The organism is Parageobacillus sp. NEAU-HV-2, assembly GCF_059115485.1.
The window spans coordinates 1-53,491 of the sequence record NZ_JBXUJJ010000017.1 but is presented as its reverse complement, the minus strand read 5'-3'; the positions used below and the strand labels follow the sequence as shown (position 1 = coordinate 53,491).

Genomic DNA, 53,491 nt, shown 5'->3' with positions numbered 1-53,491 from the left:
CAAAGCCGCCTTTCAACCAAAGACCATGCGGTCTTCGGTGTTATCCGGTATTAGCTCCGGTTTCCCGGAGTTATCCCGGTCTTACGGGTAGGTTGCCCACGTGTTACTCACCCGTCCGCCGCTAACCAAACAAGAGCAAGCTCTCATTCGGTCCGCTCGACTTGCATGTATTAGGCACGCCGCCAGCGTTCGTCCTGAGCCAGGATCAAACTCTCCATAGAAAGTTGATTGGCTTCTTTTCAGCTTCAGCACCGACACCACATGGTGTCTTGTCGCCTTCGCTTTTCTTATTGTCCAGCTCCGGCTCGCAACGCCTTGCGGAAAATAACCTTCCTCCGTCGACATGCAAGCATGTCTCGTCGGAAGAACATTTTCCTTCCGGCGTTAGACGCTCGCCTTCGCTTTTCTATGTGGACGCTTCGTTTTGTTCAGTTTTCAAGGAACTTACCTAGAATGTGGAGCCTATCGGGATCGAACCGATGACCTCCTGCGTGCAAAGCAGGCGCTCTCCCAGCTGAGCTAAGGCCCCATATTGACTAAAATCGGGAAGACAGGATTCGAACCTGCGACCCCATGGTCCCAAACCATGTGCTCTACCAAGCTGAGCTACTTCCCGCTATGGCGCGCTCGAGAGGATTCGAACCCCTAACCTTCTGATCCGTAGTCAGATGCTCTATCCAATTGAGCTACGAGCGCACGTGCCGAGGGCCGGACTCGAACCGGCACGGTAGTTACCTACCCCAGGATTTTAAGTCCTGTGCGTCTGCCAATTCCGCCACCCCGGCGAATGATGGAGCGGAAGACGGGACTCGAACCCGCGACCCCCACCTTGGCAAGGTGGTGTTCTACCACTGAACTACTTCCGCATTATCAAGAATGAATGCGGGTGAAGGGACTCGAACCCCCACGCCCGTAAAGGGCACTAGACCCTGAATCTAGCGCGTCTGCCAATTCCGCCACACCCGCAAGATGGTGAGCCATGGAGGACTCGAACCTCCGACCCTCTGATTAAAAGTCAGATGCTCTACCTACTGAGCTAATGGCTCATTATGATAAATCAAGACACTCGTTGTTTTCGTTGTCCCTTCCTCTTCTAGCTTATTCAATGATGCTGGATGCGTCGGGACAACTCGTAGCGAATTCATAGAAGCTTAGGCTCGTCGCTTCCCACCGAGATAGTAGTTTTTTATTGAAAATGGTGGAGGATGACGGGATCGAACCGCCGACCCCTTGCTTGTAAGGCAAGTGCTCTCCCAGCTGAGCTAATCCTCCACAATACCTGCCTAGCGACGACCTACTCTTGCAGGGGCGCTGGCCCCAACTACCATCGGCGCTGGAGAGCTTAACTTCCGTGTTCGGGATGGGAACGGGTGTTTCCTCTCCGCCATTGTCACTAGGCAAGTGATAGACAAATTTTATTATAGTTCAACTGATAGCATTGTCAAGAACTATTTTATTTCGTCAAATTTCGTTAAAATTCGCCTCTCACTGTTTGCGAAAGCAAAATTTCTCTCACTTTATTGCAGGTGTTTTTATGTATGGAATTCGCCTTTGATTCACGGTCATTCGCTTTTCAAAGCGACTTTAATAATATATCATCTAAAAATCTTATTGTCAACCTTTTATTTTTCCAAAAGCAGCGTTTATCATTTTATATAATTTATATTTGAAAGTCAACTATTTCTTAAAATATTTCCCCTATGAGCTAAACGCCCATAGGGGAAAGGAACATCCTATTTATGGCGCATTTGTGGGAATAACAATACATCGCGGATAGACGGAGAATTGGTTAACAACATCACGAGACGATCCACACCAATGCCTAAACCGCCTGTTGGCGGCATTCCGTATTCAAGAGCTTCGAGGAAGTCTTCATCCATCTCGTGCGCTTCGTCATTTCCTTGTTCACGCTCTTTTAATTGCGCTTCAAAGCGTTCGCGCTGATCGATTGGATCGTTCAATTCGGTAAAGGCATTTGCATGTTCACGGCCGACGATAAACAGTTCAAAACGATCGGTAAAGCGCGGGTCATCTGGATTTTTCTTCGCTAACGGCGAAATTTCTACCGGGTGGCCGTAAATGAATGTTGGCTGAATAAGCTTGTCCTCTACCTTTTGCTCGAAAAATTCATTAACAATATGCCCAAATGTCATATGCGGCGCTATTTCTACACCATGTTCTTTCGCTAGCTCCCGAGCTTCTTCATCGCTCATTTGCTTCCAAAAGTCAACCCCTACGTATTCTTTAATCGCATCGACCATGTGGAGCCGTTTCCATTCTGGCGTTAAATCTACTATATGCTCGCCATATTGAATTTTGGTCGTGCCTAACACTTCCTGGGCGATATGGGCGATTAGATTTTCCGTTAATTTCATAATGTCACGGAAGTCGGCATATGCTTCGTATAGTTCAAGCATTGTAAACTCTGGATTATGCCGTGTCGAAATGCCTTCATTGCGGAACACGCGTCCAATTTCATACACTTTTTCCAATCCGCCGACAATTAAACGTTTCAAATGGAGCTCAATCGCAATTCGCATATACAATGGCATATCTAGTGCATTGTGATGGGTGATAAACGGACGCGCTGCCGCTCCCCCAGCAATAGCATGCATCATCGGCGTTTCTACTTCCAAATAACCATGGTTATCCAAGTAGCGCCGCATTGATTGAATAATTAAACTGCGGGTAATAAATGTATTTTTGCTTTCTGGGTTCATAATTAAGTCTAAATACCGCTGACGATAGCGCTGTTCAATATCTTTTAAGCCATGATATTTTTCTGGAAGCGGGCGCAGCGATTTCGTTAAAAATTCATAAGACGATACTTTAATCGAAAGCTCCCCTACTTTTGTTTTAAATACTGTTCCACGAACGCCGATAATATCGCCTAAATCGGAAATTTTAAAAAGTTCGTATTGGTCTTCGCCGACATCATCTTGGCGAACGTAAATTTGAATTTGCCCGGTCACATCTTGGATATGGGCAAACCCTGCTTTCCCTTTGCCGCGTTTTGTCATAATCCGTCCCGCGACAGCCACTTGTATTTGCTGCTCTTCTAGCTCTTCTTTCGATAAATCGCCATATAAATCAAACAACTCTTGCGCTTTATGTGTGCGTTCAAACCGTTTTCCGAACGGATCTACTCCCATTTCCTGCAGTTTTTTCAGTTTTTCTCTACGGACGAGTAATTGATCGTTTAATTCTTCGTGACTCATACATCATTCACTCCATTTAACAAGTTTTTTATGAAAAATACTGCCAGCGAAGGCTGGCAGTCGTCACTGCGATCATTTCATTCGTTTCTTATACAGCCTGTGCATCTGTTTCCGATCTGTTTTCCACTTCTTCGGCAAAATGAAGCAATAGCGTTGCAAGTTGTTCGCGGGTTTCGCATTCGTTAATCGCGTTGCGAATTTTTGCCGCTCCGCGCACTCCTTTTAAATACCATGCCGCATGTTTGCGCATTTCCTTGACGGCAATATGTTCCCCTTTTAACGCAATTAAACGGTCTAAATGCAAAAGGCATACGTCAATCTTTTCTCTTGCCGTTGGTTCTGGAATGAGTTCCCCTGTTTCTAGATAGCGAACCGTACGGTAGATGACCCATGGATTCCCAAGAGCCGCGCGTCCAATCATTACTCCGTCAACCCCTGTTTCCTCCAACATCCGCTTGGCATCTTGCGGGGTTTTTACGTCACCGTTTCCGATCACAGGGATGTTGACAGCTTCTTTTACTTGTTTAATGATATTCCAGTCTGCTTTTCCTTCGTACATCTGCACTCTTGTTCGTCCATGGACTGCGACTGCTTTACCGCCGGCCCGTTCGACGGCTTGGGCATTCTCTACCGCATAAATATGATTTTCATCCCAGCCGATCCGCATTTTTACGGTTACTGGCTTTTCCACCGCGTCTACAATAGCGGCAACCACATCATAAATTTTATTTGGATCTAAAAGCCATCTCGCTCCCGCATCACATTTTGTGACCTTCGGAACAGGGCATCCCATATTAATGTCAATGATATCGGCATTCGTGTTTTTGTCGACAAATTTGGCCGCTTTGACAAGCGTTTCTTTTTCCCCGCCAAAAATTTGCAGGCTTAACGGCTTTTCCCGCTCGTCAATATATAACATTTCTAACGTCTTTTCATTATTGTAGACAATTCCTTTATCGCTTACCATTTCCGCACAAACAAGCCCTGCCCCGAATTCTTTCACCGTGAGGCGGAATGCGGAATTGCACACTCCGGCCATTGGAGCAAGAACGACGCGGTTTTTAATTTCTACATCGCCGATTTTAAACATTTTTTTACCTCCTTTCCTATTCTTCCGACTCTAACTGCGGCGGAGTAAGCTCCTTTACAGATATATTTAACCGTTCGGCAATTTGTTGAATTAATTGCTCCGACGGAAAGCGATTTCCTCGTTCCACTTCCCCCAGTATCGATACGGAAATCCCCAGTTCTTTTGCTAACCTTTCTTGTGTATATCCTTTTAGCTTTCGAAAAGCGCGAATACGTCTTCCCCATTTTTCTGCTTCCATACACGAACTCCTTCTTTGTCAGGTAGTCGATCTATGAGGTCTTTCAGGTATTGGGAAACATTTGGGATATGAATATCATGATTTACTTCTAATAATGGAATCATCACAAACGCCCGTTCCGTCATGCGCGGGTGTGGAATGATAAGCTGCTCTGTTTCAATATTTTCGTGATTATAAAGTAAAATGTCAAGGTCTAACGTTCGTGGTCCCCAGCGTATTTCCCTCTTTCTGCCAAATTTTTGTTCGATTTTTTGCGTCACCTCAAGCAATGCAAAAGGAGAAAGGGCAGTAATAATTTTGATAACCATATTTAAAAATTTATCTTGATTGATGTAACCGACTGGCTCTGTCTCGTAAATAGACGAGGCAGCAATGACAGAAATTTGTTCATGATTGTCCAATGCTTTGACCGCTTCTCGCAAATAATATAGGCGGTTCTCGATGTTAGACCCTAACGCAATATACGCATAATTTTCCATCTAACGACCCCTTACGATTTCTACCGCTACGGATTCATAATGGCCTGGAATAGGCGGATTTGGTTTGGTGACTTTCACAGTACAGCGAATAACCGTTGGGAAAGAAGACAAAATTTGCTCGGCGATCGTCTCTGCTACTGCTTCAATCAGTGCGAATTTCCTTTTCTCAACAATGTGGCGGCAAATATTGTACACTTCCGCATAATTAATCGTATCTTCTAACCGATCGCTCTTTCCAGCTTTCTGTAAATTCGTTTCCAAGGTAACATCGACAAGAAAACGTTGCCCAAGCACATTTTCTTCTGGAAGAACACCGTGATACCCATAAAACTCCATACGCTGAAGATAAATTTTATCGATCGCCCTCCACTCCTTTTCCTAACATCGCATCCATCATCTTCGCCATTCGCGCAATCGGCAATACATCATGCACGCGCACGATATGTGCACCCTTCACAATACCGAGGCATACCGTTGCCCCTGTTCCTTCGACCCGCTCATCAACTGGCAAGTCCAACACATGTCCGATAAACCGCTTGCGGGACGTTCCAAGCAGCAGCGGGTATCCGAGCTGGGTAAATTCGTCTAAACGGCGCATGATTTCTAGGTTATGCTCAAATGTTTTCGCAAATCCGATACCTGGATCTAAAATAATGTTTTCGTCCTTCACACCCGCACGTTTTACGATCGCAACGCTTTCCATCAAATCTGCGATCATATCGGAAATTAAGTCTTGATACTCTAAATGATGGCGGTTGTGCATTAAAATAATCGGAACATCATAGGAAGCGGCGACTTCCGCCATTTTTGCATCCGCTTTGGCTCCCCATACATCGTTAATGATATGAGCCCCCGCTTCAATAGCCTGTTTGGCGACTTCCGCTTTATACGTATCAATGGAAATCGGAACCTTCACCTCTTTTGCGACGGCCTTTACGACTGGAATGACGCGGCGCAATTCTTCTTCTAACGATACTTTTTCCGCTCCCGGACGAGTCGACTCACCGCCGATATCAATGATATCGGCTCCGTCTGCCACCAGCCGTTTGGCGTGCTCGACAGCGCGGTCGACATCATAAAACCGTCCGCCGTCAGAAAAAGAATCAGGTGTGACGTTGACGATTCCCATGATCATCGTTTTTTTACGTAAATCTAACTCATAATCCCCGCAACGTAGTACAAGAGAAGCTGCATTTGCTATGCTCATTAGTCCCCAATCCTTTCTGCCAATTCATGTCTTGTCCATAAAAAGGGCGCAAAGCGTCTATAATGTTTCCGCAATAATGATGTAATGGCCCCATCGGCGCCTGGATAGGTGCGGTCCTCGATTTGATAAATCGGAACGATTTCCTGAACCGAATTCGTCACAAAGATTTCATCAGCTTGCTCTAGATGCGTTAGTGGATAAAACCCTTCCTCATAAACGATGTTTAGCGCCCTCAACATCGCAAGCACAAACTGTCTTGTGACACCATTTAAAATTCCTGTACGAATTGCTGGTGTATATACCGTTTTGTTTTTCACCCAAAAAATGTTTGAAACGATTCCCTCGGCGACATATCCATGTTCATTCAGAAAAATTCCTTCCGCATCCGTGCGGCTGCCAATTTCCCGTTTCCCTATAATATTGTTGAGATAATGATGCGATTTTAACCGTTCGGCTCCCTCCGGGGTATTTCGCTTCGCTTTTAAAATAATTCCTACTTTTCCTTTTGTAAAGGATGGCGCAGACAATGGTTTCATATACATAATAATCGTCGGCGCGCCGTAAGCAGCCGTTTGCAAGCCAATATCGCCAATGCCTGCAGAAACATTCAAACGAACATAGGCGTCTCTTAACCCGTTCACTTCTAATAATCGGTAAAGTATTTCTTTCACTTCATCGCGAGTAAAAACTTTGACAATATTCATCTCCCGTAAACTGCCGTTTAACCGCTCCAAATGGTCATCGAGCAAAAACGGATGACCATCATAGGTGCGAAACGTTTCAAATACGCCAAGCCCGTATAAAAAGCCGTGGTCAAAAGGAGAAATGCGCGCTTCATCTTTATGGACGACATTTCCGTTGATATATACGTACATACCACTATCGAACCCTTTTATATATTTCTATAAAGTTTTTCAACAACTGCATTCCGTGACTGGTCATAATCGACTCTGGGTGAAACTGTACTCCTTCCACCGGCAACGTCTTGTGACGAATCGCCATGATTTCGTTTTCCTCTGTCCAAGCGGAAATCTCGAAACAATCCGGCAACGTTTCTTTTTCAACAATAAGGGAATGGTAGCGAGTAGCGGTAAACGGACTAGGAATGCCGCTAAAAATCGTTTTTCCATCGTGAAATACTTGCGATGTCTTGCCGTGCATTAAACGGTCGGCGCGAACAATTTTTCCGCCAAATGCTTGCGCGATCGCTTGATGGCCAAGACAGACGCCAAAAATCGGAATTTTCCCAGCGAAATATGCAATCGCTTCGAGGCTGATGCCAGCTTCATTTGGCGTGCAAGGCCCAGGCGAAATCATGATAAAATCTGGATTTAGCCTCTCTATTTCTTTAATGGTCACTTCGTCATTTCGTTTCACGATCAACTCTTCGCCTAGCACACCTAAATATTGCACTAAGTTATATGTAAAGGAATCATAATTATCAATCATGATAATCATTTCTATCTCACCTCATGCTCTTATATAGTTTCTCTGCTTCGCTCAGCTCTTTCGCTTTCCAAAGGGCTGCCGCCTTTTTCAAACATTCCTCATATTCATGTTCCGGATGCGAGTCAATGACAATTCCAGCTCCTGCCTGCACATGGGCTATGCCATCTTTCGCGATCATCGTGCGAATCGCAATGTTGAATTCCATATCTCCATTAAATCCGATCCATCCGATCGAACCGGTATACAATCCCCGCCGTACCGGCTCGAGTTCTTCGATAATTTCCATCGTTCGCACTTTTGGTGCACCAGTAATGGTGCCGCCAGGAAACACGGCTTGGATCACATCAAATGCATCTTTGCCTTGTCGCAGTTTTCCAGATACATGTGAAACGATATGCATCACATGGGAGTATCGTTCAATCGTCATCCACTCATCCACTTTCACCGTGCCGTATTGACATACGCGCCCCAAATCATTGCGCTCTAAATCGACGAGCATGGCGTGTTCGGCGATTTCCTTTTCGTTGGCCAGCAACTTTTGCGCGATCCGCTCGTCTTCTTCTTTTATTTTCCCGCGTGAACGCGTTCCGGCAATCGGTCTTGTGCTAATGTCATTTCCCCGTTTTTTGATGAGCAATTCAGGCGAACCGCTAACGATTTGAAACTCTGGAAAATGAATATACGCCATATACGGAGATGGATTGATGCCGCGAAGCTGCTCGTAAATATGAAACGGATGTACCAACAGCGGCTCTGATTGGCGCACCGATAAATTGACTTGAAAGACGTCGCCTTGGGCGATATATTGCTGCACCCGGCGAACGGCTTGCACAAACTCCTCTTTTGTCATCGAAACCGAAGGATCGGCTTTTTTAGCTTGAAATGACCAATGAACGTCTTCTTTCTTTTCCTGCAGCCAACACCTTTCATAAAAGGAAAGGCGCCGCTCTGCTTCTAATTCTTCTCCATCCCTATAATGAACAATCATATGCAGCAGCTGATTTTGATGGTCATATACAAATACATCGTCAAAAATGAAAAAATACATATACGGAAGCTGCAAGTCGTCTTTGGCATAAGACGGGATTTTTTCAATATACCGCATACCATCATAGCTGATATAACCGATCAATCCACCCTGAAAAGGAATGTCGTCATCAGCGGCGGAAAGAGAGACACCGGCAAACCACTGCTTCAACAATAATAGCGGGTTGCCTTCATACCGTTTTTCTTCCCCATGATAAACAATTTGGAGCTGATTTTCCGTCGCGCGAATGATGCCATTGGGGGCGAATCCGATGATGCTATACCGTCCGCCTTGGCCGCTTTCTAATAAAACGTGATACGGCTGTTCATGTGCAAGCATCTTATATTGCGAAAACCAGTCTCGGTATACATAAGAAACCGTCCGCCTCTTCCTTTTTCGTTTTTGCTCCATAGCAACATCACTCCTTGCCTTCCACCGCTATATATTCCTATTGTACAACGAGTCGGCAAACATATCATTATAAAAAAAGTTCGACAGGGTTTCTTTCCCCTGCCGAAGACGATTTACTCTTCGAATTGGTAAAGCGGTGTGCTTAAATAGCGTTCGCCATTGCTTGGGATAATCGCCAATACTTTCTTTCCTTTTCCAAGTTGTTTCGCGACTTTCAACGCAGCATGAATGGCAGCGCCAGAAGAAATTCCGCCAAGAATTCCTTCTTCGCGGGCAGCGCGGCGAGCAGCGGCAAACGCTTCCTCCGTTGTCACCGTAATGACTCCATCGTAAATGTTTGTATCTAAAATGTCTGGCACAAATCCGGCGCCGATTCCTTGAATTTTGTGTGGGCCTGGTTTTCCGCCCGATAATACCGGTGAATCCGCAGGCTCTACGGCGTAAATTTTAATGTTTGGATATTTTTCACGAAGAACTTGTCCTGCTCCGGTAATCGTTCCGCCCGTACCAACGCCGGCAATGAATGCATCTAATTGGTCGCCCATTTGTTCAACAATTTCTTTCCCTGTCGTTAGACGGTGGATTTCTGGGTTAGCCTCGTTTTTAAACTGTTGCGGCATAAAATAGCCATGCTCTCTAACTAATTCTTCTGCCTTTTCAATGGCACCGCGCATTCCTAGGCTTCCCGGCGTTAGCACTAATTCGGCGCCATATGCGCGCAACAAATTACGACGTTCTAAACTCATCGTGTCTGGCATGACTAAAACCGCTTTATAGCCTTTAGCGGCAGCAACCATAGCCAAGCCAATTCCTGTATTTCCGCTTGTCGGCTCGACAATCGTGTCACCAGGTTTTAGTTTTCCTGCTTTTTCTGCCGCCTCGATCATCGCTAAAGCAATACGGTCTTTGACGCTGCTGCCAGGGTTCATAAACTCCAGTTTTAAATAAACATCGGCACTGTCTTCATCAACAATACGGTTTAATTTCACCGCAGGCGTGTCGCCAATAAGTTCTGTAATGGAGTTTACTGTTCTTGCCATCTTTCCACCCCTAATCCCGATTAATTTTATAGAATTTGTTTAAAATGTATCAGTTATCGATTGAATTGTCAATCATTTTAATTTTTGAATTTTTTATTCTCCCTTTGCTTCTGCAAGTTGTTTTAATTGTTCGAGCTCTTCTTTTGTGAAATGATATGTTTCATTACAAAAATGGCAAGATGCCTCCGCATACCCTTCTTTTTCCATAATGTCCTGAATTTCTTGTGGACCTAAACTAATAATCGCATCAGCAATTCGTTCCCGCGAGCAGCGACATACAAATGCAACAGGAAGTGTTTCAAGCACTTTGACATTTCCTTTTCCAAGCAGCTTTTCTAAAATTTCTTCCGGTGTTAGCCCGCTTTCAACCATTTTCGAAACTGGAGGAATCGTTTGTAAACGCTGTTCGATTTGTTCAATCGTCTTCTCTTCCGTTCCCGGCATCAGCTGGATAATAAAGCCTCCTGCCGCCAATATCGTGTTGTCTGGATTCACAAGTACACCGACCCCGACAGAAGACGGAACTTGTTCCGAAGAAGCAAAATAGTACGTAAAATCCTCACCGAGTTCCCCGGAAATAATCGGTACTTGTCCAGTAAAGAAATCACGCAACCCTAGGTCTTTCACGACCGTTAACATCCCGTTTTTTCCTACGGCTCTCGCCACGTCTAATTTCCCATGTTCGTTTAACTCAAAGTGCACATGTGGATTGGTGACATACCCGCGTACTTCTCCTTTCGCATTGCTGTCGACAAGAATGGTGCCGATCGGACCGCCGCCGTCAATTTTAATCGTTAATTTATCATCCCCTTTTAACATGGCTCCCATCATGACTCCCGCGGTAATAGCCCGGCCAAGCGCTGCGGAGGCAGTCGGCCACGTTTGGTGGCGGCGTTGCGCTTCGCTAACCGTTTCGGTCGTGCGGGCCGCGTACGCTCTTACTTGCCCGTCATAAGCCAACGCTTTCACTAAATAATCTCCCATACCAACTCAACCTTTCATTGTTTTTTATCGACGTTTTTCTCATACAAAATTTTTAATCCTGTTAACGTCAAAAACGGATCCACAATATCAATGACATCTGATTCGCTGGCAATTAAGGACGCTAATCCTCCTGTCGCAATCACTTTTGGCGGAATAGGGCTTTTTGCCTTCATTCGCGACACAATGCCTTCTACTTGCCCTACATAGCCATACAAAATTCCCGCCTGCATCGCACTAACCGTATTTTTCCCAATAATATCGTCAGGGCGGGCGATTTCGATGCGCGGCAATTTCGCCGCCCGCGCAAACAGTGCCTCTGTCGAAATCATAATCCCTGGAGCAATCGCGCCCCCCATATATTGTTTATGTTCGTTAATATAACAATACGTCGTCGCCGTACCGAAATCGACAATAATGAGCGGGCTGCCGTACAAATGAATGCCGGCAACCGCATTGACAATCCGGTCGGCGCCTACTTCCCTTGGATTGTCGTATTTAATATTTAACCCTGTTTTAATCCCTGGCCCGACAATAATCGGCTTAATATGGAAGTATTTTAAACACATGCGCTCAAGCGCAAACATAATTGGCGGAACGACGGAAGAAATAATAATGCCATCAATATCGGAAAACTGAAGCCCGACGTGGTTCAATAGCGCCTTGATCGTCATGCCGTATTCATCTTCCGTTTTGCTGCGGCTTGTTTCAATGCGCCAATGATGTTTTAATTCATCCCCGTCATATACCCCTAACACAGTATTCGTATTGCCAACATCTAATACAAAAATCATTGCCTCATCCCCACTTTTCACAAATATTACTTCTTACATCATATCATACATTGCTTTTCCCGGATAAAAAAAGATGTCCCTGTAAAAGAGACACCTTTACTCCTCTTTCTTTTGAATATTAATTTTGATGTCGTTGTTGCCGCTTTGGTCTTCTTGATTGTTGCTGGCATCGCCTTTATCGCGGTTTGGCAATGTACCGTGCTCAAACAAATGTTTAATTTGTTCGGCATCCAACGTTTCTACTTCTAACAATGTTGTAGCGATTAAATCCAATTTATCGCGATATTGCGTTAAAATACTTTTTGCCTTTTCATAACATTCTTTCATAATGCGTTGAATTTCTAAATCAATTTCATAAGCAATTTTATCGCTATAATTCTGCTCATTATGCAAATCGCGGCCTAAAAATACTTGCCCGCTCGGCTGGCCAAACTGCATCGGACCGAGTTTTTCGCTCATTCCGAATTCCGTCACCATGCGGCGGGCAATATTGGTTGCACGCTGAAAATCGTTATGCGCGCCTGTGCTGACTTCATTAAACACGATTTCTTCTGCTACCCGTCCGCCTAACAAGCCAGTGATTTTATCCATTAGCTCTTGTTTTGTCATAAAATAGCGGTCTTCTTTTGGAAGCATCACCGCGTAACCGCCCGCCTGACCGCGGGGTACGATCGTTACTTTATGCACCATTTCCGCATCAGCCAGCACCATGCCAATGACGGTATGCCCTGCTTCGTGGAACGCGACAATGCGGCGCTCTTTTTCGGAAATGACGCGGCTTTTCTTTGCCGGTCCGGCAATGACGCGGTCCGTCGCTTCATCAATATCGCTCATATCAATTTTCTTTTTGTTCCGCCGTGCTGCCACCAGGGCCGCCTCGTTCAATAAGTTTTCCAAATCCGCGCCGGAAAAACCTGGCGTACGCATCGCAATCGTTTTTAGGTCGACTGATTCATCGAGCGGCTTATTGCGAGCATGTACACGCAATACCGCTTCACGGCCTTTGACGTCTGGACGGTCTACCGTAATTTGCCGGTCAAAGCGTCCAGGGCGCAACAATGCTGGGTCTAAAATGTCTGGACGGTTGGTTGCCGCGATAATGATAATTCCTTCATTGCCGCTGAAACCATCCATCTCAACAAGCAATTGGTTGAGCGTTTGTTCGCGCTCGTCGTGTCCACCGCCAAGTCCTGCACCGCGCTGACGACCGACCGCATCAATTTCATCAATGAAAATGATGCATGGGGCGTTTTTCTTCGCCGTTTCAAACAAATCGCGCACACGCGATGCACCGACACCAACGAACATTTCCACGAAATCCGAGCCGCTGATGGAGAAAAACGGCACGCCTGCTTCTCCGGCAACCGCTCGCGCAAGCAACGTTTTCCCCGTTCCCGGAGGACCTACGAGCAACACCCCTTTTGGAATACGGGCGCCAAGCTCGACGAACTTGCGTGGATCTTTTAAAAATTCAACAATTTCCACGAGCTCTTGTTTTTCTTCGTCCGCACCAGCGACATCACGGAAACGAACTTTCCTTTTATCGTCCGTATATAGCTTTGCCCGGCTTTTGCCGAAATTCATCACCCGGCTGCCGCCGCCTTGCGCTTGATTCAGCAAGAAGAAAAACAAGATAAAAATGATGACAAATGGGATGATCGAAGTGAAGAAGGTGACCCATCCACTCGTTTCATCCGCCGGCATGACTTCCACTCGCGTCCGCTTCGCCGCCGCATCAATACGGTTTAACACCGTATCGCTGTTCATGACATAAGTAGAAAAGTATTGATCTTCATTGTATGTCTTAAGCTGCCCCTTAATTTCGTATACGCCGCGCTCCGGTTTCATGGAAAATGATTTCACATCGCCATTTTCCAAATGGGTAATAAACGCATCGTATGTCATCGGTTCTGTCCGCTGGTTGCTTCCGTTAAAGAAGCTAACGACGCCGATGACAACGAGAAAGATCAATAAATAAAATATTGTATTTCGGAAAATCCGATTCATTTCTTGCCTCCTCCCATATCAAACACACTATACTCAATACTATCATAGAAATTTGCATAAATACAAACGATTCACTAGCAGCCGAAAAAGCAATTTTATTTATTATATACTTCCGGCTTTAACACCCCGATAAAAGGAAGATTGCGGTATTTTTCGCAATAATCTAAACCATAGCCGACAACAAATTCATCAGGAACAATAAACCCAGCATAATCCGCTTGAATGTCCGCTTTACGTCCCGAAGGTTTGTCTAGCAGCGTCACAATTTTAATCGAGTTTGCCTTGCGGTAACGGAACAGGTCGACTAAATAACTTAACGTCAAGCCGCTGTCAATAATATCCTCGATAATTAAAATGTCCCTTCCTTCCACCGATGTATTTAAATCTTTTAAAATTTTCACTTCACCGGACGATACAGTCGCATTCCCGTAACTAGACACATCCATAAAATCCATTTCTAAATATGTATCAATATGCTTTAGCAAATCGGCCATAAACGGCATCGCCCCTTTTAGTACGCCGACCGCTAACGGAAACCGGCCATCATACTCTTCCGTCAAAATCTTGCCCAATTCCTTTACTTTTTCTTGAATTTGCTCTTCGGTAATCAGTATTTTTTGAATATCGTCTTTCATCCCCATGTTTCTTTTCCTCCTAGCTGTTCATTGCTGTTTATAGTGTAATACAATATAGCGTGTTTTGGTAACATCGGTTGTTTCAAAAATCGATTTTTTTAGCTTTGGAATCCATATAATATTTCCTTGTCCATCTTCGACAATCGGCCAGTTCTCTCTTTCATGCAACGGAATTTTTGCTTCAATGAAAATTTCTTTTACCTTTTTTGTTCCTCTCATCCCCTTCAGCGTCATCCGGTCACCCGCGCGGCGCGTCCGTACCCGCAACGGGAGGCAAATTGCCTCTGGATCGATAATAAACATATCGTTTCCTTTCTGCTCTTTCGGATAGTGTTCCCAAAATTCGCTAACGATTACATGATGATTTGGGAGGGGCAATACAGCCGGAATATGTAATTCGAATAGATAGCCGGCATCTTTTTTTTCTTCCTGAAAGGTAAACAGGCAGCAATCATAAGAACGAATGACCTTTAAGCCATTTGGCAAGTTTAACCTCCCCGAAGGACGGCGGCGATGCAAAAGCGTCAATATATTATGGATATGTATCGAAGTAAGAGAGGAAGGGACGTCTTGATAAAGATCGCTAAGCAACAACTGAAGTCCTCTTCGTTGCAAAGGTTTAGCTAGCGCTAGAAACGGCTTAATTTTTAACATCACCGCATCGCGTTGTTTTTCCATTACTTTATTCAGCGCATCCCTCGCTAATTCCTCTAAAAATTCCTCATCTTCCATTACTGTTTCGCTATACAGTTGAAACCGTTCATGAAGGCGCGGATTTTCTTTTTTTAACAATGGAATAATGTGATGGCGAAATCGATTTCGCGTATAATCTTCTTTATCATTGCTAGCGTCATGGCGCGGCATAATTTGGTGCTGCCGGCAATACGCTTCAATATCCGTACGGCTTACCGCCAGAAACGGCCGGATAATGTATCCGCCATAAAATGGGCGCTTTGCAGGAATGCCGGCATAGCCTTTGCTCGTGCTGCCGCGCACAAGCCGCATTAAAATTGTTTCGACTTGGTCATCGCCATGATGGCCTAAAGCTAAATATTGCGCTTGATATTTTTTCATTACTTCCGCAAAAAATCGATAGCGGCATTGACGCGCCGCCTCCTGGGCGCCTAGTTTTGACCGACGCTGGAACGCCGGAACGTCGATTTGCTTCGCCTCACATATAATACCGTGCGCCTCACAAAAATGTTTCACAAAATGCATATCTTCTTCAGATTGTTTGCCGCGAAACATATGGTCTACATGGGCAGCGATTAATGTGATATTCCATTCCTTTTGCATCGACCAAAAAAAATGCAATAGCGCCAGCGAATCCGGACCGCCCGATACTCCGACAATCACTGTCGCATTCCGGGTAAGCAGGGCATGCTTTTCGATAAACTCGTGCACTTCCGCGATCATTTTGAAAAAACCTCTTTATCCAAAAATAGTTTTTCATTTTCATCGTACCATTAATGCAATATTTTCTCAAAAATCTCGCCCATTATTTTATCAAGAAATAGCCATGCTAGCGATAAAAAATTTTATTAAGGGAGCATTTGATGATACACATAGATGGCGTATACGCATAAAAGGACGGCAGCGATCAATACCGTTTCTAACACTCCTTTAGCTTTGCGGTGCTTTTTCTTTTTACCCCGGCGCGACATCGGCGTCATTTGCCGGGCCGGCCGCTGATGATAATGGGAACGGGAAGAACGGTGAAAAGCGGCTAAAATGTCCCGCCTCATCTCGGAGGCTCGCTTATATTTTCCATCGATCGCCTTCAACAATGCGTCCTCATATTTCCGCAACATTGTATCTGTCCGAATGATCGACAACAACTGGCTTCGTCCATCCCCTTTTCTCTCCAGTTTCATCGGATAGCAAGCGGTAATCATAATCATTGCTGCTGCAAATAAGTCATACGATGGCTCTGCCTTGCGTGAACCTAGTCCCCAGTAACCGCGATCATAAAGCTCCGTGAATTCCTTAATCGCCCTCCCTTGTAACGTCGTGCCCCCTACATCGAGAAGCCGAATCGTAGGAGGCGGACCGGCAACGAGCAAATTTTCCGGCTTTAAATCGCCAAATACCCATCCTTCTTGATGAAGCTGATCAAGGGCAGCTAAAAGTTGCAACAAAAGAATGATAACCCATACTTTCCCATGTTTGCGAATAAAAGCAGGAAAACTTTCTCCTTTAATATATTCCATCACATAAAATGGAACCGTTTGATGCAAAAAAGGATTCATCCAATCATCGACATCTAGTAAAGAAGGTCCAAGGGCAACTCCCTGGACCTTGGAAAACCGGCGCAATATATTGACTTCCGACGTGACCGACGCATGATCATCACTAAGCTTTACAGCAACAAGTCCTTTCTTGCTTTCCGCCAAATAAACAACTCCGTTTGCCCCACTGCCAAGCTGTTTCAGCAGCTTGTACGAATGGCGATGCCATTTTCCGGTAATGACCGTCCCTTGCGGAAGATTACATAGATGACTCCTCAAAGTATGACTCATCATCGCCAATCCAGCTCCTTAATGATCTTTTTTTGCCGAAATACGCTAATGCTTCCCGCAAGGCCGGCCCTGTTGGCGTCAATCCTCCCGATGTCAATTTTGGAAATACCGTCGACAGCTCTTCAATTCGTGGCGTCCAGTCGACAATTTTCTCCACATCCCCCCGTTTCCCTGGAAATACAAATACAGCAAAGCGATTATCTCCCATCCGCGCATTCAGACTAAGCGACAAATCGAGCAGCGCTTCTTTCACCGTTGGCAGTTTTGTTTTCATGCTTCCGCTTGTATCTATCAATATTAAAACTTCTAATTCCACCGTCTCGCCAAGTTCATCGACTACTTCCATCACTTGGCCGCGTTTTTCTGGTGGCAAATCCTCAAGCGAAACATCGGAACCTAATATTTGCTTCAATTCTTTATTCACGACGCCTTGAAGCGTTTGCGTCATCGCTTTTCGCGTTACCATTTGCACCGTCTGTGACAACTGTTTCGCATAAACGACTTGGCTAATCCCGCCGCCGGACAAAGCAATCCCTTCAATTTCGCGCAATCCGCTCTCATCAATCGTATCTTGATCGAGCACACCGATCACGTTCACGGTAATTCCCTGTTCTTTCGCCAATGCAGCCATCGCAATTGGATCTTCTCCATGATTGGAGCAACCGTCCGTAATCAACAAAATTTGCCTTAACGTCCCTTTACGCATTTTCTCTTCCCCTCCTCAGCTGATGTATTACAAGCATCGCCGGAGGATGGGGTTTTTATACTATTACTGCGCTTTTTTTGTATACATATAAGCCGGAATCGTCGCCCATTTTGGCGTGTTATGTTTAATTTTCGCGACGACTACCGTCATATCATCATCAATCCTTCCTGCTCGGCTGCGAATCACTTCTTCCATGATTAAGTCCGCCACTTCTTGAGGGTCGTTCGTTTTTAATTCTTTAATTTTCCGTTTCATCCATACGTCGTGATTTTCCACGTGCACCGGCCCTTCAAATACCCCGTCGCTCATCATAATCAATAAATCGCCGGCCTTTAATTGTTCACTGACAATTTCAAATTCTACTTCTTTAATAATGCCGATTGGCAAGTTGCATGCTTCAATTTTCATGACTTGATCGCCGCGTTTGACAAAACTCGGGGTGGAACCAATTTTTAAAAACTTCGTCACCGCGTTTTGCAAGTCGATAATCGCTAAGTCGAGCGTCGAATACATGTCTTCCGTCGTTCGCAAGGATAAGATGGAATTAATCGACTTAATGGCGATCGATTCATCAATTCCCGTTTGTAAAATTTTTTGTAAAAGGCGCAGCGTCTCGTTGCTTTCGTTATGCGCCCTCTCTCCATTTCCCATGCCGTCGCTGATGGCAATCGCATACTTTCCTGTGCCAAGCTCAATCATGGAATAGCTGTCGCCTGACACCAATCCGCCTCCTTTTGCCGCAAACGCCACCCCTGTTTCAACTACAAACGCTTTCGTCGAGCCAAAGGCTACCCGGCAGTAGCCGTTCGGATATGCAGCGCATTCTTCCCGTTTGACAACGATAGTTTCTCCTAAAATATCTGAGAGCATCGGCGCAATTAACTTTTCACATTCACCGCGGCCTTCGCAATACGGAATGCTCATTTCGATATCAATGTTTCCTTTTTCAAGGCTATAAATATCAACATGGCCGATTTCGATTCCGAATTCCTGTAAAGCGTGGAAAATTTGTTCTTCCTGCAAATAATGGTTTTCGCGTTCCTTCTGAATTTCCTTAGCAAAATCCTCCATCACTTGCGAAACCCCTAACAGCTGCTCAGCAACTAATTTTCTACTTTCGTTGATTTGCCTCCGCAGTTTGCGATTCGCCTGATACACCATTACGTCTTTTTCGATAAGATCCACTACCTTGCCGGCTTTGACGCAGTGACGGTCCCATTCCCGCAATAGTTTATGATTTTGTGGCAGCGTTTTCGCATCCGCTTCTAGCATAATTTGTTTCATATACTCATATGTTGTATCAAAGTTGTACGACCAGCACTGCTCTTTCTTAAAACAAGTTTGGCACGTTTTTTCGGTAATATCGCTTAAAAAGTAGTCAATCTCCCGTTCGCTATAATCGTCAGAAGCAGACAAACCTCCTGTGGAAAAGCTGTTGGCCAGCGCTTGAAATACATTTGAAAATTGGGAAACTCGCTGTGCCGTCACATCACGGATTTTTCGGACATATTGCTGCTGTTCATTCGTATATTCCGCTGTGCCGGGAATATGTTTTGCGATTTTTTCCGTTATGGAGCGGGATGTCAAAGCAAAGAGAATCACGGCAAAACATGATTCCATAATCGTCGGCACAAGCTCTGCTTTGCCGTTCCCGTACAGCCCAATTAACAATGTAGCAATCAACAATCCGAAAGACACGCCAGCTTTCTTTCCTTCTTTTAGCAATCCTCCTAAAAGTCCGGCAAATGCCAGCAAACTCATTTCATATAAATTACCGACATTCGCTAAACTTAAAATCAACCCCGTCACCACTCCCACAGTAGAACCGATCGTCGCTCCCGCCACAAACGAAAATAGCAGCACAAGATAGCGCGACATCACATGTTCAAGCGAGAGTCCGTAAACCGTCCAGCCGATCATTCCCGTTAGCATGGATGCCAGTAAAATAATTAACGAAATAATTTCTTCCGCCCTTAATGCATGTTTATACTTACGCACCGTTAGCAGCGGAATACTTTGGATAAAAATAAGCGTTAACACCAATCCTAAACCAGCTTCTACCAATGCCATGACGGCTTCATATAACGTTTTGTTTCCTAACCAATAATATGAAATCGCTAATTTTGTAGAAAAGGATAGACAAAAAACAACAAAAGGCACCAATTTTAACGACTCACTAAAAAATTTTCGAATCCACGCCTGGACAATGAGGAAGCCGAACACTCCGACAAATACAAACAACATTGTATCAAACGATAAAGTAAGAGAACCTGCCAACAATGCAATAAACGCTAACGCAGCCTTATCGCGGCGCAACATATAAACAGCAGCGAAAAACGGTAAGGCAAACGGAGTCAACTTTGACAGAATAAGAGCCCGTCCAAGTAAAAAGCCGATAATAATAAGAAGAAAACCCTTATGAATAAATAAGTGTCCTAGCCGCAATTTCACATGGCGCACCCAGCGCGATAACACTGCCTGTGTTTCATTAATAGGCACTTCCGAAATTCGATTCATCAACCTTCTTTCCACTCTTTCTACTCTTTCCATTCCGATCCTCTCCTTTGCTTTTCTCTTAACCCTATTATATATTTTGAATTATCAAAAATTTGTCAAAAAAAGAGAGGCAAAGAAAAAAAACGTTCGACGCATTTCTTGCTAACACGTCATAAATTCACAAATTGGTGCTAAAAAACAAAAAACGAGGATGCCTCTCGGTCGAGAAACATCCTCGTTTTCATAGTGACCCGTACGGGATTCGAACCCGTGTTACCGCCGTGAAAGGGCGGTGTCTTAACCACTTGACCAACGGGCCTTATTCTGGTAGCGGCGGAGGGAATCGAACCCCCGACCTCACGGGTATGAACCGTACGCTCTAGCCAGCTGAGCTACGCCGCCATGCAACAACATCTTATATAATAATGGATCAAATAGATTATTGTCAATAGGTTCTTGATCTAAATCACATTGGTGAAATCTTCCGTCAGTGCAGCAAAAATAGAGAAGACAATACAATATTTTTCGTTTTGTATCCAAGGATCTGATGAAATTCTTATCCATCGAAAGTCGAAGCCTCAAGAAATATAGTACTATCATACGCCCAGGCAGATGAATATGGCGCTCCCTAGACCAAAACAAGAAAAGCACCCACCAAAAATGGATGCTTTTTATCCGTTATTCCGCAATCTTACCCTTTCATACATTCAGCAGCAAGTTACCCACGTCTCGCTCCACGACCTCCCCGCTTCGACTCCATATGACGTCTCAGCGACGCCAAACGGTCTTCGCTTTCTTTCAGGAAACGGTTGATTTTTTGTTCGAAGCTTTCTGCCGCGGCTCGGTCGTTCATTTTATGGCGTGGACGCTGTGAAGGCGGCGTATCTTTTGCTTTTTTAATGGATAAACCGATTTTCCCATCTTTCTCTACATTGATGACTTTGACATAAACGATATCTCCAACCTTCAGATGATCGTTAATGTCTTTTACGTAATTATCCGCTACTTCACTAATATGAACCAGTCCAGTGACACCTTCTGGCAGCTCCACAAACGCCCCGAACTTCGTAATTCCTGTTACTTTGCCCTGTAACTTGCTGCCTACTTCAATTGACATAAAAAAAGTGCTCCTCCTTAAAAAACTTTAAAAATGATTTTCTTTCATTATAACGAATTAAAAAAACGAGTGTCAATAAGGCAGGCGCCCGTATTTCACCAGGGGACACAAAGTAAAAAATTACTTTTCTGGAACGACGAAAATAATCTCTCCATCTTTGGACAAATAATATTTTTTTCGCGCCAACTCCGCGATATATTCATCGTCGTGCAGCTTTTTAATTTCCTCTTTCAGCTGCTTCTCCTGGTTTTTTAGCTTGTCTAATTTTTGTTCAAGCTGCTTTTTGCTGGCTAGTTTTGCTTCAATATCCTTTGCTTGAGAATGCATCGTATAAACAAATACCAAAGAAAACAGCGCTAGAACAATCCCAAAAAAAGTAAAGCGGACGACGGCAATCCGCCGCCTTCTTGACGCCTTCTTCTTTTTCTCCTCCTGTTCTGATATGTATGAAGATTGCAATTTTGTTACATTGGTTTTGTGCGGTACACTCATTATTTTTGCACCTCTGCTTTTACTTTTTCCATTTTGATATCCACGTTCCAATCCTATTTTTCATATTCTTCACCTGGTGAATAATTCCTGTTAAATAGCGAAAAATTTTTGCGAGCGCCCTTTGCCAAGGTTGCGGCATTATCTTCCAAATAATTGAACCGATCCAGCGAAATGGAGCAAACGACAGCCTTGCACATTGATACAAGATACGAAGAAAAGCAAGAAGCAATTTCCACATCAACAACATGAGAGCCAATAACATTTGAAAGAGGAACTGAATTGGACGAATGATGAGATAACGGCACAGCTGGACGAAAAATTGGTACAGTCTCGTCGCAAACCAAATCAGCCATTCCAACACTTTTAGATAGATCGTGCGAAACAAACTTTGATAAGCGGCATAACCGCATAAAATCGCCAAGAAAATATAAAAGCGCAGCTCGCCTTCATTGACGAACAATAACACATAGAAGATGATTAAACTTTGAACGATCCAAAATAAAATGTCATTGATAAACACAATCCAATGGGCACGATCTTGTCGCTGCAAAAAACGGTTATACGTATCCAATGCGATGCCAAGCCAGCCTCCCATTCCGATCATCGCCAGCATGGTCGCCAACTGTGTCGTTAAGCTCATTTGAACAACTTGCTAAAGAATCCTTTAGCCTTCTCCTGATGGTCGTCTAAATAAACGAGATCAAAGATTCTTCCTTTGATCGAAACGATTCCTTTATCGACATCTAAATTTTTCATTTGTAAATTTTGTCCGCGGATCGATAAAAATCCCATCACCGTTTCGAGCAAAAACTCCTCACTATCAAAGCTTTCGACCTGCTTGACCCCGGTAATATCAAGGAGACGTCTTCCCCGCATAATCACATCGTGTTCTTGGATAGGACCTTTATTTGCATTTCCGCCAAAATCATAATGTTGGCTCATTTTCATCCCCCGCATTCCTACTTAAAATCAAGTCAAAGACAGAAACATTTCTTTCCTAACCTAACGTTGGTACCATATGTATGAATGCGGGAGCCGTTTTAGAACAAGCCTATATGCATAAATTAGATTTCTTCATCATCCTCTATTTCCGGAGCGATTCGTTCTTCGCGGATCACTTCATATAAATTGGCCGCCTCATCTTTTTTCGTCGTTTCTTTTAAATCAATCACCCTTACTGTCAGCCGTTTTTGCCCAAATTGAATCGTTAATTCATCCCCTATTTTTACCGTCGAACTCGCCTTCGCCACGGCGCCGTTAATCGTAATCCGCCCTTGATCGGCTACTTCTTTTGCAAGTGTGCGGCGCTTGATCAAACGGGAAACTTTTAAAAATTTATCTAAACGCATGCTCTATCTCTCCCTTTTACAATCCTTTTTCTTTTGCTTCTTCCCAAAAACGGTCCAATTCGGCAAGGGAAAATGATGTGATCGCCCTGCCGCTTTTTCTCACCTGCTCCTCTATATAAGAAAACCGCCGATAGAACTTTTGGTTGACCATCTGCAGCGCTTCCTCTGGATTAATGTCGTAGTAGCGGGCGACATTAACGAGCGCAAATAAAATATCGCCAAATTCGCCGATGAGCTGGGAACGATCATGCGGTTTTGCTGCCTCTTGCTGAAACTCAGCGATTTCTTCGGCAACTTTCTCCCACATCGGCTCGACATCGTCCCAATCAAACCCTACTTTTGCCGCTTTTTTCTGCAGTTCATACGCTTTCAACGTACTCGGCAGGCTTTTCGGCACATCTGCAAGCAACGAAACGGGCTCCTCTTTCGTTTCTTTTTCCTTTTCTTTAATTCGCTGCCAATTTTCTACGACCTGTTCGGCATTGTCCACTGTAACGTCGCCAAATACGTGCGGATGGCGGCGAATCATCTTTTCTGTAATTCCGCGGATGACATCATCAATGGAAAACATCCCTTCATCTTCGCCGATTTGCGCATGAAGCATCACCTGCAGCAGCACATCGCCGAGCTCTTCGATCATATGATCATCGTCATGATCGTCGATCGCCTCAAACAGTTCATATGTTTCTTCGAGCAAATATCGTTTTAGCGAGGCATGGGTTTGTTTGCGGTCCCACGGGCAACCGTTCGGGCCTCTTAATGTGGCGATAACGCGCCGCAATGTTTCAAAACGGTGATAAAGCAGTTTCTCGTCACGGACAGGAGGAACATATACACTCGTTAAATTGTTCAATGTCGCCACACGGTCTAGCTCATATAGCGGAACTTTCGTTACCTTCTCCTCTTTGCTTCCCGCTGCCGTGACGATATAGACAGGATAATCGTCGGGAAGCTGTTCCATTAACGTCAATTTCACATCCGATGCGATAAACGAATCATATACTTGGCAAAAAATCGTATGCTTTGTTAATGACCATTCATCCCCTTGAAACGAGGTAGCATCCATCAGCTGAAACCCTTCAATCGGATCGATTTTTAACGCGGTAAACAGCGCATCGAGAAAGCTTTGCCCGCCCTCAATGACAACGCGACATTCATTGCGGCGCTCAGCTTCTAATAAAAGCTGTACCGTTTTTTCTGCCACCAGCGGATGGCCGGGAACGGCATAAAAAATGTCGCTTTTTTTCGCTTGTTCTAATAAAATTGCCGTAATTTCCTGATATACCTCTGCAAATTGTTCATGTTTTTCGTAAATAAAATCAAAAGAGGTAAACGAGATTCCCTCTTCCTGCAATTCCTTGGCAACAGGATGTTCCTTTGTCCGCACAAAAAGCGGAGAAGCAGTTTTTAATTTGCGATATACCCCTAACGGCAATTGCTCGATATCCCCGGCGCCTAAGCCAAAAATATAGATCGTATTCATCTCTCATCACCTATTCCTAATAGTACACGCAGTTTGTTTCCCAACGGAAGAAGAGATAATTCTTGTTCAGAAAATACACGCCCTTTAATCACGATGGCAAGATAGATCACAGCCCCAAGCAAAACGCCGCCTAGCGCTTCGCCGGCTGCGAACAGACGGCTGCCATCCCATGTTCCGGCAAGCGATGTATACAGCCGCAATACAACCGCCATCGCTACGGCTGCTTTCACAACGGAATATATATACGTTTTTTTTGGCACGTAAAAAGGAAGTTTTTGACGCAATACGACGTACAAAAAGCAAGCCATCGCCGCATAGGACACCGTTGTCGCCATGGCGGCGCCAACCGTCCCAAGCGTAGGAACAAACAGATAATTCAAAACGCTTTTCATTGCCACCGCTACGAATACACCCGCTACGGCAATCCATTCATATCCCATTCCTTGCAATAGCGCCGAAAGCGTAAGCGCTAATGTCGTAAAGAAAACAGAAGTCATTAAAATCGCGAGAGAAAGCGAACCGAGATCGTTTTCAAACAGCATGATATTAATTGGGCGAATAAGACAAATTAATCCTAAAGAGGCGCCTAATCCGATTACCAATGCGACGCGCAGCGATAAATCGGCTTTTTCGTAAAGAAATTGTTCGCTGCGATGTTTTTTCGCACCGGAAATAAGCGGAACAAGCGCTAGCGAAAAAGAAGTCGCCACTACCGTGCCAAGCTGAATAAGAGGCTGGCCGCGGTCGTATATTCCTTTTAACAGTTTGGCTTGTTCAATGCTTTCTCCGCCCCGTTCGCTAAGCAACGATAATAATAAAAACGAGTCGACCAATGGAATAAGCGTTAACACCATATTGGTAACGCAAATAATAACTCCTTTGACAAATAAATAAGATACAATGCGCCTTGCTTCCGCACTCTTTATTTTTACTCTTCCTCTATTTTCCCTTCTTATCCAAAACGCTGTCAATAAAAGAAGCGCAGTCACCATTCCTGCCAATGTGCCGGCCATCGCCGCCGTTCCACACGTATAGACATCATATCCGCTTTTTATAAACGAATACGACAAAAAAAGGATGGCAGACACACGGACAAGCTGCTCTCCGACTTGGGAAACCGCAGTCGGCACCATATGGTTATGCCCTTGAAAATAGCCGCGCAGCAATGCGACAAATGGAAATAGCAAGAACGAGACAGAAAGAAGGCGAATGGACGGGGCGAGTTGGCCGTCGCCCATCCATATCGCAAGCTGTTCTGCCCCTATATAAAGGCCGGCAAAAATAAGCAGGCCGAGCATGCATAAAAACAAAAACGAAACTCGCAAAACGGATGCAATTCCTTTTTGGTCGCACTCCGCTATCCGCTCTGCGATCAGCTTAGAAATGACAACCGGATAGCCATACAATGAAAGCGACATGACAATACCGTAAATCGGATACACTTGCTGGTAAATATAAAAACCGACGTCTCCGACAATATTTTGATACGGGACGCGATAAACAGCGCTTAATAGTTTTGTGATAAAAGCGGCGATCGTTAAAACGACCGTCCCTCTCCATATGCTCCTTTCTTGCGGTTTCATCGCGTTTCTCCTTCCGCACGTATAACTTCATAAATCCAATAACGATTGCTATTATAGCGCAAAAGAAAAAGGTAGCATAGAACGCTACCTTTTTCTTGTCGATCATTTTTACTGTTCCATTTGCCGCGCCAAAAAACTCGCGGCTGTTTCTACTGCTTTATGCTCCACTTCGCCAAGCTCTTTTTCTTTAGATAAAATGATGACAGCTCCAATCGGATCACCGTTGGCTACAATCGGGCCAATCGTATACGAATTTAACGTCTCCGAAACTCCGTCAACGAGCTCGACTTCTCCCTCTTCCGTATGAAGTACGGAATTGCGCTCTTCCATCACCTTTTCCACTAATGGACTTACACTTTTGTTTAAATATTCCTTTTTCGACACACCTGCAACAGCGATGAAAACATCGCGGTCACAAATCAATACCGGCTGTCCTAAACTGTCAAATAGCGCTTCAGCATATTCTTTCGCAAAATCGCCTAATTCGCTAATTGGTGAGTATTTTTTTAAAATGACTTCACCATCACGGTCAACAAATATTTCGAGCGGATCTCCTTCACGAATGCGCAATGTTCTTCGAATTTCTTTCGGTATGACAACCCTTCCTAAATCATCGATTCGACGAACAATACCCGTTGCTTTCATCTTACAGATACCTCACTTTCACCTAGGATTTGAAGAATACTCCGATGAATCCTTGTTATGGAGAATTCACCATTGCTGTGATTAGTATCCTTCACAATCCAAGTTATATACGCGATGAAAGTGATTTTTTCAATTTTAGATAAATTTACCCATCCTTCATTATCACCGAGCTTTTGTAAACATAAACATTTCATTTAGGCAATAATCGATTTTTCATCTTTAACACAGGAAAGTTCCTTTAACGTTTCGTATAAAATCATCAGCCACTCTTGCGGTTTGAAATCTTTAATATATAACACGATTTTTAATTTAGCCCCTTCCATTCCAAAACCAAACAAGCGTCCGTATTGTCCGCCGATTTTGGATAGACGCTGGATTTCGACATGTTTTGATGCGTGTTCAGCAAATAAAATTTCCACTTGCTGCTTTTGCTGCTTAATGGATTCGACGCCGATTTGTTTAGCAAACACTTTCACTTCCGCTACTTGGAACAAGTAAGCGACTTCATCTGGGTAATCGCCGAAGCGGTCCACCATTTCCTCACGCAGTGCTTCCACGTCTTCCATCGTTTCCACTGCTTTAAACCGCTTGTACATATCGATTTTTTGCAGCCCATCGGAAATATACGTATCTGGAATGTACGCGTCGATTTCCAAATCGATCGTCACTTCCCGTTTTTCTTCTTCCTGTTTGATTCCTTTTCGTTTTTCGATGGCTTCTTTGAGCATTTGCGAATATAAATCAAATCCGACGGAATCGATAAAGCCGTGTTGTTCCGCCCCCAATATGTTGCCAGCACCGCGGATCGATAAGTCGCGCATCGCAATTTTGAATCCTGAGCCAAGTTCGGTAAATTCTTTAATCGCCTGAAGCCGTTTCTCTGCCGTTTCATTGAGTACTTTATCTTTTCGGTATGTGAAATATGCGTATGCAACGCGATTGGAGCGTCCGACGCGCCCGCGCAGCTGATACAATTGCGACAGCCCCATGCGATCAGCGTCATAGACAATCAACGTATTGACGTTTGGAATGTCCACACCTGTTTCAATAATCGTCGTCGTCACCAGCACATCGTACTGCCCTTCTAAAAACGCCAACATCGTGGACTCCAACTCGTTTTCTGACATGCGCCCGTGCGCATAAGTAACACGCGCTTCTGGTACGAGCTGTGAAATTTCTTCCGCTTTCCTCTCAATATCTTCAATACGATTGTACAAGAAAAATACTTGTCCGTCTCTAGCCAGCTCCCGTTCAATCGCTTCCTTTACGAGTTCAGGGGTATATTCCATCACATACGTTTGCACCGGAAAGCGATTTTCCGGCGGCGTTTCGATAATGGATAGGTCGCGCACACCGATCATTGACATATGCAACGTTCTTGGGATCGGTGTTGCCGTTAATGTCAGCACATCAATATTTGCCTTTAGTTGCTTGATTTTTTCTTTATGGGTAACGCCAAATCGCTGCTCTTCGTCAATGATGAGAAGCCCTAAATCTTTAAACTGGACATCTTTCGATAATAGGCGGTGTGTGCCAATGACCATATCAATCGTTCCGTCTTTTAGCCCTTTGATCGTTTCCGCCTGCTGTTTTCTAGTGCGAAAGCGGTTTAACAGCCCAACGTTAATTGGGAACCCTTGAAATCGCTCGCGCACCGTTTCGTAATGCTGCTGTGCTAAAATCGTCGTCGGTACGAGAAACGCGACTTGTTTGCCGTCCATAATCGCTTTAAACGCGGCTCGCAGCGCTACTTCCGTCTTTCCGTAGCCAACGTCGCCACAAAGAAGGCGATCCATCGGCTTGTCGCTCTCCATATCGCGCTTAATTTCCTCAATCGAGCGCAGCTGATCTTCTGTCTCCTGATATGGAAATGCCGCTTCAAATTCCCGCTGCATTTCTGTATCCGGGGAAAACGCGTATCCTTTGCTTGCTTCTCGTTCAGCGTACAGCTTAATTAAATCTTCAGCAATATCTTGGACGGACGATTCAACTTTCTTTTTGACTTTTTTCCATTCGGATCCGCCTAATTTGTAAATTTTCGGCTCTTTTCCTTCTGAACCAACGTATTTTTGCACTTGATCAATTTGATCGACCGGCACATATAACGTATCGCTGCCCTGATATTGAATATGGATATAATCTTTATGCACACCGTTAATCTCTAATGTTTCGATTCCTAAATATTTACCGATACCGTGGTTGACATGGACCACGTAATCGCCAACTTGCAGTTCCGAATAACTTTTAATTCGCTCCGCATTCGATAATTTTTGGCGGCGAATCGGTCTTTTTGCCCGTTTTTTAAACAACTCTTCTTCCGTAATCACAGCAAGCTTTTGCATCGGCAGCTCGAACCCCGTATTTAAGTCGCCTTCGAGCATCTGATATTTGCCGTGCATCAGCATCGCGTCCCTGCTTAACGGTGCAACATCGATTTCATAGTCTTCCAACACGGATTGCAGCTTTTTCATCCGCTCTGCGTTCGGCGCCAAAAAAACTACCGCATAGTTGGCTTTTTTCCATCTTTCTAGCTCGGATTTCAGCAACGACATTTGCCCGTGGAAATTCTGCATTTGTTTGCAGGAAATATTGACAATGTTTTCTGGGTGGGTATGTGGGACATGCCGCAAAAATAAGGACAAATAAATCCGCTGTTTGCGATGCTTTTGCAATAATTCAGACAATGAGTGGGAAATTGGTACATCATGAATGATTTTTCCGTTGCTAAGCAAGCTGGTGTACCATTCTGCCTCTTCTTTATCTAAACTTTCAGCCGCCTCTTGTAATCTGCTCATTTCATCCATTAGCAATATGCCATTTCCCGGCAGGTAGTCTAGCAAACTAGCAGGTTCTTCATAAAAGAGCGCCATATATTTATATTGTTGTTCAATTTCCTGTCCTTGTTTTAATTGCTCAAGTTCTGACGATACATGTTCTAGTAATAATTGTTTTGCTTTCTCGTCTTTTAATTTGCTGAGGCTTTCTGTTAATCCCGCCTCAATTCGTTCGATTCCCCGCTCTAGCATCTCTCCGTAAACTATCATTTCATCGGCAGGTCCGATGGTTATTTGTTGCACTTCATCACGCGAGCGCTGATCATCAGCGGTGAACGTACGAATCGATTCAATTTCCGTATCAAATAGTTCAATACGGTACGGAAACTCCGCAGTTAACGGATAAATATCAATAATGCCGCCGCGAATGCTAAATTCCCCAGGGGTCGATACCGTCGCTACACGTTTATATCCCATTTGCACGAACTGTTGCTTATAATGGTCAATATCGATATCTTGACCAACCGCAAACGTGAATATATGATCCTTCCATAACGATACAGGAGGAAGCAAACGCCGCAATCCAGCAACTGGACAAATAACAATGCCTTGCTGCTGTTTCGTCCAATAATTCATCACTTCTAAACGCTGCGCCTTTAATTCCGGACTAGCGATCGCCATTTCGGCGGCAATAACCTCATTGACTGGATACAAAAACACCTCTTCAGTTCCGAGTAATTGAACAAGGTCGTCATACATTTTTTGCGCGTGAAACAAATTATGGGTAACGACCAAAATCGGTCTATTCATTTCCTTGTATAATGTCGAAACAAAAACAGACCGGGCCGAACCGGATAACCCGGCAACGAGCTGTTCTTTCAATCCTGCTTTCACGCCTTCGATAATGGAACGAACATCTTGATTTTCAACTAAATAGCGATGCAACGAAAGCACCCCTATTCTCCCTCCTCTCAACATCATTGTATTTCTCTATTGCTATATTTGTATACAAACCAGCTGCTATTTTCCATATAAAAACATATATGGATATATTTATAAGTAAAAACACAAAAATGCTTTGGTTGCCCAAAGCCCCGTTAATGGATAAACTTCTCATACTGATGTAACTCTGGATTTCTTGTCAACGCCTCTTGGCAATCTTCGCAAATGGTTTTTACATGAATATCACCATTCGGCTGATACGAAATCATCTCCAAGCGTTCTTCCTCTGTCAAGTGATGAAATCCTAATTGTTCACTATATATGGAAACTTGATCAATCGTCCCTACTTTTGCTCCGCAATGCCGACAATAATAATGTAATGCCATTGCAACAAACCTCCTAAAGGGCGTATTCCATACTTTCATTTTGCACCAATTAGGAGGAAAATATTCATTCGTTAAATTCATTCATCACTTGCAAAAATGGCGCAGTAACAGCCTTTTCACACGCATCAGCCGAACGTAAAATCGCTCCCATTACCGTGTCACTTTCTTCTTTGGCAAAGCGGCCTAACACATAATCAGTTACCTTTTGCCCATTTGCCGGGCGCCCGATACCGATCCGAATCCGTTTAAATTCTTGCGTTCCTAAATGATGAATCAGGGACTTAATGCCATTATGTCCGCCGGCGCTTCCTTTCATGCGCAAGCGAATTTTTCCGACAGGAAGGTCAAGGTCATCATATATAACAATTAAATCATTGATATCAATACGATAATAATCCATTAACGGTCGAACACATTCCCCTGATAAATTCATATATGTCAGCGGCTTACATAATGCCACTTTTTCTCCGGAAATGATGGTTGAGGCGATCATTCCGCGAAATTTTGTTGCTTGAAAGGAAATATTCCAGCGCTTGGCAAGCTCATCGATTACCATAAATCCAACGTTATGCCTCGTTTGCTCATATTCTTTTCCTGGATTCCCAAGGCCGACAAATAATTTCAATACTCGGTCTCCTCTCTTTGCGATGATACTACAAAAGACGTAACCGAAAACGGCTACGTCCGAATTTATGCTTCTGGAGTCGTTTCTCTTCCTTCTTCTGCGTCAGGACGACCAGGTTCTTGCTGTTCGCCGCTATGAATTTCCTCTTCTTGTTGTGGCGGCAAGATCGTCGCAATCACTTCAGAAGGCTCATGGTTAATTTCATATTTTCCGTCCGTTTTTACATCTCCCACCGTAACTGTATCGCCTACTTGAAGGTGCGAGATGTCAATATCAATCGACTGTGGAATATTCGCCGGCAATACGCGAATCGATAATTGATGCAGATTTTGCTGCAATACGCCGCCGTCTTTTACTCCGGCAGCTTCGCCGATTAAGCGCACATCGACATCAATATCTACTTCTGTCGACATATCCACTGCTTGAAAATCGACGTGAAGAATATCGCCGCGCAGCGGATCTCTTTGGACCTCGCGCAGCAGGGCAGAATAATCTTTTCCGCCTATTTTCAGCGTCATTAAGCTATGGCGCCCACCTTCACGGATCGTTTTTTCCAGTTCTGCGCCACTGACAAAAATCATTTTATTGTCCACATTTTTCCCATACAATATTCCAGGAATGTTTCCTTGCAAACGAATGCCTCGAAGTGTGGAATGTTTTCTGTCCATGCGTTCTTTTGCTTCTAGTATTATAGCCATGTTTCCTCACCTTCCTGAATTAGAATTTGAATCTATTGATACTTTATCCTAAAACAAGAAGGTCTAAACATGTTTTTCCATTAATCGAACAATACACTGACAGACTTCATTTCATACACGCGGGTAATGGCCTCCGCAATCAGCGGTGCAACTGACAGCTCTACAATTTTATCAATTTTCTTTTCTTCTGGCAACGCAATTGAATTGGTAACAACCAGTTCTTTAATTTTTGAATTTTGAATGCGTTCAATTGCCGGACCGGACAGAACCGGATGCGTACAGCATGCGTACACTTCTTTCGCTCCGTTTTCGATCAGTGCGTTGGCAGCTAATGTAATCGTTCCGGCCGTATCAATGATATCATCAATTAAAATAGCAGTTTTCCCTTCAACTTGTCCAACGATATTCATGACTTCCGCCACATTTGGCTTTGGCCGGCGCTTATCAATGATGGCAATCGGCGCTTTTAAACGATCGGCAAGTTTTCTTGTCCGCGTCACGCCACCATGGTCTGGAGAAACAACGACGATATCATCAAGATTTTTGCTTTTAAAATAGTCAGCTAAAATCGGAACTCCCATCAAGTGGTCGATTGGAATATCAAAAAATCCTTGAATTTGCGGCGCGTGCAAATCAAGCGTAATGACGCGCGAAGCTCCTGCCGTTTCCAAAAGATTGGCCACTAGCTTCGCCGTGATCGGCTCGCGGGAGCGCGCTTTCCGGTCTTGACGGGCATAGCCGTAATACGGCATAACAATATTAATCGTTCGTGCCGAGGCGCGTTTTAACGCATCGATCATAATTAATAATTCCATTAGATGCTCATTGACCGGGACACTTGTCGATTGAAGAACGAAAACGTCATCGCCGCGGATGCTTTCCTCAATGTTAATTTGAATTTCCCCATCGCTAAAACGGGAGACAGAGCATTTGCCTAATTGAATTCCCATAATTTCCGCAATTTCTTCCGCTAACTTCATGTTTGAATTTAACGCAAATAATTTTAGATGATGATGACACTCAGACATGATAGACCTCCACTAAGAATTTTTCTTGATCGACAGACGGTCGACATAGTTTTCTTTATTCACTTGCCGCGAGCGGGCAATTGATAATGCGTTTCCAGGAACGTCCTCGGTAATGGTGGAGCCGGCGGCAACATAAGCGCCTTTTCCAATCGTCACAGGAGCAATTAAATTGACATTACAGCCAATAAACGCTCCATCTTCAATTTTTGTCATATGTTTATTTTTTCCATCATAGTTTACGGTAATGGATCCGCAGCCAAGATTAACGTTGGCGCCGACTTCCGCATCGCCGATATAGCTTAAATGTGACGCTTTGCTTCCTTTGCCAAACGTCGATTTTTTCACTTCGACAAAATTTCCGATACGGACCTCATCATCGATTTTCGATAATGGACGAATATGGGCAAACGGTCCGATCGTGACATCGTTCCCAATTTCACTGTCATGGGCAACGGAATGGCGAATCGCTGTGCCGTTTCCAATCAAACAATCTTTAATTTCCGAGTTTGGTCCAATCGTACAATCTTCACCGATTACCGTTTTTCCTTCAATGACCGTCCCTGGATAAATCACGGTGTCACGGCCGATTTGCACCTCAGCGGATATATACGTATGAGCAGGATCAATAATCGTTACCCCGTTCATCATATGTTTGCGACAAATCCGCTCGCGCATAATTTTTTCTGCCTCGGCGAGGGCAACGCGGTCGTTTACCCCGATTGTTTCTTCAAAAGACGGAGCTTTGTACGCGGAAATGATACTGCCATTTGATTTTAAAATTTCAATGACATCTGTTAAATAATATTCCCCTTGTACATTATTGTTTGATACATGTGTAAGCGCTTGAAATAAAGATTTGTTATCAAAACAATATGTCCCTGTGTTAATTTCTTTGATGGCACGTTCTTGTTCGCTTGCATCTTTATGTTCGACAATTTTTTCAACATTGCCATGAGCATCGCGAACAATACGGCCATATCCGGCAGGGTTATCTGCAACTGCTGTCAAAATCGTTGCTTTTGCATTGGTCGCAAGATGATGATCAAGCAACGCTTGCATCGTTTCAGCAGTAACTAACGGTGTATCTCCGCATACAACGAGCGTTACTCCATCTTTTTCTCGTAAATAAGGGGCTGCTTGCATAACTGCGTGCGCCGTCCCTAATTGCTCTTGCTGAAGGGCATATTCGCTTTGGTCGCCAAGCTGCGCTTTTACTTGTTCTGCTCCAAATCCAACAACAGTAATAAGCTTTTCTATTCCTAGCTGTAAAACTTGGTCCACCACATGCTGAACCATTGGCTTGCCGCAAACAGGGTGCAATACTTTATATTGTTTCGACTTCATCCTCGTTCCCTGTCCAGCTGCCAATATGACCGCATACCGTTTTGCCATATATAGGTCCTCCAATTACCTTTTTATCCATAATTGAATATATCTTAATTAATGGTGTATTTCAAGGAATCATTGATTTTTCTAAAATAAGGCAAAAAATATAAAGAGCCTGTCCATTTGGCACAGGCTCTTTTTTCTTATTTTTATGAAGCACCAGCTTCTTCAAGTTCTTCTTCCAACTTACCTAAGCGATGATACTCAGCTAATATTGCCTCTTGAATTTTCCCGCGCGTCGCTGAGTTAATCGGATGCGCAATGTCGCGAAATTCTCCATCTGGAGTACGCTTGCTTGGCATTGCGACAAACAATCCATTATTGCCATCGATGACGCGGATATCGTGGACAACGAATTCGTTATCCAGTGTGATCGAGGCAATCGCTTTCATACGTCCTTCGGTATTTACGCGGCGTAATCTTACGTCAGTAACTTCCATTATGTTCACCACCTTTTCCCTATATCAGACTTGATTATTTTTATTCCACATGTCTTCTCTATTTCCTTCTTTTTTTTGAAAATTTTTTATACAAAAATACCTAGTATGCAATATACAGCATCCTTGGCTGTTTAGGGAAAAGGTAGGATATGGAAATCTATTGAATCAACGCGACTACTTCAATTTCGACAAGGGCGTCTTTCGGCAGTCTCCCTACTTCCACGCACGAACGCGCTGGTTTATGGTTTGTGAAATATTGACTATATACTTCATTCATTGCCGCAAAATCATCCATGTTTTTCAAAAACACCGTCGTTTTGACTACTGTATCAAGCGATGCGCCAGCCGCTTCCAAAACGGCTTTTAAGTTTTGAAATACTTGATGTGTTTGTGCTTTTATGTCGCCTTGTACCATCTCTCCTTCGGGAGTGAGCGGAATTTGCCCCGAGCTGTAAAACATGTTATTGACGATAATTCCTTGCGAATACGGACCAATCGCCTGCGGCGCTTTATTCGTTTCTACTTTTTTCATCCTGTTTGTTCTCCTTTCTCGTTTATCTATTCCATAAATTGCGTGTAATTTCCTGCTTTTACGGTAATTTGTTTTTCTTTGACATCGACAGAAGACAATTTCACGAGCGAAATATATTCGTCTACGAGCCGCTCTTTCGTTTCTTCCGATTCGACAAGAACACCGATACCGGAAAGTTTTGCGTTAAACTCATTCAACAAATTTACCATGCCGTTAACCGTTCCGCCCGCTTTCATAAAATCATCGATGATTAATACATTGGCTCCTTCCGCCAAGCTCCGCTTTGCCAGCACCATCGTTTGAATGCGCTTGGAAGAACCGGAAACGTAGTTGATGCTGACCATCGATCCTTCTGTTACTTTATTGTCATGGCGGACAATAACAACTGGAACATACAAAAAGTGGGCGACCGCATAGGCGAGCGGAATTCCTTTTGTCGCAATCGTCATGACGACATCGACCGGCCGGTCGGCAAAAATCGACGCATAAAGCCGGCCGATTTTGTTCATAATACGAGGGTCACCAAGAATATCGGTCATATATAAGTATCCGCCGGGCAACAACCGATCCGGACGCGATAACTGCTCGCATAAATATGTCACAATTTCTTCAGATTCCTGTTTCGACATTTTTGGGATATATTGTACGCCGCCAGCAGCCCCCGGCAACGTTTTAATCGTTCCAATCCCCTGCTGTTCAAATGTCTGTTTAATAATCGCTAAATCCTCGCTAATCGATGACTTGGCCGATTCATAACGCTCCGCAAAAAACGTAAGCGGAATAAGCTGATGTGGCCGTTCAAGAAGATAATGGGTCATATCCACTAAACGGCCGCTGCGCCTTAACTTCATAGCGGACCTCCCAAAACCGAATGTTATAAAGTAAATATACCAAAAATGTACGTGTTTAATCAAGTGGATGACGTTCACCTAATAAACGAACAGCGAATACTTGTTCACAAAAACCACGAAGCCCATTGTAAATGCGCTGCATTCTTGAATCATGCTGGACGAGCCCGAATACCGTCGGCCCACTGCCGCTCATCAATACTGCATCTGCGCCAAACCGCCTCATTTGCTCTTTAATATGCGCTACTTCCGGATGCTTTTTCAACGTTACTTCTTCCAATACGTTCCCGACTAATTGGCAAATAGCAAAATAATCTTGGCGTTCAATCGCCTCTACCATGGCATCAACATCCGGATGCGTCACTTCCTCCACCTTTAAATTCCGATACACTTCCGCGGTAGAAACGCCAATGGACGGTTTTGCCAACACAACCCAGCATGGGGGCGGTGAAGGAATGGGGATAATTTTTTCGCCGCGCCCGGTGGCAATCGCTGTTCCGCCGTAAACGCAAAACGATACGTCAGAACCGATTTGCGCTCCTAACTCTGCTAATTCATCAAGGGTAAGACCTAAATTCCAAAGCTTATTTAATCCCCGCAATGTTGCGGCGGCATCGCTGCTTCCCCCCGCTAGCCCCGCCGCTACCGGAATATGTTTGGTAATGGAAATTGATACACCCTGTTTAATGCAAAATGTTTCCTTTAATAACTTTGCCGCTTGATACGCCAAATTGCGGTGGTCATCTGGAACGAACCGATTTTGCGAAATAATCTGTATTGCATCATCGGCACGCGGAATTAATTCAATCCGATCGGCTAAATCAATCGTTGTCATGACCATTTTCACTTCGTGATACCCGTCCGGCCGCTTATGTAACACGTCCAATGACAAATTAATTTTTGCTGGTGCCTTTACTAATAGCCTCAAACGTTCCACCTACTTTAACGACTTCCAACTTTCTTCATAAATCCATTTTATCATAATACCACAAATCATGAATGTTGCTAAATACAGAAAAGTATATTTCATTCATCCTGTCAAACAATATGACAAATGGCGCCAAACAAAAGCCGAAGCGGTCGTGCTTCGGCTGTCGCGGCGTTTTTATTTTCCAATGTTGCGTAGACGTTATTCTGTCTTCGCGGCTAGCTGTCGTTCTGCTTTTTCAATCGCCAATTTCACCATATTTCCAGCGTCTTTCGCGCGAATCGCTCCCCATCCTTCTCGCTTCACGACATCATAAAAACCTAATTCTTTTGCTAATTCTTCTTTAAAGCGTTGCGACATAATTCCACGGCGACGACCCAATGTCAGCAACCCCCTCTTATCCGCCGCGACAGTTTTAGTATGAAAAAAAATAAACGTCTTTATGTTGACCTATTTATGACAAAACAAAAAGCAGCAAACAAAATTGTCTACTGCCCACCTACTTTATCGTCATCTAAAAACGTCAATTTTACCGTTTCTGTCAATACATCCGCGTAACTAAACGATACTCGTTCAAACGCGTTCTCTTTTTGGTCGAGTTCAATCACAAATACCGATGGATACGTTTCTGCTAATATTCCACAGCGTTCAATCGTCTTTCTCCGCCCGCCGTTTGCTCGCAACGTCAAACGTCTGCCGATATTAGAATCCAACGTTTTTTTAATATCGGATAAAGTTTTTGGCATTCACTATCCACCTCACTGTTTTTAATTATAACAAAAATTCTCTTTAAAGTCAAAAATAAAAATTATACCAATGCACTTTCATTACTGTCAATGTTTATTTTTCTACAAAATCCCTCTTTTTATGTATATTATGGCACTTTTATGTAAAAATATGTATCCGTTAAAAATAAAAAAACCGCCTTTTCATCATGGCGGTTCTAATCACCTGTATCATCCATTAAACGGAAAGGCATTCCTGTACGCAGCACTCCCTTGGTTTCTACCCCTCCAAGTCCTTTTTCCCCGGTTAATGTATTGCGGACCACATCCCAAACATTGACGGTCTCCATAAAAGGGGTGAAACTAATCCGCGAAACAATATAGACGGGATCGAGCGCATGAATGTTTACCCGTGCCGGAGAACTGGCAAAGTTGGCACCAGCGCGGATCAATGATTCAAAATGGGATTGGCACGCTCCCGCGAAAATAATAAGCTGGTCAAGATGAGGAACTTTTTTGCGCGCTTCCTTGACCGTCTGTACAAAATGTTTCGAGTGGCGGTAAGCCTTTAAATCATTTACTTTTCCTTTTGATTTCGAATAGGAATCATGGCCGGTAATGACTAAAATATCCGGGCGAAACTGCTCAATCAGTGCACCAACTTTTTCCGACATTTCGCTTTCCTCGCAATACACCCCATATACCGGCACGCCAATTCGTTCGTATAAATCCAAACATTTTCGCAAATATAAAGGGTCACCGTCCAGATGAAGGACACGTCCTGGAATTTGAAAAAAATCCTTCTCCGTCCGGTATCCCCCTGTTGCCCGATATTCGATTTTTTGCTTTATTGCATGGTAATCTTGGCGAAACAGTTTATATGACTGTTCAATAAGCTCTATTTCCTTTTTCTTTCTTTCCTGCTGTTCCCGTTCATCGATGATGACTAAATCGCTGCACGGGGCATCCGCGATCAGTCTCACATCTTCACCATATAAAATGGCTTCCCTCTCGTCCCCTTTTTCTTTTATATCGATTACGCGAAACAATAAATCACATTTATATGATTTTCTAGCCACAATATCGCCGATCTTGATGTCCATCACCCATCACTCCATTATGAAATAAATGCCTACTAAGTACCATATGCATATTCGGACAATAGGTGATAGACATTATGCATTCCTTGCTGCACGCCAGCTCAAAAACGCACTAAAGGTTGATCAATATGTTGCGCAATGCATTGCTTAGTGCGGCGAACTCTTCCATTGTCAGCGTTTCTCCGCGACGGCGCGGATCAATATTTGCGTTAGCTAAAGAGCTTTCGATTTGCTCTTTCATCGCCTTTCCGTTCGGCAAGTTGTTGACTAAATTGTTTAAAATCGTTTTTCGGCGCTGCGCGAAGCTTGCCCGCACGACTTGAAAGAAAAATGTCTCATCGTTTACTGCTACAGGCGGCTGTTTTCTCTTTATTAATCGAATCACGGCGGAATCGACGTTCGGTTGCGGAATAAACACGGTCCGCGGCACCGTCATGACGACCTCTGCTTCTGTATAATACTGAACTGCAATGGACAATGAGCCATAATCTTTTGTCCCTGGCTTGGCAGCTAGACGGTCGGCTACTTCCTTTTGCAGCATCACCACCATGCCGCGAATCGGCAGATGGTCGGTCAGCAGCTTCATAATAATCGGTGTGGTTACATAGTACGGCAAATTAGCCACCACCATAATATCGGCTACGTTTGTAAATTCGTCCGCGATCACTTGATGAATATCCGCTTTTAACACGTCTTGATGAATAATTCGCACATTTCCATACGGAGACAACGTGTCGGCCAAAATCGGCAACAATCTCTGGTCTATTTCAAAGGCGACCACTTTTTTGGCCCGGCGTGCCAATTGTTCCGTCAATGCCCCAATTCCCGGGCCAATTTCAATCGCTCCCGTTTCTGCGGAAATTTCCGCAGCATCGACAATTTTCCGCAAAATATTCGTGTCAATTAAAAAGTTTTGTCCTAAACTTTTTTTAAAAGAAAACCCGTATTGATCCAAAATTTCCTTTGTACGTCCCGGCGTGGCAATATCTTTATTCATCCTGTATTTCCTCCTGCATCACTTGCTCTAAAGCTGCATAAAACGTTTCCCTGGTGATTTGAAACACTTTCAACCGCTTATAAAGCTGCTTTCCATTGGCATAGCCGATTTTTAACCTTTCCCCCAATCGCTGCCGCCGCTTTTTCGCTAACTCTCCACCGATTAAGCCGGCAGCAACAAGTTCATCAAACGTGATCTCTTCCTTCCACTCGGTTGTTTCTTCATATACGTTTGCTAACGCTTGACGAATATCTTCCACAGACGCATGTTCAACACCAATTCCTTTTCCATTTTTCGCGATGGCCGCTTTCCTTGGCAAAAAAGCATGTTTACAGCCAGGAACATGCTGGGTAATCGTTTTACGAATTTTTTCCCCTGGAAAATCCGGATCAGTAAAAATAATGACACCCCGTTTTTCTTTTGCCAACTTAATGCGTTCGATAATTTCTTCGCTAATTGCCGCTCCGTTTGTTTCAATCGTATCTGCGTCCACAGCGCGCCGAATTGCTGCTGTATCATCTTTTCCTTCGACAACAATAATTTCCTTAATTCTCATCACCAATTGCGCAGAAATTATTTTCTCATTCCGTAATGGGAATAAGTCCTTTTTCCTATTTCTGCAATGCCTCCTTTCCGGTAAAATAATGATGAAGTAATTTTTCCCGCCAATTATGAAACGATATATTTATTTTTTGCAAAATCAGTGAATATTTTTTGTAAAATCAGCGTAACATTTTTTCAATTTTTTTCGTCTAAATAGGCAGAAACATCTTTCTCCATTATAACGAAAAAGCAGAGGGTAAAAAAACCCTCCGCATCCTTATTCCTTTATTGTAGCACTTTTATTTTTACGCGCTTTTTACCCCAACGAATCGCATCGGATCTTTCAGGCAAAAACACATCAATTTCATAACCGTCAATACCTGAACCTGTATCTGCAGCGATAGCATATCCATACCCTTCTACGTATACTTTTGATCCGAGCGGGATAATATTCGGATCAACGGCAATAACCTTTACGGAAGGGTTTCTACGCAAATTAATTCCCGTTCTCGTTATTCCTGAGCAGCCTTCGCAATACGCGGTATAGGCGGTAGCGGTCACATAAAACTCTTTCGCTGCACCATGTTGACCGCGTGATGTCGGACGGTTTTGCACATTGGCAGATCGTCTTTCAACCACTTTTGTGCCAATAGCAACGATGCGTGTTTTGCTGTTTTTAATCTGCTTTACGGCAATTAATTTACGTGCTACTTCTTTTCCGTTTTCCAACACTATTTCATACGTTTTCGCAACAAGCCCTTTTTCTCCAGGGTGGATGACGCGCCGTTCACCTTTTGGCAATGTGGGGTCTTGTTTCGTGACGACTGCAAAGTCCACTGGTTCTTCCACTACATCGGTGACTTTTTCAACTTTAATCACTTTTACGACCGTATTTTCTTTTATTTTCTCTTGTAAAGATGGCTCTACACGATCGAGTTTACCTAATTTTACATTTTGTTGTTTTAAAAAGTCAGCGACAGTAGTCGAAGTTGCCCACACTTGTTGCTGTTTACCACCGACATTTAATTGAACTGGGAATGCCTTTTCGACATGAATTTCCATTCCCTTTTTGATTTTCTTGTCTGGCGCCGGTGCAACTTTGTCGTGCTGTCCGATTTGAATATGCTGCAAGTTTAATAGTTCATCAACGGTCTTTGCAGTCGTCCATATTTTTTGTTTTTTCCCATCTATCGTTAACGTTACTTCCTTGCTTGCTTCCCAAACAATATTAAGATCGTCGGTAATTGGCGTATTTAAGGATGGATAAACGTAATCTTCTTTTCTAGGCTTAATATTTTGTTCTTGCAATAATTCTTTTACTGTTTTTGCATGAGTACGAATTTCCTGTTTTTTTCCGTTTACAGTCAATGTTACGTCATCTTTTGCGATTTCATACCCAGCCAATCCCGTTGTTGCCGAAAAAGCTATAAAACTACTAGCAGTAACCGTAAAATTTTTCCTCAATGAATCAGAAATTTTCCTCGCATTGGATAACATAGGATAAAATGCCTCCTTTTTGCTAAAGTTCCCCTCTCCCTTTAACATGTACGCATAAACACACTCTATTATGCAGAAAATTCAGTGAAAAAGGAAGGAAGACTTGTCGACATGTTTATTGTATGTAACGTTCTAAAATTGTAGAACTTTTTCTTCTTCGGCCATGTTTAGACAAGTCTCCCTACCAATTGACAAACGATTTTTAGCGATGGATGCCGAATAATTTTTTCGCGTTCTCTGTCGTTGCTTTTGCTACTTCCTCAAAAGAAATACCTTTAATCTCGGCGATCGCTTCCGCTACATACTTGACGTAGCTCGGTTCATTTCGCTTTCCACGGAAAGGGTGAGGCGTTAAATATGGGCAGTCTGTTTCAATCAATAAATGCTCAAGCGGAATTTGTGCTGCTACTTCCTTCGGCTTTTTCGCGTTTTTAAACGTTACCGGTCCGCCAAGCGAAATAAAGAAGTTCATATCAATGCATTGTTTCGCCACTTCCACACTTCCGCTAAAACAATGCATAATTCCACCCACTTCGGAAGCGTTTTCTTCTTTTAAAATTTGCAAAATATCGGCTGTTGCCTCGCGGTTATGAATAATAATCGGCAGTTTTACTTTTTTTGCCAAAGAGATCTGTCGCCGAAATACGTCTTGTTGTATTTCCTTTGGTGATTTATCCCAATAGTAATCCAAGCCCATTTCTCCTAAAGCCACTACTTTTGGATGAGCTGCTAATTTTTCGAGCATATGTAAATCATCATCTGTCATATCGACCGCGTCAACGGGATGCCAGCCAACTGAAGCATAAATAAAATCATATTGCTCCGCTAGCTCGATCGCCCGTGCAATGGTAGGGCGGTCAAAACCGACGACGACAATATGAGAAACTCCTTCGTTAAGAGCACGGTCAATGACTTCTTGTAAATCCTCGTTATATTGAATTGCATTTAAATGTGCATGGGTGTCAAAGAGCATAACAGTAAACCCCTTTTCTACCTTGTTGTTAAGTGTAACATAGAAATCCATTACATATGTCACAGGATGTTAACATTTTCATTACAAAATGACAACAAAGAGGTGTCGTGTACCGATGAACACCACACCTCTTATGTTGATCATCATTTTATTTTTGTCCCGTTCGGAATATCTTTATCAACAGTAGCAACAGACAGCACTCCGTTTTCTTCGCCGGCAAGAATCATTCCTTCGGACAGTTCACCACGCAGTTTTGCCGGTTTTAAATTGGCGACGCAAATCACTTTTTTGCCGATCAAATCCTCTGGTTTGTAAAATTGCGCAATTCCCGAAACGACTTGACGTTTTTCATCGCCAAGGTCCAGCTTGAGCTTCAACAGCTTATCGGCGTTTTTCACCGGCTCCGCGTGCACCACTTCGGCAACACGTAAATCGACTTTCGCAAAATCGTCAATCGTGATCTCTTCTGCTTTTGGCGCTTGCTTTTCCTCTGTCTTCTTCGCCGGCGCACTGCCTTGCATATGCGCTTTAATGTACTCCACTTCTTTTTCGATCTCTAGGCGCGGGAATAGCGGATCCCCTTTTGTCACTTTTATGCCTTCTTTAATGAGGCCGAATTCGTATAAGCTTTCCCATTGTTTTAACTGTTCATCAACAATGCCAAGCTGCGTGAAAATTTTCTCCGGCGTACGTGTTAAAAACGGCTGCAACAAAATAGCGACATGGCGAAGCGATTCTGCTAAATGGGTCATTACCGATGCCAACTGTTCTTTTTTGCTTTCATCTTTCGCGAGCACCCAAGGCTGCGTCTCATCAATATATTTGTTCGTTCGGTTAATCAGCTGCCATACAGACGCAAGCGCTACCGAAAATTCCATTTTTTCCATCGCTTCTTCATATTGCTTCACTACTTCTTTTGCCGTTTCGGCAAGATCGTTGTCAAATGCCGTTTTTGCTCCGCAATACGGTGGAATAATGCCATCAAAATATTTTTCCACCATCGCTACCGTGCGATGTAACAAGTTCCCTAAGTCGTTTGCTAAGTCATAGTTAATGCGTTCGACAAATCCTTCTGGAGTAAATACGCCGTCAGAACCAAACGGAACTTCACGAAGCAAATAATAACGAAGCGCGTCTAACCCATAGCGGTCAATTAATGTAACAGGGTCAACGACATTTCCTTTTGATTTGGACATTTTTCCGTCTTTCATTAACAGCCAGCCGTGCGCAAACACTTTTTTCGGCAGCGGCAAATCAAGCGCCATTAACATAATTGGCCAATAAATGGTATGGAAGCGGACGATTTCTTTTCCGACTAAATGAACATCCGCCGGCCAATATTTGCGAAACTTCTCATCATCATCAGTACCGTAACCTAACGCCGTAATATAGTTTGTAAGCGCGTCAATCCAGACATAAATGACGTGTTTTGGATCACCAGGAACTTTAATGCCCCAGTCAAACGTTGTGCGTGACACAGCTAAATCTTCCAGCCCTGGTTTAATAAAGTTGTTAATCATTTCATTTTTGCGCGACTCCGGCTGGATGAACTCCGGATTTTCTTCATAGTATTGCAAAAGACGATCGACATATTTGCTCATTCTAAAGAAATACGATTCTTCTTTCACTTTCTCTACCGGACGGCCACAATCCGGGCAGTTTCCATCAACGAGCTGTCGCTCAGTATAAAATGATTCGCACGGTGTACAATACCATCCTTCGTATTCACCTAAATAAATATCACCTTGTTCGACAAGACGCGCAAAAATTTTCTCTACTACTTTTTTATGACGTTCTTGCGTCGTACGGATGAAGTCATTATAAGAAATATCAAGCTTTTTCCACAATTTTTGGATGCCTTCGACAATTTCATCGACATATTGTTGCGGGGTTACTCCTTTTTCTTCCGCTTTGCGCTGAATTTTTTGTCCATGTTCGTCCGTGCCGGTCAAATACATGACATCATAACCGCGCAGGCGTTTATAGCGCGCCATCGCATCCCCCGCTACAGTCGTATAGGCGTGACCGATATGCAGATTCCCGCTCGGATAGTAAATCGGGGTCGTAAGATAAAACGTCTTTTTCTCCATCTTCATACCTCCCTACTCTGTTAGAACAAAAGCCCCCGCCCGACGGACGAGAGCGATGTTACTTCTATTTTACATAATTTTTTCATTCTACAAAAACATCTATTTCTCCTGTGAGAAAAAAATATACATCATACGTATAAAACTACGTCATATTTCGATAAAAATCAGCGAATTAATTATAGGAGGATAAGTATAAACAAAATAGCGATTGCACTGCCTAGCAGGCGGGTTATGCAACTTGTTACTTTTTTAGGACAAAACGGAATGTCATTGTGCACAGCCATCTTTTTCGAAATAATAATATACATTTTTTTAAAATTTTACATATAAAAGGATTGACGTATAATGGAAACGCTGATATGATTAGGATGTAGGAATTTTGTCGAATATTGACGAATAAATCCTAGCAAAATAAAAAACTATTTTTATGGAGAGGGGAAGCGTTTTATGAAATCAACAGGCATTGTCCGCAAAGTTGATGAGTTAGGCCGTGTCGTAATTCCGATTGAATTACGCCGTACGTTAGATATTGCCGAAAAAGACGCATTGGAAATCTACGTAGACGACGACCGCATCATTTTGAAAAAATATAAACCAAATATGACATGTGTCGTCACTGGCGAAGTTTCTGATGACAATTTCAAATTAGCCGGCGGTAAAATCATTTTAAGCCGTGAAGGCGCGGAAATTCTTTTAAAAGAGATCCAAGAACAGTTGCAACAATCGGCTGGCAATAACGATAAATAAAAGAGTTTCTCTAGCTTCTGAGAAACTCCTTTTTTTTACTCGTTATGATATTGTTGATAGACATCGCGTTTCGACATGTTTCGATCTTTTGCTGTCTGTTTAATCGCCTCTTTTGTCGAAAATCGTTTTTCCCTTATATAATATTCCACATGCTCTACTAATGTCAGCGAATGCCACCAGGCTTCTTTCTCGCCATCCACTTCCTGTGTCCCTTCAATAATCAAGCAAAATTCCCCGCGAATTTCATTCGTTTCCGCCCATTCCACCATCTCGCTCAAATTGCCGCGAATGAACTCCTCAAACCGTTTCGTCAGCTCACGGCAGATGACGGTGCGGCGTTCACCAAACACTTCATACATCATAGTAAGCGTTTCTTTTAGGCGATGGGGGGCTTCATAAAAAACCATCGTTTCGCGAACCGTTTTTAATGATTCCAACTGCCGCTTTTTTTCTTTCTTCGCGCGCTCGAGAAAACCGAAAAAATAAAAATGATCGGTCGGCAGCCCCGACGCAACAAGCGCGGTTAAAGCTGCGTTGGCGCCGGGAAGCGGAACAACGGCACACTGCTCTTGGAGCGCAGACACAATCAGTTCATAGCCTGGGTCGGAAATTCCCGGCATCCCAGCATCGCTGACAAGCGCTACCGATTTTCCTTCTTTCAGCCGCGCGACAATTTGCGGTCCGCTCGTGTATTTATTATGTTCATGGTAACTTATCACTGGTGTGTGGATGTCAAAATAATTGAGCAGCTTTTTCGTTTGCCGCGTATCTTCCGCTGCGATCATATCCACTTCTTTCAAAACGCGCACCGCCCGAAACGTCATATCTTCGAGATTGCCGATCGGCGTCGGAACAATATACAGTGTTCCCTTATCTTTATGCTCTGTAAAGCTTTTTTGCTGCCAAAGCATGTCCTTCTGCTCCTTTACGATGGGATAATACCGTATAATATTTGCTTCACTTCATCGGTATATTCATTATTGTCATTATACACCACCAGCGGCGGTAACACTTTCAAATCCGGATTTCCGTCTTTGATCCCTTCCACTAAAATCGTATTGGCCTCTTTTCCCATTTTCGGATAGACAAAGCGCAGCCGTTTCGGCTCCAATCGGTGCTTACGCATCAAGGTAATTAAATCAAGTAGGCGCCCTGGGCGGTGCACAAACGCCGCTTTCCCGCCTTGCTTTAACAGCTGGCTGCTTATGCGAATCACATCTTCAAGCGTACAATAAATTTCATGACGGGCAATCGCCAAATGAATATTTTTGTTCATTTCCTCCGCACTAACTGTCGGAAAGTAAGGAGGATTGCACGTCACCACGTCGTATTTGCTATATCCTAACTGTTTAGGCGCTTCTTTAATATCGCCGTGAATAATTTCTATCTGTTTTTCCAAGCCATTATATTGCACGCTCCTCTTTGCCATATCGCAAAGCCGTTCTTGAATTTCGATGCCAATAATTTTTCCTTTTGTTCTCCTGCTTAGTAATAAAGGAATCACGCCATTTCCCGTACATAAATCGACAATGTGCCCCTTTTGAATCGGCATATAGGCAAACTTGGCCAGCAGCACCGCATCGAGCGAAAAGGAAAATACCGACGGGCTTTGAATAATGCGGATCTCCTCGTTTAAAAGATAATCAAGCCTCTCATCTTCATATAATTCGACCATCATCTATCCTCCCTACGTTCCAAAAAAATAACCTCTCCGGAATGGAAAGGCTACAACCTATACTTATTTTTTATTTAAAAAGGATAAGCAAAACAGACAATCTCCTTCTTTTCGGACGCTTCCATAATGGACATGACAAATATGAAACCCTTCCTGATAAAGACGCGCCAAATTATCATACCCTTCGCCGATATCAATCAGTTTACGTTCATGACCATGCTTATGATCTTTACGCTTTTCCTCCGTCCATTCATTAGCCATTTGTTCAAGCCGCCGGCGCAGATGCGCATTTTCAATTTGTAAATGGTGATTTTCCTCAAGCAATTGTGCTACATATTCTTTTAATTGCACAAGCTGGCGGTATAAATGGCTAAGCTGTTCTTCCATGCTTGTTACAGATTGAAAAATCTCTTTCTTATCCACATTGCCCACCCCAATTAATCTGCGGCTCGAATTGACAGAGTTCCATCTTTCATCAATTCATCGAGCGTATATTCCACGACTCGTCCATGCTCGGACAGCTCTACTTGTAACAATCGTTCCAAAATATTTAATCCAATCACTTTGCCAAGACCGTGCGGAGTTTCCACATATTCGCCTAAATCAGGGAGCTGTTCTTTTGCTGTTTCGTACTCCTCGTTTTCGTATTTTAAGCAGCACATCAAGCGACCGCAGAGGCCGGAAATTTTTGTCGGATTGAGCGATAAATTTTGATCTTTTGCCATTTTAATGGAGACGGGATCAAAATCGCCTAAAAACGTGGAACAGCACAGCATTCTTCCGCACGGACCGATTCCACCCAGCATTTTTGCTTCATCGCGCACGCCAATTTGCCGCAGTTCGATGCGCGTGCGGAAAATAGCTGCTAAATCCTTTACAAGCTCGCGGAAATCAACGCGTCCGTCTGCGGTAAAATAGAAAATCACTTTATTGCGGTCAAACGTATATTCCACATCGACTAGCTTCATTTCCAACCCGTGCTCTTCCACTTTTTTCAGACAAATATCATACGCTTCGCGCGCCGCTTTTTTATTTTCTTCGACAATCCATTTATCTTTCGCATCGGCGATGCGGATCACTTTTTTCAGCGGCAGCACGATGTCATTTTCATCGACTTGCTTATTGCTGATGACTACTTTTCCGTATTCAATTCCACGCACGGTTTCTACAATAACAAACTCCCCGGCAGGAATAATTAGCTCTCCAGGGTCAAAATAATAAATTTTCCCTGCTTTTTTAAAACGGACACCGACGACATTATACAAACGCTTTTCCCTCCTTTAAATCAAGAATGAGTTGCTCCATTAAAAGTGGTACGCTCATATTCGTTGTATTTAAACGCGCTTTCGCCTGTAAAATAATCTCCATGCTTTGAATGATCTGCCGCTGGGAGCAAGCAAGCGCCCATTGCTGCAAATCGTCGATCTTATCTCGGTACACAACGTAATCCGATTGCCCTAATTGTATATGCAACATATCTTTATATATATATAAAAGCAAATCCAGCCCTAAATCGATTTGTTGCTTTTCCTGAAAGTGCGGAACCCACTGATCGTGAAGGAAAAAAAGAGCCTGCAAATCGTTTTTCTTTAACATTTCATATAATTGTAACACTATTTTTCGCGCTTGCGCAAACCAACTATCTCGGCTTAATTCAAGCGCTTCATCATAATTGTTTGTCACATGGGCGGCAAGAAAAGCCATATGAGGCGGAATTTGCTGCCCTATTAAATCATTGGCAAGCAAAGCAGGCGGTAGCGGTTGAAACGAAAATACTTGACAGCGGGAAATGATCGTTTCCAACATGCGATGATATTGCTCCGTCAGCAAAATCGCCACTGTTCCCGGACGGGGCTCTTCTAAAAATTTCAGCAAACTGTTCGCCGCACTCGTGGTCATTTGATCAGCGTGTTCAATAATATATAGTTTTTTATCGGCCTCCATCGCCGTTTTCGTAAATTCCTGCTGTAACAGTTCAATTTGTTCTTTTTTAATCGATTGTCCATCCGGCACAATAACATGAACATCCGGATGGTTTCCCGAATCGATGCGGCGGCAGTTTCGACATTCATTACAAGGTTTTATTCCCAACGGATACAAGCAAAACAAACTTTTCGCCAACAAAAGGCTTACCGCTTTTTTCCCGGTTCCACGCTGTCCTTCAAATAAGTAAGCGTGGGAAACTCTTCCTTTTTCAAGACTTTTGGTAAGCATTTTTACTACAACAGGCTGGTATTGTTCAAGCTGTTCCCACTGCATCGTCATCGTCATCACTCACTTATTTCCTTTATCATTATTCTACCATGTCCTGTTCTTCCTATCATGTTTTGTTTCATGGAAATGCCACTGTTATCTTCCTTCTATTCGCTTCATTACCGCCGTTACGGTCATGGCAAATACTTCGTCAACCGGTTTGGAAGCATCAATGGTAACAATCCGCTCAGAAAACCGCTCCGCCAGCTTTAAATATCCTTCCCGTACCTTATAATGAAAGGACAAGCTTTCCATATCGAGCCGGTTTATTTCTCGTTGCTTATTTTTTTGAATTCTCTCCAGCCCGATTTTCGGATCAATATCAAAATAAATAGTTAGCGATGGAAAATATCCATCAATCGCGAATTGGTTGATTTGCAATACTTCGTCCACACCCAATCCTCTAGCAAATCCTTGATACACTAAAGAACTGTCAACAAACCGGTCGCACAACACAATATTGCCAGCCTCGACCGCGGGAATAATTTTTTCTAAAAGATGCTGCCTTCTCGCTGCGGCATAAAGAAGTGCTTCGGTACGTCCGTCCATTTCGGTATGGTCTGGATTTAAAATAATCGAGCGGATGGCCTCCGCAATGCGCACTCCCCCTGGTTCTCTTGTCGACAGCACAGCAAATCCCTTTTCCCGTAAAAATGTTTCTATTTTCGCAATCATCGTCGTTTTTCCTGCACCGTCAGGTCCTTCAAACGAAAAAAAGCATCCTTTCATATGCTACATCTCCTTTATTTTACAAGTTCATACACTTCTATTTGCTGAGTGGATAAATGCTTTCCGCCTTGAAAGCGCGCATGGTAACGTTTTAGCTGTTTAATTTGTTCGATATGTTCCTTGCAAATCCGTTCCCCTATCCATAACAGCGGCACTCCGGGCGGATAAGGTATAATCGTTTCCGCAGCGATATATCCTTCCGCATTTTTTAAATCTACTACTTTTTTCGGCAACGTTTGCAGTTCCTTATACGAAATCGCCTCAGTAGATGGTAAAAACGAGAAAGAACGAAACGAATGTAACAGCTGTTCACTATAATGTAATCCGCGAAACGCCCGTTGTATTTTCTCGACCACTTGCTCCATCTGTTCGATCACAGCAAGCGGATAGACAAGCAAAACATTAAACGGATCGGCAAGCTCGGCAAAAATTCCTTCTCGCTCTAATCGTTGCTGCAGTTCATAGCCTGACAACTTGCTCCGCGTTTGCAGCGTAATTTTCAGCAAATCAGTCTGTACAAGCGGCTGGCGCGAATGCACGATGGCAATCCCTTCAATCGCAGCTAAAGCATCTTTAAAACGTCTAATTTGTTCAGCCACCTTTTTTACATCGTCTTTTGTCAAACAAGCAATATAGCTTCTTGCCAAATCCAGCGATGCCATAATCGGATAAGATGGGCTGCTCGATTGAAATACTTGCAAAAAATATTTCAGTTTTTCTTTATCGACCAATGAACTATTGAAATGTAAATACGAACCCATTGTCATAGCTGGCAACGTTTTATGAGCCGACTGAACCACTACATCCGCTCCGCACTCAACCGCTGTTTTCGGAAAAGGATGGCCGAGAATAAAATGGGCGCCGTGCGCTTCATCGACAAGCACAGGAATGCGGTAGCGATGCGCGAGATTGACGACTTCGGTAAGATCAACGGCCATGCCGTAATAATTGGGATTGGTTAATACTAGCGCCGCGGCATCTGGATGAAGCTCGAGCGTCTTTTTTATCGTGTCATAGGCTACATAAGAAGCAACACGAACATCTTCATCAAATTCGGGGGAAAGAAAAACAGGAATAGCCCCTGCTAACTGAAGCGCATGCATCACCGACTTATGGCAATTGCGCTGTACAATGACTTTCTTTTTTTCCCCACAAGCAGCGAAAATCATCGCCAAATTTCCAGCTGTAGAACCGTTCACAAGAAAAAACGTCTCTTCTACATTATACAGTTTTGCCGCTAGCAACTGTGCCTCGGCAATAACTGATTCCGGATGATGCAAATCATCTAATCCGGTTAACTCCGTAGCATCCAGTTTTAATAATGGTTCATAATCATTTCTTGCGTTTGCCGGAAATACAAAACCGTATTTATGACCTGGCACATGAAAGGATAACGGATGAATGGCATTATGACGTTTTAGCGCGGTATATAAAGGGGTTTTCCCTTGGTCCATAAACAATCCTCTTTTCTTTCCAAGGTCATTTTTTGATCGCTTTTCATCAACAACAAAATATATATTAACACTAACAAACCGCCTTGAATAGAAGCAGACAAAAAGAGATAACTTTCCGATTGATTCATAGCAAGCGAACATGGCGGCATAATAAAAACAGGCCCCATATTAATAGGACCTTACGAATATATTTCAGAAGATATGATTTTCTTTAACTGTTTTACGTAAAATCTATATTTCGGATCGGCTGTATCAGTCTGAACCATTGCTTTTTCACAGTCTAGACAAAGAAATCGGTCAAAAATGTGAATGCCTTCTTGTTTTGGCTGCTCACAAACGATACATACCTTTTCCATGTCATCTTTGCTAGTAATGGACGTCCCCACCTTCTCCACCTCCCACCCATTATTTTCCCCACATTAATAAGTTTCTATACTAATAGATCATTATATGCATTGAGAAAGTTATAACATGATGGAAAACACCATATGTCTTTCCGGCAGTTTAAGTTTAATAGAGGAGAAAAATAAAAACAGCCAATTAAGCATTACGCCTAATCAGCTGTTTCGGCAACAATTGCCTAGCAACGACCTACTCTTGCAGGGGCGCTGGCCCCAACTACCATCGGCGCTGGAGAGCTTAACTTCCGTGTTCGGGATGGGAACGGGTGTTTCCTCTCCGCCATTGTCACTAGGCAAGTTGTTCAATTGACATAAATAATTTATATTCATCTGATCGATTTTGTCAAGAAGAAGTTCATTCCTTCAAAACTAGATAACCGTCTGTTGGGAAGAAGCCTGGCGCCTGTGCGCTGTCTAGCTCCGGACGCCATCGGCTCGCGACGCTTCGGTCCCGTTGCGGCGGCGACAGCCTCCTCACGGGCCCCTCCAGCGCACCTCGCCGATAGGCGGGCGTCCTCCGCTTTTCTGATGTCTAGCTCCGGCTCCTAGCCCCTTGGGTCGCTTCAGACCTGCTGTGGCGGCGACAGCCTCCTTGCAGGTCTTCCAGCGCCCAGCGGGGCTAACCAATCGCCTGCGCTTTTCGTGGTTAAGTCCTCGATCGATTAGTATCCGTCAGCTGCACGTGTCGCCACGCTTCCACCTCGGACCTATCGACCTCGTCATCTTCGAGGGATCTTACTCGCTTACGCGATGG

At 43.7% G+C, this 53,491-nt stretch carries 54 protein-coding genes, 10 tRNA genes and 4 rRNA genes; 1 reads left to right on the top strand and 67 read right to left on the bottom strand.

Annotation, left to right across the window (positions count from 1 at the left end; all coding sequences use genetic code 11):
* From AC1WMD_RS17785 to metG, 56 genes are all read right to left on the bottom strand, one after another.
* Window positions 1-221: ribosomal RNA gene (locus tag AC1WMD_RS17785) — 16S ribosomal RNA — on the bottom strand; the annotation flags it as partial.
* Between the two features lie 235 nt (window positions 222-456).
* Window positions 457-529, bottom strand: a tRNA-Ala gene (locus AC1WMD_RS17780).
* A 13-nt stretch (window positions 530-542) separates the two neighbouring features.
* Window positions 543-616: transfer RNA gene (locus AC1WMD_RS17775), tRNA-Pro, on the bottom strand.
* A gap of 3 nt (window positions 617-619) precedes the next feature.
* Window positions 620-696 (bottom strand) — tRNA-Arg (locus AC1WMD_RS17770).
* Between the two features lie 3 nt (window positions 697-699).
* Window positions 700-785 (bottom strand) — tRNA-Leu (locus AC1WMD_RS17765).
* Between the two features lie 6 nt (window positions 786-791).
* Window positions 792-866: transfer RNA gene (locus AC1WMD_RS17760), tRNA-Gly, on the bottom strand.
* Window positions 867-881: 15 nt separating this feature from the next.
* Window positions 882-966, bottom strand: a tRNA-Leu gene (locus AC1WMD_RS17755).
* Window positions 967-970: 4 nt separating this feature from the next.
* Window positions 971-1,046: transfer RNA gene (locus tag AC1WMD_RS17750), tRNA-Lys, on the bottom strand.
* A 150-nt stretch (window positions 1,047-1,196) separates the two neighbouring features.
* Window positions 1,197-1,272: transfer RNA gene (locus AC1WMD_RS17745), tRNA-Val, on the bottom strand.
* 9 nt (window positions 1,273-1,281) lie between these two features.
* Window positions 1,282-1,398 (bottom strand): 5S ribosomal RNA (gene rrf, locus AC1WMD_RS17740).
* A 335-nt stretch (window positions 1,399-1,733) separates the two neighbouring features.
* A complete protein-coding gene (gene lysS, locus AC1WMD_RS17735) occupies window positions 1,734-3,218 on the bottom strand; it encodes a lysine--tRNA ligase (RefSeq protein WP_043906456.1) in 1,485 nt (494 codons plus the stop codon).
* Window positions 3,219-3,306: 88 nt separating this feature from the next.
* Window positions 3,307-4,308 carry a tRNA dihydrouridine synthase DusB gene (gene dusB, locus AC1WMD_RS17730; protein WP_494258124.1) on the bottom strand — a complete coding sequence of 334 codons (1,002 nt, stop codon included), beginning with the start codon at window positions 4,306-4,308 and terminating at the stop codon, window positions 3,307-3,309.
* 16 nt (window positions 4,309-4,324) lie between these two features.
* Window positions 4,325-4,546: a helix-turn-helix domain-containing protein gene (locus AC1WMD_RS17725; protein WP_494258123.1), complete on the bottom strand. Its 222-nt coding sequence runs from the start codon at window positions 4,544-4,546 to the stop codon at window positions 4,325-4,327.
* Window positions 4,498-5,025: a 2-amino-4-hydroxy-6-hydroxymethyldihydropteridine diphosphokinase gene (gene folK / locus AC1WMD_RS17720; protein WP_494258122.1), complete on the bottom strand. Its 528-nt coding sequence runs from the start codon at window positions 5,023-5,025 to the stop codon at window positions 4,498-4,500. Before folK ends, AC1WMD_RS17725 begins: the two co-directional genes overlap by 49 nt.
* Window positions 5,026-5,385, bottom strand: coding sequence for a dihydroneopterin aldolase (gene folB, locus AC1WMD_RS17715; protein WP_494258125.1), 360 nt, complete (start codon window positions 5,383-5,385; stop codon window positions 5,026-5,028).
* The gene (gene folP, locus AC1WMD_RS17710; RefSeq protein ID WP_494258121.1) at window positions 5,378-6,232 is read right to left on the bottom strand and encodes a dihydropteroate synthase; all 855 of its coding nucleotides are present in this window, start codon (window positions 6,230-6,232) and stop codon (window positions 5,378-5,380) included. Before folP ends, folB begins: the two co-directional genes overlap by 8 nt.
* On the bottom strand, window positions 6,232-7,107 hold the full coding sequence (gene pabC / locus AC1WMD_RS17705; RefSeq protein WP_494258120.1) for an aminodeoxychorismate lyase: 876 nt from the start codon (window positions 7,105-7,107) through the stop codon (window positions 6,232-6,234). Before pabC ends, folP begins: the two co-directional genes overlap by 1 nt.
* Before the next feature lie 4 nt (window positions 7,108-7,111).
* Entirely contained in the window at window positions 7,112-7,690 is a 579-nt protein-coding gene (gene pabA, locus AC1WMD_RS17700) for an aminodeoxychorismate/anthranilate synthase component II (RefSeq protein WP_043906449.1), read from the bottom strand.
* Window positions 7,691-7,697: 7 nt separating this feature from the next.
* Window positions 7,698-9,119, bottom strand: a complete 1,422-nt coding sequence (gene trpE / locus AC1WMD_RS17695) for an anthranilate synthase component I (protein ID WP_494258119.1) — start codon at window positions 9,117-9,119, stop codon at window positions 7,698-7,700.
* A gap of 113 nt (window positions 9,120-9,232) precedes the next feature.
* On the bottom strand, window positions 9,233-10,159 hold the full coding sequence (cysK, locus tag AC1WMD_RS17690; protein WP_494258118.1) for a cysteine synthase A: 927 nt from the start codon (window positions 10,157-10,159) through the stop codon (window positions 9,233-9,235).
* Window positions 10,160-10,252: 93 nt separating this feature from the next.
* Window positions 10,253-11,143, bottom strand: coding sequence for an Hsp33 family molecular chaperone HslO (hslO, locus tag AC1WMD_RS17685; RefSeq protein WP_043906446.1), 891 nt, complete (start codon window positions 11,141-11,143; stop codon window positions 10,253-10,255).
* 14 nt (window positions 11,144-11,157) lie between these two features.
* Window positions 11,158-11,934: a type III pantothenate kinase gene (locus AC1WMD_RS17680; protein ID WP_494258117.1), complete on the bottom strand. Its 777-nt coding sequence runs from the start codon at window positions 11,932-11,934 to the stop codon at window positions 11,158-11,160.
* A 96-nt stretch (window positions 11,935-12,030) separates the two neighbouring features.
* The gene (gene ftsH, locus AC1WMD_RS17675) at window positions 12,031-13,941 is read right to left on the bottom strand and encodes an ATP-dependent zinc metalloprotease FtsH (RefSeq protein ID WP_043906444.1); all 1,911 of its coding nucleotides are present in this window, start codon (window positions 13,939-13,941) and stop codon (window positions 12,031-12,033) included.
* 95 nt (window positions 13,942-14,036) lie between these two features.
* Window positions 14,037-14,582: a hypoxanthine phosphoribosyltransferase gene (gene hpt / locus AC1WMD_RS17670; RefSeq protein ID WP_017434491.1), complete on the bottom strand. Its 546-nt coding sequence runs from the start codon at window positions 14,580-14,582 to the stop codon at window positions 14,037-14,039.
* Between the two features lie 21 nt (window positions 14,583-14,603).
* Window positions 14,604-15,992: a tRNA lysidine(34) synthetase TilS gene (gene tilS, locus AC1WMD_RS17665; protein ID WP_043906443.1), complete on the bottom strand. Its 1,389-nt coding sequence runs from the start codon at window positions 15,990-15,992 to the stop codon at window positions 14,604-14,606.
* 125 nt (window positions 15,993-16,117) lie between these two features.
* Window positions 16,118-17,098 (bottom strand): serine/threonine protein kinase PrkT, encoded by a 981-nt coding sequence (gene prkT, locus AC1WMD_RS17660; protein WP_043906442.1) that lies wholly within the window; start codon window positions 17,096-17,098, stop codon window positions 16,118-16,120.
* The gene (locus AC1WMD_RS17655) at window positions 17,064-17,801 is read right to left on the bottom strand and encodes a VWA domain-containing protein (protein ID WP_043906441.1); all 738 of its coding nucleotides are present in this window, start codon (window positions 17,799-17,801) and stop codon (window positions 17,064-17,066) included. The genes prkT and AC1WMD_RS17655 overlap by 35 nt, the downstream gene beginning before the upstream one ends.
* A 63-nt stretch (window positions 17,802-17,864) precedes the next feature.
* Complete coding sequence (gene spoIIE / locus AC1WMD_RS17650; RefSeq protein ID WP_043906440.1) at window positions 17,865-20,351, bottom strand: stage II sporulation protein E; 2,487 nt, start codon at window positions 20,349-20,351, stop codon at window positions 17,865-17,867.
* A gap of 193 nt (window positions 20,352-20,544) precedes the next feature.
* Window positions 20,545-20,616: transfer RNA gene (locus tag AC1WMD_RS17645), tRNA-Glu, on the bottom strand.
* Between the two features lie 6 nt (window positions 20,617-20,622).
* Window positions 20,623-20,699: transfer RNA gene (locus AC1WMD_RS17640), tRNA-Met, on the bottom strand.
* A 316-nt stretch (window positions 20,700-21,015) separates the two neighbouring features.
* Window positions 21,016-21,414, bottom strand: coding sequence for a S1 domain-containing RNA-binding protein (locus AC1WMD_RS17635; protein ID WP_043906439.1), 399 nt, complete (start codon window positions 21,412-21,414; stop codon window positions 21,016-21,018).
* A 120-nt stretch (window positions 21,415-21,534) separates the two neighbouring features.
* Window positions 21,535-21,906 carry an FtsB family cell division protein gene (locus AC1WMD_RS17630; RefSeq protein ID WP_043906438.1) on the bottom strand — a complete coding sequence of 124 codons (372 nt, stop codon included), beginning with the start codon at window positions 21,904-21,906 and terminating at the stop codon, window positions 21,535-21,537.
* 19 nt (window positions 21,907-21,925) lie between these two features.
* Window positions 21,926-22,546, bottom strand: a complete 621-nt coding sequence (gene yabQ / locus AC1WMD_RS17625) for a spore cortex biosynthesis protein YabQ (protein WP_043906437.1) — start codon at window positions 22,544-22,546, stop codon at window positions 21,926-21,928.
* Window positions 22,543-22,848: a sporulation protein YabP gene (gene yabP / locus AC1WMD_RS17620; RefSeq protein WP_043906436.1), complete on the bottom strand. Its 306-nt coding sequence runs from the start codon at window positions 22,846-22,848 to the stop codon at window positions 22,543-22,545. The genes yabQ and yabP overlap by 4 nt, the downstream gene beginning before the upstream one ends.
* A 122-nt stretch (window positions 22,849-22,970) precedes the next feature.
* On the bottom strand, window positions 22,971-23,255 hold the full coding sequence (locus AC1WMD_RS17615; RefSeq protein ID WP_043906435.1) for an RNA-binding S4 domain-containing protein: 285 nt from the start codon (window positions 23,253-23,255) through the stop codon (window positions 22,971-22,973).
* A gap of 16 nt (window positions 23,256-23,271) precedes the next feature.
* Window positions 23,272-24,738, bottom strand: coding sequence for a bifunctional methyltransferase/pyrophosphohydrolase YabN (yabN, locus tag AC1WMD_RS17610; protein ID WP_043906434.1), 1,467 nt, complete (start codon window positions 24,736-24,738; stop codon window positions 23,272-23,274).
* Window positions 24,735-26,321, bottom strand: coding sequence for a putative polysaccharide biosynthesis protein (locus AC1WMD_RS17605; RefSeq protein ID WP_494258116.1), 1,587 nt, complete (start codon window positions 26,319-26,321; stop codon window positions 24,735-24,737). Before AC1WMD_RS17605 ends, yabN begins: the two co-directional genes overlap by 4 nt.
* A 108-nt stretch (window positions 26,322-26,429) precedes the next feature.
* Entirely contained in the window at window positions 26,430-26,966 is a 537-nt protein-coding gene (gene spoVT / locus AC1WMD_RS17600) for a stage V sporulation protein T (RefSeq protein ID WP_043906432.1), read from the bottom strand.
* A 194-nt stretch (window positions 26,967-27,160) separates the two neighbouring features.
* Window positions 27,161-30,694, bottom strand: coding sequence for a transcription-repair coupling factor (mfd, locus tag AC1WMD_RS17595; RefSeq protein ID WP_043906431.1), 3,534 nt, complete (start codon window positions 30,692-30,694; stop codon window positions 27,161-27,163).
* A 143-nt stretch (window positions 30,695-30,837) separates the two neighbouring features.
* Window positions 30,838-31,068 (bottom strand): anti-sigma-F factor Fin, encoded by a 231-nt coding sequence (gene fin / locus AC1WMD_RS17590; RefSeq protein WP_043906430.1) that lies wholly within the window; start codon window positions 31,066-31,068, stop codon window positions 30,838-30,840.
* 64 nt (window positions 31,069-31,132) lie between these two features.
* A complete protein-coding gene (pth, locus tag AC1WMD_RS17585) occupies window positions 31,133-31,693 on the bottom strand; it encodes an aminoacyl-tRNA hydrolase (protein ID WP_043906429.1) in 561 nt (186 codons plus the stop codon).
* A gap of 65 nt (window positions 31,694-31,758) precedes the next feature.
* Complete coding sequence (locus AC1WMD_RS17580; protein WP_043906428.1) at window positions 31,759-32,391, bottom strand: 50S ribosomal protein L25/general stress protein Ctc; 633 nt, start codon at window positions 32,389-32,391, stop codon at window positions 31,759-31,761.
* An 80-nt stretch (window positions 32,392-32,471) separates the two neighbouring features.
* Entirely contained in the window at window positions 32,472-33,419 is a 948-nt protein-coding gene (locus AC1WMD_RS17575) for a ribose-phosphate diphosphokinase (protein ID WP_043906427.1), read from the bottom strand.
* Window positions 33,420-33,431: 12 nt separating this feature from the next.
* Entirely contained in the window at window positions 33,432-34,811 is a 1,380-nt protein-coding gene (gene glmU, locus AC1WMD_RS17570; protein ID WP_494258115.1) for a bifunctional UDP-N-acetylglucosamine diphosphorylase/glucosamine-1-phosphate N-acetyltransferase GlmU, read from the bottom strand.
* 143 nt (window positions 34,812-34,954) lie between these two features.
* Window positions 34,955-35,245, bottom strand: coding sequence for a septation regulator SpoVG (spoVG, locus tag AC1WMD_RS17565; RefSeq protein ID WP_003247437.1), 291 nt, complete (start codon window positions 35,243-35,245; stop codon window positions 34,955-34,957).
* Between the two features lie 157 nt (window positions 35,246-35,402).
* Complete coding sequence (locus AC1WMD_RS17560; protein WP_043906425.1) at window positions 35,403-35,777, bottom strand: RidA family protein; 375 nt, start codon at window positions 35,775-35,777, stop codon at window positions 35,403-35,405.
* 26 nt (window positions 35,778-35,803) lie between these two features.
* Window positions 35,804-36,628, bottom strand: coding sequence for a pur operon repressor (gene purR, locus AC1WMD_RS17555; protein WP_043906424.1), 825 nt, complete (start codon window positions 36,626-36,628; stop codon window positions 35,804-35,806).
* A 55-nt stretch (window positions 36,629-36,683) separates the two neighbouring features.
* The gene (gene ispE, locus AC1WMD_RS17550) at window positions 36,684-37,553 is read right to left on the bottom strand and encodes a 4-(cytidine 5'-diphospho)-2-C-methyl-D-erythritol kinase (RefSeq protein ID WP_494258114.1); all 870 of its coding nucleotides are present in this window, start codon (window positions 37,551-37,553) and stop codon (window positions 36,684-36,686) included.
* 201 nt (window positions 37,554-37,754) lie between these two features.
* Window positions 37,755-37,934: a small, acid-soluble spore protein, alpha/beta type gene (locus tag AC1WMD_RS17545; protein ID WP_043906422.1), complete on the bottom strand. Its 180-nt coding sequence runs from the start codon at window positions 37,932-37,934 to the stop codon at window positions 37,755-37,757.
* A 107-nt stretch (window positions 37,935-38,041) separates the two neighbouring features.
* Complete coding sequence (veg, locus tag AC1WMD_RS17540) at window positions 38,042-38,299, bottom strand: biofilm formation stimulator Veg (RefSeq protein ID WP_043906421.1); 258 nt, start codon at window positions 38,297-38,299, stop codon at window positions 38,042-38,044.
* A 197-nt stretch (window positions 38,300-38,496) separates the two neighbouring features.
* A complete protein-coding gene (gene yabG / locus AC1WMD_RS17535) occupies window positions 38,497-39,381 on the bottom strand; it encodes a sporulation peptidase YabG (protein WP_043906420.1) in 885 nt (294 codons plus the stop codon).
* A 109-nt stretch (window positions 39,382-39,490) separates the two neighbouring features.
* The gene (rsmA, locus tag AC1WMD_RS17530) at window positions 39,491-40,375 is read right to left on the bottom strand and encodes a 16S rRNA (adenine(1518)-N(6)/adenine(1519)-N(6))-dimethyltransferase RsmA (protein ID WP_043906419.1); all 885 of its coding nucleotides are present in this window, start codon (window positions 40,373-40,375) and stop codon (window positions 39,491-39,493) included.
* Window positions 40,368-40,931 carry a ribonuclease M5 gene (rnmV, locus tag AC1WMD_RS17525; RefSeq protein ID WP_043906418.1) on the bottom strand — a complete coding sequence of 188 codons (564 nt, stop codon included), beginning with the start codon at window positions 40,929-40,931 and terminating at the stop codon, window positions 40,368-40,370. Before rnmV ends, rsmA begins: the two co-directional genes overlap by 8 nt.
* 272 nt (window positions 40,932-41,203) lie before the next feature.
* Window positions 41,204-42,415, bottom strand: coding sequence for a ubiquitin-like domain-containing protein (locus AC1WMD_RS17520; RefSeq protein ID WP_494258113.1), 1,212 nt, complete (start codon window positions 42,413-42,415; stop codon window positions 41,204-41,206).
* 202 nt (window positions 42,416-42,617) lie between these two features.
* Entirely contained in the window at window positions 42,618-43,388 is a 771-nt protein-coding gene (locus AC1WMD_RS17515; RefSeq protein WP_494258112.1) for a TatD family hydrolase, read from the bottom strand.
* Between the two features lie 143 nt (window positions 43,389-43,531).
* The gene (gene metG, locus AC1WMD_RS17510; RefSeq protein WP_043906415.1) at window positions 43,532-45,478 is read right to left on the bottom strand and encodes a methionine--tRNA ligase; all 1,947 of its coding nucleotides are present in this window, start codon (window positions 45,476-45,478) and stop codon (window positions 43,532-43,534) included.
* A gap of 447 nt (window positions 45,479-45,925) precedes the next feature.
* On the opposite strand from metG, the gene abrB reads away from it, so the two are divergent.
* Window positions 45,926-46,225 carry a transition state genes transcriptional regulator AbrB gene (gene abrB / locus AC1WMD_RS17505; RefSeq protein ID WP_043906414.1) on the top strand — a complete coding sequence of 100 codons (300 nt, stop codon included), beginning with the start codon at window positions 45,926-45,928 and terminating at the stop codon, window positions 46,223-46,225.
* Window positions 46,226-46,260: 35 nt separating this feature from the next.
* On the opposite strand, the gene rsmI is transcribed toward abrB, so the two are convergent.
* The 11 genes from rsmI to AC1WMD_RS17450 form a co-directional block, all read right to left on the bottom strand.
* Entirely contained in the window at window positions 46,261-47,136 is an 876-nt protein-coding gene (gene rsmI / locus AC1WMD_RS17500) for a 16S rRNA (cytidine(1402)-2'-O)-methyltransferase (protein WP_043906413.1), read from the bottom strand.
* 14 nt (window positions 47,137-47,150) lie between these two features.
* Window positions 47,151-47,900: a tRNA1(Val) (adenine(37)-N6)-methyltransferase gene (locus tag AC1WMD_RS17495; protein ID WP_043906412.1), complete on the bottom strand. Its 750-nt coding sequence runs from the start codon at window positions 47,898-47,900 to the stop codon at window positions 47,151-47,153.
* A gap of 63 nt (window positions 47,901-47,963) precedes the next feature.
* Window positions 47,964-48,323 (bottom strand): DNA replication initiation control protein YabA, encoded by a 360-nt coding sequence (gene yabA / locus AC1WMD_RS17490; protein ID WP_043906411.1) that lies wholly within the window; start codon window positions 48,321-48,323, stop codon window positions 47,964-47,966.
* Window positions 48,324-48,337: 14 nt separating this feature from the next.
* The gene (locus tag AC1WMD_RS17485) at window positions 48,338-49,165 is read right to left on the bottom strand and encodes a PSP1 domain-containing protein (protein WP_043906410.1); all 828 of its coding nucleotides are present in this window, start codon (window positions 49,163-49,165) and stop codon (window positions 48,338-48,340) included.
* The gene (gene holB, locus AC1WMD_RS17480; RefSeq protein WP_043906706.1) at window positions 49,158-50,165 is read right to left on the bottom strand and encodes a DNA polymerase III subunit delta'; all 1,008 of its coding nucleotides are present in this window, start codon (window positions 50,163-50,165) and stop codon (window positions 49,158-49,160) included. The genes AC1WMD_RS17485 and holB overlap by 8 nt, the downstream gene beginning before the upstream one ends.
* An 84-nt stretch (window positions 50,166-50,249) precedes the next feature.
* Window positions 50,250-50,882, bottom strand: coding sequence for a dTMP kinase (gene tmk / locus AC1WMD_RS17475; RefSeq protein ID WP_043906409.1), 633 nt, complete (start codon window positions 50,880-50,882; stop codon window positions 50,250-50,252).
* Between the two features lie 14 nt (window positions 50,883-50,896).
* Window positions 50,897-52,336: an aminotransferase class I/II-fold pyridoxal phosphate-dependent enzyme gene (locus AC1WMD_RS17470; RefSeq protein ID WP_494258111.1), complete on the bottom strand. Its 1,440-nt coding sequence runs from the start codon at window positions 52,334-52,336 to the stop codon at window positions 50,897-50,899.
* A 179-nt stretch (window positions 52,337-52,515) separates the two neighbouring features.
* Window positions 52,516-52,722, bottom strand: a complete 207-nt coding sequence (locus AC1WMD_RS17465; protein ID WP_043906407.1) for a sigma factor G inhibitor Gin — start codon at window positions 52,720-52,722, stop codon at window positions 52,516-52,518.
* Between the two features lie 192 nt (window positions 52,723-52,914).
* Window positions 52,915-53,031 (bottom strand): 5S ribosomal RNA (gene rrf, locus AC1WMD_RS17460).
* Window positions 53,032-53,092: 61 nt separating this feature from the next.
* Window positions 53,093-53,215 carry a hypothetical protein gene (locus tag AC1WMD_RS17455; protein ID WP_494258110.1) on the bottom strand — a complete coding sequence of 41 codons (123 nt, stop codon included), beginning with the start codon at window positions 53,213-53,215 and terminating at the stop codon, window positions 53,093-53,095.
* A 164-nt stretch (window positions 53,216-53,379) separates the two neighbouring features.
* Window positions 53,380-53,491 (bottom strand): 23S ribosomal RNA (locus AC1WMD_RS17450); the annotation flags it as partial.

Coding starts and splice junctions, on each gene's coding strand:
- fin (WP_043906430.1), bottom strand. CDS start 31,068: ATGGCATTACATTATTATTGTCGGCATTGCGGAGCAAAAGTAGGGACG.
- AC1WMD_RS17470 (WP_494258111.1), bottom strand. CDS start 52,336: ATGGACCAAGGGAAAACCCCTTTATATACCGCGCTAAAACGTCATAAT.
- ftsH (WP_043906444.1), bottom strand. CDS start 13,941: ATGAATCGGATTTTCCGAAATACAATATTTTATTTATTGATCTTTCTC.
- AC1WMD_RS17495 (WP_043906412.1), bottom strand. CDS start 47,900: ATGGTCGAATTATATGAAGATGAGAGGCTTGATTATCTTTTAAACGAG.
- holB (WP_043906706.1), bottom strand. CDS start 50,165: ATGACGATGCAGTGGGAACAGCTTGAACAATACCAGCCTGTTGTAGTA.
- spoIIE (WP_043906440.1), bottom strand. CDS start 20,351: ATGGAAAGAGTAGAAAGAGTGGAAAGAAGGTTGATGAATCGAATTTCG.
- spoVG (WP_003247437.1), bottom strand. CDS start 35,245: ATGGAAGTTACTGACGTAAGATTACGCCGCGTAAATACCGAAGGACGT.
- tmk (WP_043906409.1), bottom strand. CDS start 50,882: ATGAAAGGATGCTTTTTTTCGTTTGAAGGACCTGACGGTGCAGGAAAA.
- folK (WP_494258122.1), bottom strand. CDS start 5,025: ATGGAAAATTATGCGTATATTGCGTTAGGGTCTAACATCGAGAACCGC.
- AC1WMD_RS17630 (WP_043906438.1), bottom strand. CDS start 21,906: ATGAGTGTACCGCACAAAACCAATGTAACAAAATTGCAATCTTCATAC.
- hslO (WP_043906446.1), bottom strand. CDS start 11,143: ATGGGAGATTATTTAGTGAAAGCGTTGGCTTATGACGGGCAAGTAAGA.
- yabP (WP_043906436.1), bottom strand. CDS start 22,848: ATGAGCCAACATTATGATTTTGGCGGAAATGCAAATAAAGGTCCTATC.
- cysK (WP_494258118.1), bottom strand. CDS start 10,159: ATGGCAAGAACAGTAAACTCCATTACAGAACTTATTGGCGACACGCCT.
- AC1WMD_RS17515 (WP_494258112.1), bottom strand. CDS start 43,388: ATGCTCTTTGACACCCATGCACATTTAAATGCAATTCAATATAACGAG.
- spoVT (WP_043906432.1), bottom strand. CDS start 26,966: ATGAAAGCAACGGGTATTGTTCGTCGAATCGATGATTTAGGAAGGGTT.
- tilS (WP_043906443.1), bottom strand. CDS start 15,992: ATGATCGCGGAAGTGCACGAGTTTATCGAAAAGCATGCCCTGCTTACC.
- abrB (WP_043906414.1), top strand. CDS start 45,926: ATGAAATCAACAGGCATTGTCCGCAAAGTTGATGAGTTAGGCCGTGTC.
- pabC (WP_494258120.1), bottom strand. CDS start 7,107: ATGTACGTATATATCAACGGAAATGTCGTCCATAAAGATGAAGCGCGC.
- rsmI (WP_043906413.1), bottom strand. CDS start 47,136: ATGCTTTGGCAGCAAAAAAGCTTTACAGAGCATAAAGATAAGGGAACA.
- veg (WP_043906421.1), bottom strand. CDS start 38,299: ATGCCAAAAACTTTATCCGATATTAAAAAAACGTTGGATTCTAATATC.
- yabN (WP_043906434.1), bottom strand. CDS start 24,738: ATGAATACGATCTATATTTTTGGCTTAGGCGCCGGGGATATCGAGCAA.
- glmU (WP_494258115.1), bottom strand. CDS start 34,811: ATGGCAAAACGGTATGCGGTCATATTGGCAGCTGGACAGGGAACGAGG.
- trpE (WP_494258119.1), bottom strand. CDS start 9,119: ATGGAGCAAAAACGAAAAAGGAAGAGGCGGACGGTTTCTTATGTATAC.
- AC1WMD_RS17655 (WP_043906441.1), bottom strand. CDS start 17,801: ATGCGTAAAGGGACGTTAAGGCAAATTTTGTTGATTACGGACGGTTGC.
- hpt (WP_017434491.1), bottom strand. CDS start 14,582: ATGGGGATGAAAGACGATATTCAAAAAATACTGATTACCGAAGAGCAA.
- folP (WP_494258121.1), bottom strand. CDS start 6,232: ATGAGCATAGCAAATGCAGCTTCTCTTGTACTACGTTGCGGGGATTAT.
- lysS (WP_043906456.1), bottom strand. CDS start 3,218: ATGAGTCACGAAGAATTAAACGATCAATTACTCGTCCGTAGAGAAAAA.
- AC1WMD_RS17605 (WP_494258116.1), bottom strand. CDS start 26,321: ATGAAACCGCAAGAAAGGAGCATATGGAGAGGGACGGTCGTTTTAACG.
- AC1WMD_RS17615 (WP_043906435.1), bottom strand. CDS start 23,255: ATGCGTTTAGATAAATTTTTAAAAGTTTCCCGTTTGATCAAGCGCCGC.
- yabQ (WP_043906437.1), bottom strand. CDS start 22,546: ATGAGCTTAACGACACAGTTGGCGACCATGCTGGCGATGATCGGAATG.
- AC1WMD_RS17580 (WP_043906428.1), bottom strand. CDS start 32,391: ATGGCTATAATACTAGAAGCAAAAGAACGCATGGACAGAAAACATTCC.
- AC1WMD_RS17520 (WP_494258113.1), bottom strand. CDS start 42,415: ATGTTATCCAATGCGAGGAAAATTTCTGATTCATTGAGGAAAAATTTT.
- yabG (WP_043906420.1), bottom strand. CDS start 39,381: ATGGACATCAAGATCGGCGATATTGTGGCTAGAAAATCATATAAATGT.
- metG (WP_043906415.1), bottom strand. CDS start 45,478: ATGGAGAAAAAGACGTTTTATCTTACGACCCCGATTTACTATCCGAGC.
- AC1WMD_RS17725 (WP_494258123.1), bottom strand. CDS start 4,546: ATGGAAGCAGAAAAATGGGGAAGACGTATTCGCGCTTTTCGAAAGCTA.
- pabA (WP_043906449.1), bottom strand. CDS start 7,690: ATGATTATCATGATTGATAATTATGATTCCTTTACATATAACTTAGTG.
- AC1WMD_RS17575 (WP_043906427.1), bottom strand. CDS start 33,419: ATGTCTGAGTGTCATCATCATCTAAAATTATTTGCGTTAAATTCAAAC.
- AC1WMD_RS17560 (WP_043906425.1), bottom strand. CDS start 35,777: ATGAAAAAAGTAGAAACGAATAAAGCGCCGCAGGCGATTGGTCCGTAT.
- purR (WP_043906424.1), bottom strand. CDS start 36,628: ATGAAGTTAAGGCGCAGCGGCCGTTTAGTGGATATGACCCATTATCTT.
- rnmV (WP_043906418.1), bottom strand. CDS start 40,931: ATGAGAATTAAGGAAATTATTGTTGTCGAAGGAAAAGATGATACAGCA.
- dusB (WP_494258124.1), bottom strand. CDS start 4,308: ATGTTTAAAATCGGCGATGTAGAAATTAAAAACCGCGTCGTTCTTGCT.
- rsmA (WP_043906419.1), bottom strand. CDS start 40,375: ATGAATAAAGATATTGCCACGCCGGGACGTACAAAGGAAATTTTGGAT.
- AC1WMD_RS17635 (WP_043906439.1), bottom strand. CDS start 21,414: ATGTCAATTGAAGTAGGCAGCAAGTTACAGGGCAAAGTAACAGGAATT.
- AC1WMD_RS17680 (WP_494258117.1), bottom strand. CDS start 11,934: ATGATTTTTGTATTAGATGTTGGCAATACGAATACTGTGTTAGGGGTA.
- prkT (WP_043906442.1), bottom strand. CDS start 17,098: ATGATGAGTCATACTTTGAGGAGTCATCTATGTAATCTTCCGCAAGGG.